This window comes from Ralstonia sp. 24A2, assembly GCF_051783885.1.
Taxonomy (GTDB): Bacteria; Pseudomonadota; Gammaproteobacteria; order Burkholderiales; family Burkholderiaceae; genus Ralstonia.
In genome coordinates this window covers 810,286-866,918 of the sequence record NZ_JBPVZD010000002.1, presented here as the reverse complement: position 1 = coordinate 866,918, position 56,633 = coordinate 810,286, and the positions used below count along the sequence as shown (strand labels likewise).

General features: G+C 65.5%; 53 protein-coding genes (2 of these 53 only partly in view). 20 read left to right on the top strand and 33 right to left on the bottom strand.

Annotation, left to right across the window (positions count from 1 at the left end; translation table 11 throughout):
• Positions 1–1,560, bottom strand: partial view of a fused isobutyryl-CoA mutase/GTPase IcmF gene (gene icmF, locus ACS13N_RS08865; RefSeq protein ID WP_438931318.1) — the beginning only. 1,728 nt of this gene lie to the left of the window's left edge; 1,560 of the gene's 3,288 nt are visible here — the first part of the coding sequence; it begins with the start codon at positions 1,558–1,560; its stop codon lies off the left edge, out of view.
• A gap of 302 nt (positions 1,561–1,862) precedes the next feature.
• On the opposite strand from icmF, the gene ACS13N_RS08860 reads away from it, so the two are divergent.
• From ACS13N_RS08860 to ACS13N_RS08815, 10 genes are all read left to right on the top strand, one after another.
• A complete protein-coding gene (locus tag ACS13N_RS08860) occupies positions 1,863–2,345 on the top strand; it encodes a hypothetical protein (protein ID WP_438931317.1) in 483 nt (160 codons plus the stop codon).
• 154 nt (positions 2,346–2,499) lie between these two features.
• Positions 2,500–3,525, top strand: coding sequence for a hypothetical protein (locus tag ACS13N_RS08855; protein WP_438931316.1), 1,026 nt, complete (start codon positions 2,500–2,502; stop codon positions 3,523–3,525).
• 243 nt (positions 3,526–3,768) lie between these two features.
• On the top strand, positions 3,769–4,971 hold the full coding sequence (locus ACS13N_RS08850) for an ammonium transporter (RefSeq protein WP_438931315.1): 1,203 nt from the start codon (positions 3,769–3,771) through the stop codon (positions 4,969–4,971).
• 114 nt (positions 4,972–5,085) lie between these two features.
• Positions 5,086–5,442: a DUF427 domain-containing protein gene (locus tag ACS13N_RS08845; protein ID WP_438931314.1), complete on the top strand. Its 357-nt coding sequence runs from the start codon at positions 5,086–5,088 to the stop codon at positions 5,440–5,442.
• 149 nt (positions 5,443–5,591) lie between these two features.
• Positions 5,592–6,335 carry an AraC family transcriptional regulator gene (locus ACS13N_RS08840; protein ID WP_438931313.1) on the top strand — a complete coding sequence of 248 codons (744 nt, stop codon included), beginning with the start codon at positions 5,592–5,594 and terminating at the stop codon, positions 6,333–6,335.
• Between the two features lie 117 nt (positions 6,336–6,452).
• Positions 6,453–7,433, top strand: coding sequence for a DMT family transporter (locus ACS13N_RS08835; RefSeq protein WP_438931312.1), 981 nt, complete (start codon positions 6,453–6,455; stop codon positions 7,431–7,433).
• A gap of 683 nt (positions 7,434–8,116) precedes the next feature.
• Complete coding sequence (locus ACS13N_RS08830) at positions 8,117–8,749, top strand: LysE family translocator (protein WP_438931311.1); 633 nt, start codon at positions 8,117–8,119, stop codon at positions 8,747–8,749.
• A gap of 13 nt (positions 8,750–8,762) precedes the next feature.
• Positions 8,763–9,956, top strand: a complete 1,194-nt coding sequence (locus ACS13N_RS08825) for a low temperature requirement protein A (RefSeq protein ID WP_438931310.1) — start codon at positions 8,763–8,765, stop codon at positions 9,954–9,956.
• Between the two features lie 100 nt (positions 9,957–10,056).
• Positions 10,057–10,764 (top strand): glutathione binding-like protein, encoded by a 708-nt coding sequence (locus tag ACS13N_RS08820; protein ID WP_438931309.1) that lies wholly within the window; start codon positions 10,057–10,059, stop codon positions 10,762–10,764.
• Positions 10,765–10,825: 61 nt separating this feature from the next.
• A complete protein-coding gene (locus ACS13N_RS08815) occupies positions 10,826–12,040 on the top strand; it encodes an MFS transporter (protein ID WP_438931308.1) in 1,215 nt (404 codons plus the stop codon).
• On the opposite strand, the gene ACS13N_RS08810 is transcribed toward ACS13N_RS08815, so the two are convergent.
• The 9 genes from ACS13N_RS08810 to ACS13N_RS08770 form a co-directional block, all read right to left on the bottom strand.
• Positions 11,987–14,884, bottom strand: coding sequence for a bpX6 domain-containing protein (locus tag ACS13N_RS08810; RefSeq protein WP_438931307.1), 2,898 nt, complete (start codon positions 14,882–14,884; stop codon positions 11,987–11,989). The genes ACS13N_RS08815 and ACS13N_RS08810 overlap by 54 nt on opposite strands.
• Complete coding sequence (locus ACS13N_RS08805; RefSeq protein WP_438931306.1) at positions 14,871–16,718, bottom strand: hypothetical protein; 1,848 nt, start codon at positions 16,716–16,718, stop codon at positions 14,871–14,873. The genes ACS13N_RS08810 and ACS13N_RS08805 overlap by 14 nt, the downstream gene beginning before the upstream one ends.
• A 10-nt stretch (positions 16,719–16,728) precedes the next feature.
• Positions 16,729–17,199 (bottom strand): hypothetical protein, encoded by a 471-nt coding sequence (locus ACS13N_RS08800; RefSeq protein WP_438931305.1) that lies wholly within the window; start codon positions 17,197–17,199, stop codon positions 16,729–16,731.
• Positions 17,200–17,201: 2 nt separating this feature from the next.
• Entirely contained in the window at positions 17,202–18,323 is a 1,122-nt protein-coding gene (locus ACS13N_RS08795; protein WP_438931304.1) for an AAA family ATPase, read from the bottom strand.
• 79 nt (positions 18,324–18,402) lie between these two features.
• Entirely contained in the window at positions 18,403–18,651 is a 249-nt protein-coding gene (locus tag ACS13N_RS08790; protein ID WP_438931303.1) for a hypothetical protein, read from the bottom strand.
• Complete coding sequence (locus tag ACS13N_RS08785) at positions 18,648–19,064, bottom strand: VOC family protein (RefSeq protein WP_438931302.1); 417 nt, start codon at positions 19,062–19,064, stop codon at positions 18,648–18,650. The genes ACS13N_RS08790 and ACS13N_RS08785 overlap by 4 nt, the downstream gene beginning before the upstream one ends.
• Positions 19,064–19,576 carry a helix-turn-helix domain-containing protein gene (locus ACS13N_RS08780; RefSeq protein WP_438931301.1) on the bottom strand — a complete coding sequence of 171 codons (513 nt, stop codon included), beginning with the start codon at positions 19,574–19,576 and terminating at the stop codon, positions 19,064–19,066. The genes ACS13N_RS08785 and ACS13N_RS08780 overlap by 1 nt, the downstream gene beginning before the upstream one ends.
• Positions 19,573–20,379 carry a substrate-binding domain-containing protein gene (locus ACS13N_RS08775; RefSeq protein WP_438931300.1) on the bottom strand — a complete coding sequence of 269 codons (807 nt, stop codon included), beginning with the start codon at positions 20,377–20,379 and terminating at the stop codon, positions 19,573–19,575. Before ACS13N_RS08775 ends, ACS13N_RS08780 begins: the two co-directional genes overlap by 4 nt.
• Positions 20,380–20,520: 141 nt before the next feature.
• On the bottom strand, positions 20,521–21,729 hold the full coding sequence (locus ACS13N_RS08770; RefSeq protein WP_438931299.1) for a PLP-dependent aminotransferase family protein: 1,209 nt from the start codon (positions 21,727–21,729) through the stop codon (positions 20,521–20,523).
• 135 nt (positions 21,730–21,864) lie between these two features.
• Here ACS13N_RS08770 and ACS13N_RS08765 point away from each other — a divergent pair, with 135 nt between their 5' ends.
• Positions 21,865–22,218 carry a glyoxalase superfamily protein gene (locus ACS13N_RS08765; RefSeq protein WP_438931298.1) on the top strand — a complete coding sequence of 118 codons (354 nt, stop codon included), beginning with the start codon at positions 21,865–21,867 and terminating at the stop codon, positions 22,216–22,218.
• 61 nt (positions 22,219–22,279) lie between these two features.
• Here the strand turns inward: ACS13N_RS08765 and ACS13N_RS08760 are convergent, their stop codons facing one another.
• The 6 genes from ACS13N_RS08760 to ACS13N_RS08735 form a co-directional block, all read right to left on the bottom strand.
• The gene (locus tag ACS13N_RS08760; RefSeq protein WP_438931297.1) at positions 22,280–22,462 is read right to left on the bottom strand and encodes a hypothetical protein; all 183 of its coding nucleotides are present in this window, start codon (positions 22,460–22,462) and stop codon (positions 22,280–22,282) included.
• Positions 22,463–22,533: 71 nt separating this feature from the next.
• A complete protein-coding gene (gene rtcA / locus ACS13N_RS08755) occupies positions 22,534–23,589 on the bottom strand; it encodes an RNA 3'-terminal phosphate cyclase (RefSeq protein ID WP_438931296.1) in 1,056 nt (351 codons plus the stop codon).
• Positions 23,590–23,636: 47 nt separating this feature from the next.
• Entirely contained in the window at positions 23,637–24,446 is an 810-nt protein-coding gene (locus tag ACS13N_RS08750) for a nucleotidyltransferase domain-containing protein (protein WP_438931295.1), read from the bottom strand.
• 75 nt (positions 24,447–24,521) lie between these two features.
• On the bottom strand, positions 24,522–25,106 hold the full coding sequence (locus ACS13N_RS08745; protein ID WP_438931294.1) for a hypothetical protein: 585 nt from the start codon (positions 25,104–25,106) through the stop codon (positions 24,522–24,524).
• 5 nt (positions 25,107–25,111) lie between these two features.
• Positions 25,112–26,326: an RtcB family protein gene (locus ACS13N_RS08740; RefSeq protein ID WP_438931293.1), complete on the bottom strand. Its 1,215-nt coding sequence runs from the start codon at positions 26,324–26,326 to the stop codon at positions 25,112–25,114.
• Entirely contained in the window at positions 26,323–26,721 is a 399-nt protein-coding gene (locus ACS13N_RS08735; RefSeq protein WP_438931292.1) for a zinc-ribbon domain-containing protein, read from the bottom strand. Before ACS13N_RS08735 ends, ACS13N_RS08740 begins: the two co-directional genes overlap by 4 nt.
• A gap of 194 nt (positions 26,722–26,915) precedes the next feature.
• Here ACS13N_RS08735 and rtcR point away from each other — a divergent pair, with 194 nt between their 5' ends.
• The gene (gene rtcR / locus ACS13N_RS08730) at positions 26,916–28,514 is read left to right on the top strand and encodes an RNA repair transcriptional activator RtcR (RefSeq protein ID WP_438931291.1); all 1,599 of its coding nucleotides are present in this window, start codon (positions 26,916–26,918) and stop codon (positions 28,512–28,514) included.
• Between the two features lie 53 nt (positions 28,515–28,567).
• The gene (locus tag ACS13N_RS08725; RefSeq protein ID WP_438931290.1) at positions 28,568–29,473 is read left to right on the top strand and encodes a LysR family transcriptional regulator; all 906 of its coding nucleotides are present in this window, start codon (positions 28,568–28,570) and stop codon (positions 29,471–29,473) included.
• A gap of 7 nt (positions 29,474–29,480) precedes the next feature.
• On the opposite strand, the gene ACS13N_RS08720 is transcribed toward ACS13N_RS08725, so the two are convergent.
• From ACS13N_RS08720 to glmU, 6 genes are all read right to left on the bottom strand, one after another.
• Entirely contained in the window at positions 29,481–30,494 is a 1,014-nt protein-coding gene (locus tag ACS13N_RS08720; RefSeq protein WP_438931289.1) for a zinc-binding alcohol dehydrogenase family protein, read from the bottom strand.
• A gap of 118 nt (positions 30,495–30,612) precedes the next feature.
• Entirely contained in the window at positions 30,613–31,524 is a 912-nt protein-coding gene (locus tag ACS13N_RS08715) for a patatin-like phospholipase family protein (protein WP_438931288.1), read from the bottom strand.
• Between the two features lie 96 nt (positions 31,525–31,620).
• Entirely contained in the window at positions 31,621–31,893 is a 273-nt protein-coding gene (locus ACS13N_RS08710) for a hypothetical protein (RefSeq protein ID WP_438931287.1), read from the bottom strand.
• Positions 31,894–32,193: 300 nt separating this feature from the next.
• Positions 32,194–33,903 (bottom strand): hypothetical protein, encoded by a 1,710-nt coding sequence (locus tag ACS13N_RS08705; protein ID WP_438931286.1) that lies wholly within the window; start codon positions 33,901–33,903, stop codon positions 32,194–32,196.
• 222 nt (positions 33,904–34,125) lie between these two features.
• Complete coding sequence (glmS, locus tag ACS13N_RS08700) at positions 34,126–35,964, bottom strand: glutamine--fructose-6-phosphate transaminase (isomerizing) (protein ID WP_438931285.1); 1,839 nt, start codon at positions 35,962–35,964, stop codon at positions 34,126–34,128.
• Positions 35,965–36,085: 121 nt separating this feature from the next.
• Positions 36,086–37,453 (bottom strand): bifunctional UDP-N-acetylglucosamine diphosphorylase/glucosamine-1-phosphate N-acetyltransferase GlmU, encoded by a 1,368-nt coding sequence (gene glmU, locus ACS13N_RS08695; protein ID WP_438931284.1) that lies wholly within the window; start codon positions 37,451–37,453, stop codon positions 36,086–36,088.
• 306 nt (positions 37,454–37,759) lie between these two features.
• Between glmU and ACS13N_RS08690 the strand changes: the two genes are divergently transcribed.
• Positions 37,760–38,587 carry a DUF6279 family lipoprotein gene (locus ACS13N_RS08690; protein WP_438931283.1) on the top strand — a complete coding sequence of 276 codons (828 nt, stop codon included), beginning with the start codon at positions 37,760–37,762 and terminating at the stop codon, positions 38,585–38,587.
• A gap of 9 nt (positions 38,588–38,596) precedes the next feature.
• Here ACS13N_RS08690 and ttcA read toward each other — a convergent pair whose 3' ends face one another.
• Positions 38,597–39,544 carry a tRNA 2-thiocytidine(32) synthetase TtcA gene (gene ttcA / locus ACS13N_RS08685; RefSeq protein WP_438931282.1) on the bottom strand — a complete coding sequence of 316 codons (948 nt, stop codon included), beginning with the start codon at positions 39,542–39,544 and terminating at the stop codon, positions 38,597–38,599.
• Between the two features lie 166 nt (positions 39,545–39,710).
• On the opposite strand from ttcA, the gene panE reads away from it, so the two are divergent.
• Positions 39,711–40,664, top strand: a complete 954-nt coding sequence (panE, locus tag ACS13N_RS08680) for a 2-dehydropantoate 2-reductase (RefSeq protein WP_438931281.1) — start codon at positions 39,711–39,713, stop codon at positions 40,662–40,664.
• A gap of 285 nt (positions 40,665–40,949) precedes the next feature.
• On the opposite strand, the gene ACS13N_RS08675 is transcribed toward panE, so the two are convergent.
• From ACS13N_RS08675 to ACS13N_RS08655, 5 genes are all read right to left on the bottom strand, one after another.
• Complete coding sequence (locus ACS13N_RS08675) at positions 40,950–42,395, bottom strand: efflux transporter outer membrane subunit (protein ID WP_438931280.1); 1,446 nt, start codon at positions 42,393–42,395, stop codon at positions 40,950–40,952.
• Positions 42,396–42,701: 306 nt separating this feature from the next.
• On the bottom strand, positions 42,702–43,877 hold the full coding sequence (locus ACS13N_RS08670; protein ID WP_438931279.1) for an ABC transporter permease: 1,176 nt from the start codon (positions 43,875–43,877) through the stop codon (positions 42,702–42,704).
• On the bottom strand, positions 43,874–44,845 hold the full coding sequence (locus ACS13N_RS08665; protein WP_438931278.1) for an ABC transporter ATP-binding protein: 972 nt from the start codon (positions 44,843–44,845) through the stop codon (positions 43,874–43,876). Before ACS13N_RS08665 ends, ACS13N_RS08670 begins: the two co-directional genes overlap by 4 nt.
• Positions 44,842–45,807, bottom strand: a complete 966-nt coding sequence (locus ACS13N_RS08660; RefSeq protein ID WP_438931277.1) for an HlyD family secretion protein — start codon at positions 45,805–45,807, stop codon at positions 44,842–44,844. The genes ACS13N_RS08665 and ACS13N_RS08660 overlap by 4 nt, the downstream gene beginning before the upstream one ends.
• A 47-nt stretch (positions 45,808–45,854) precedes the next feature.
• Complete coding sequence (locus ACS13N_RS08655) at positions 45,855–46,592, bottom strand: TetR/AcrR family transcriptional regulator (RefSeq protein ID WP_438931276.1); 738 nt, start codon at positions 46,590–46,592, stop codon at positions 45,855–45,857.
• Between the two features lie 112 nt (positions 46,593–46,704).
• Here ACS13N_RS08655 and amaB point away from each other — a divergent pair, with 112 nt between their 5' ends.
• The gene (gene amaB, locus ACS13N_RS08650; RefSeq protein ID WP_438931275.1) at positions 46,705–48,213 is read left to right on the top strand and encodes an L-piperidine-6-carboxylate dehydrogenase; all 1,509 of its coding nucleotides are present in this window, start codon (positions 46,705–46,707) and stop codon (positions 48,211–48,213) included.
• Positions 48,214–48,225: 12 nt separating this feature from the next.
• On the opposite strand, the gene ACS13N_RS08645 is transcribed toward amaB, so the two are convergent.
• The gene (locus tag ACS13N_RS08645; RefSeq protein ID WP_438931274.1) at positions 48,226–49,152 is read right to left on the bottom strand and encodes a LysR family transcriptional regulator; all 927 of its coding nucleotides are present in this window, start codon (positions 49,150–49,152) and stop codon (positions 48,226–48,228) included.
• Between the two features lie 129 nt (positions 49,153–49,281).
• On the opposite strand from ACS13N_RS08645, the gene rocD reads away from it, so the two are divergent.
• Both rocD and ACS13N_RS08635 read left to right on the top strand, forming a co-directional pair.
• On the top strand, positions 49,282–50,508 hold the full coding sequence (gene rocD, locus ACS13N_RS08640) for an ornithine--oxo-acid transaminase (protein ID WP_438931273.1): 1,227 nt from the start codon (positions 49,282–49,284) through the stop codon (positions 50,506–50,508).
• Between the two features lie 30 nt (positions 50,509–50,538).
• Positions 50,539–51,468, top strand: a complete 930-nt coding sequence (locus ACS13N_RS08635; RefSeq protein ID WP_438931272.1) for an arginase — start codon at positions 50,539–50,541, stop codon at positions 51,466–51,468.
• Here the strand turns inward: ACS13N_RS08635 and ACS13N_RS08630 are convergent.
• Complete coding sequence (locus tag ACS13N_RS08630; protein WP_438931271.1) at positions 51,465–51,857, bottom strand: dihydroneopterin aldolase; 393 nt, start codon at positions 51,855–51,857, stop codon at positions 51,465–51,467. The genes ACS13N_RS08635 and ACS13N_RS08630 overlap by 4 nt on opposite strands.
• Before the next feature lie 21 nt (positions 51,858–51,878).
• Positions 51,879–52,685, bottom strand: coding sequence for an SDR family oxidoreductase (locus tag ACS13N_RS08625; RefSeq protein WP_438931270.1), 807 nt, complete (start codon positions 52,683–52,685; stop codon positions 51,879–51,881).
• A 16-nt stretch (positions 52,686–52,701) separates the two neighbouring features.
• Here ACS13N_RS08625 and ACS13N_RS08620 point away from each other — a divergent pair, with 16 nt between their 5' ends.
• Entirely contained in the window at positions 52,702–53,895 is a 1,194-nt protein-coding gene (locus ACS13N_RS08620) for a class I SAM-dependent methyltransferase (protein WP_438931269.1), read from the top strand.
• A 4-nt stretch (positions 53,896–53,899) separates the two neighbouring features.
• Here the strand turns inward: ACS13N_RS08620 and ACS13N_RS08615 are convergent, their stop codons facing one another.
• Positions 53,900–55,189 (bottom strand): muropeptide transporter, encoded by a 1,290-nt coding sequence (locus tag ACS13N_RS08615; protein ID WP_438931268.1) that lies wholly within the window; start codon positions 55,187–55,189, stop codon positions 53,900–53,902.
• Positions 55,190–55,281: 92 nt separating this feature from the next.
• Here ACS13N_RS08615 and ACS13N_RS08610 point away from each other — a divergent pair, with 92 nt between their 5' ends.
• On the top strand, positions 55,282–56,226 hold the full coding sequence (locus ACS13N_RS08610; RefSeq protein ID WP_438932816.1) for a M48 family metallopeptidase: 945 nt from the start codon (positions 55,282–55,284) through the stop codon (positions 56,224–56,226).
• Here the strand turns inward: ACS13N_RS08610 and ACS13N_RS08605 are convergent, their stop codons facing one another.
• Positions 56,227–56,633: the final stretch of an EamA family transporter gene (locus tag ACS13N_RS08605; protein ID WP_438931267.1), read on the bottom strand. 517 nt of this gene lie beyond the right edge of the window; only the last 407 of its 924 coding nucleotides appear in the window; its start codon lies beyond the right edge, outside the window; its stop codon occupies positions 56,227–56,229.

Sequence of the window (56,633 nt, the reverse complement as noted above, 5' to 3'; positions counted from 1 at the left end):
CAGGTCCGGCCACATGGCGAGCAGCTTGCGCTCAGTGGCGCCGAGTTGCGCATCGCGTTCAGCGGCCTGCTTGTCGAGCGCGGAGAGCGTCTGCACGCTCGCACCCGCGCGCTCCAGCATGAGCCGGCTGGCCTGCAACTGCTGACGCTCGCGCGCGAGGCAGCTTTGCATCTGCACGCGGCGGTGATAGCCGCGCACCGTATCGGCCAGTTCCGCCAGATAGCGCACACGTGCGGGTGGCACGATCGCGTCGTGGCTCGTAGAACATTTGCCCGCCGGACGCGGCAGCGTGCGATCGTTCAGCGCCATACCGCGCTCAGCCAGCCGATCCGCCAGTGCGTGATATAGCGCCGTCACGCCATCGTCATTGAAGTGCGAGGCCTGCGTGCCGAACACCGGCATGTCTTCGGGCCGAGCGTGCCATTGCTCGCGGTTGCGCTGCACTTGTTTGGCGACATCGCGCCACGCGTCTTGCGCGCCCTTGCGATCGAACTTGTTGATCGCCACCAGATCGGCAAAGTCGAGCATGTCGATCTTCTCCAACTGGCTGGCGGCGCCAAACTCGGGCGTCATCACATACATCGACAGATCGACGTGCGGCACGATGGCCGCATCGCCCTGACCGATGCCGGATGTCTCGACGATGATCAGGTCGAAGCCCGCCGCACGGCACGCTGCTATCGCGTCGGGCAGCGCCTCGGAAATCTCGCTGCTCGCCTCGCGCGTGGCCAGCGAGCGCACGAAGATGTGCGGATGGTTGATCGCGTTCATGCGGATACGGTCGCCCAGCAGTGCGCCGCCTGATTTGCGCCGCGAGGGGTCGATCGAGATGACGGCAATGCGCAGCGTGTCCTGCTGGTCGAGCCGGAAGCGGCGGATCAGCTCATCGGTCAGCGACGATTTGCCCGCGCCGCCCGTGCCCGTGATGCCGAGCACCGGCGTGTGCACCGTGACCGCGCGCTCCAGCACGGCCTGGCGCAAGGCGGGGTCGGCGAGGCCGGCTTCCAGCGCGGTGATCAACTGCGCAAGCGCCCGGCGGTCGCCGTTGGCCACCGGCTCCAGCGTGGTGGGCGCATAGGTGGAGAGATCGATATCGCAGCGCCGCACCATGTCGGCAATCATGCCGGCCAGGCCCATGCGCTGGCCGTCCTCAGGGCTGTAGATGCGCGCCACGCCGTAGTCCTGCAGCTCGCGGATCTCTACGGGCACGATCACCCCGCCGCCGCCGCCGAACACCTGGATGTGCTCGCCGCCGCGCGCACGCAGCGCGTCGATCATGTACTTGAAGTATTCGACGTGGCCGCCCTGGTAGCTGGAGACGGCAATGCCCTGCACGTCTTCCTGCAGCGCGGCGTTGACCACCTCGTCGACGGAGCGGTTGTGCCCCAGGTGGATCACCTCGCAACCCATCGACTGCAGGATGCGCCGCATGATGTTGATCGACGCGTCATGCCCGTCGAACAGCGAGGCGGCCGTCACGAAACGCACCTTGTTGCGCACCGGTGCGGGTTCGCTCGCAGGCGTCGGATCGGCAGCGCGGGCAGCGGAAAGATCGGTCATGTCTCCACCTTGTTGAAGTGGGCGCCGGCATGGGATGACTTGTGCGCCGCACAAGGTGCGGTGTGCCGGTCAGGGGCGAAGAGACAGTATTTTCGCGGCTTACGTAAACGTCAACCCGCCCTGCCACGCCCCCCTCCACGTAAGCCGATTCCTATTTTTAGGACCGTTCTGACGGAAACGTCGGCCAACTTCGGCGACCATTTCCTCCACACAAATCACAGGAAATCACGTTGGCCCCGCGCAAGGGCCGCGCGAGCCCTCGGGCTCCGGCGTGTCGACGACACATGGTTATTGCATCTTCTTTGATCACGAGGCTTCGCAGCGTCGCCATTGGTGCGGCGCTTCTGGCAGGCGCATCACCGGCGCTTGCCGACATCTTTGAACCCGGCGACGAAATCTCCGTCCAGGCCAGTGTGTACAACATGCACTACAGCCGCGACGATCACTACATCAAGTACTCCCCGCTGCTGGGCGTCGAATGGCGCCGCGACAATGGCTGGCTGGTGGGTGCGGCCGCGTTCCAGAACTCGTTCGGGCAGCCCACGCAACTGGTGTACGGCGGGTACTTGTGGAACCTGGGCGACACCAACTTCTACGGCAAGCTGACCGGCGGCATCCTGCACGGCTACAAGGGCGAGTACCAGAACAAGGTGCCGCTCAACTACAAGGGTTTCTCGCCAGGCATCCTGCCGGCGCTAGGCTACAAGGCCGGCCAGTTCCGCACCGAGGTCCAACTCTTCTGGACGAGCGGCTTCATGGTCACCGTGGGGTACTCATTCAAGTAAGGCAGAGCGCCCCCGCCGCACCCGATTTGCGCAAATTGAAAGACTGAGCTGACCAACTTCATCTCGGTGCAAGCCCCGTCTTGCGCACAATCCATACCTATCGCTAGAGTCGGACTTCGGCCGGAAACGGGTTCGGCCACAGGGGGATATTCCAATGCCAAGCCGCGCAACGATGCGCTGGTGTCTGACCGCCTTGCTGGCGTGGTCTGGCCACGCGCTGGCGTGGGACTACACGCCTGGCGCCATCCCTGGGCTGATCAGCGTGCTTGGCTTCCTGACCGCGCAGACACAGGCACTGGACCGCGCCATCCAGCGGTTTCCCGGCCAGCGCGAAGAGTTGATCCGCGCCCGCAACCAGTTCGACAACACCTTCCCGCAGGCGCTGGCACGCACGCGCCGCCTGATCGCCGGCATTCCGCTCACGGATGACGAGCGCCAACTGTTGATCGAGCGCGCGCTCGACCTGCACCAGCCCAGCGTGGCGGTCTCCACGCAGACCCCGCAGACCGCCCACGCCCTAGCCCAGCGCGTAACGGAACGCGCCCAGGGCAGCCAGGACCGTTCGACCCTGCAGACCTTGCTGGCGGTGGTCTACGACGACCGCCCCGCCGAAGAATTGTCCAGCCGCTTCACGCAGAGCATCACGCTCTCTGACTGGCCGAACGCCAATGGCGCGAACGTGGTGCTGCGCTTGCCGTTTTCCTGGGAGCGCGTGCCACCCACCCCGCCGCGCAAGCCCGATCCGGCGCGCGTGGCGATTGGCGCCTGGGCCAATCAGGGCGGCGCGGGGCTGTCGCGCATCGAGCTGATCGTGCGCCCCACCGAAGGCGAGCCCGAAGCCGTATCCGAGAACCGCGAGCCCCGCTGGATGCGCGATGCCATCCGGCAAGCCGTGGCGCTGCCCTGCCGGATGACGGGATGGGGTACGCAGTCGCTTGGCGGGCGCCCCGGCGTCTGGGCCAGCTACATCGGCGATGCCCCCGGCCCGCACGCGCCACGCGCCATGAGCAACACGTTTATCGGCCGCGTCTATATCGTCCCGACCGACGGCGCACTGGTGATGCTGCACATGCAATCCCCCGCCGCATCGCCCGAACAGGCCGGCGTGTTGCGCCAGCGCTATGAGCCGCTCTGGACGGCTGTGGCCACCTCCTTCGCGGTGTCGACGCCCAAGCCCTGACGGCGCACGCACCATCTGTGCGCATACCGCGCACCATTAGCACCAAATCAAGGCAGAAACGCACTGAAAGCGGGCTCAACGTGTGCCGCCTTCCTACGCATGGGTCACGCGCACGGCCCTGGTGCGCCAAATCACGCTTTTGCACAGAGTTGGAACAGCTTTTGCATCTGTCGGCGGCTTTTGCGTCATTTAAGGGCATTCCGCACTTGAACGGCGCTGGTCCCAACCCGCACGACAACCATAATGAACACCATCAAAACCGGGGGCGACGCGCTCTTCATCCTGCTGGGCGCGATCATGGTGCTTGCCATGCACGCCGGCTTCGCATTCCTTGAGCTGGGTACCGTGCGCAAGAAAAACCAGGTCAATGCGCTGGTCAAGATCCTGGTCGACTTTGCCGTGTCGACCATCGCGTATTTCTTCATCGGCTATTCCGTGGCCTACGGCGTCAACTTTTTCACCGGCGCCGATGTGCTGGCGCAGCAGAACGGCTACGAGCTGGTGAAGTTCTTCTTCCTGCTGACCTTCGCGGCGGCCATCCCGGCCATCATCTCGGGCGGCATTGCCGAGCGCTCGCGCTTCGAGCCCCAGCTGGCAGCGACCTTCGTGCTGGTGGGCTTCGTCTACCCGTTCTTTGAAGGCATTGCCTGGAACGAGCGCTTCGGCATCCAGCATTGGCTGCAGGCCATGACGGGCGCAGAGTTCCACGACTTTGCCGGCTCGGTGGTGGTGCACGCAGTGGGCGGCTGGATCGCGCTGCCGGCGGTGCTGCTGCTGGGCGCACGCCACGGCCGCTACAAGGACGACGGCCGCATCGCCGCGCATCCGCCCTCGAACATCCCGTTCCTGGCGGCTGGCGCCTGGGTGCTGGCGGTGGGCTGGTTCGGCTTCAACGTGATGAGCGCCCAGACGCTGGACAAGATGAGCGGCTTGGTCGCCATCAACTCGCTGATGGCCATGGTGGGCGGCACGCTCACCGCCTGGTGGATGGGCAAGAACGACCCGGGCTTCTCGTACAACGGCCCGCTGGCAGGTCTGGTGGCGGTGTGCGCCGGTTCCGACGTGATGCACCCGCTGGGCGCGCTGGCCACCGGTGGCATGGCCGGCGTGCTGTTCGTGTGGATGTTCACGCGCGTGCAGAACGTCTGGCGCATCGACGACGTGCTCGGCGTGTGGCCGCTGCATGGGCTGTGCGGTGCGTGGGGCGGGATTGCAGCCGGCATCTTCGGGCTGAAGGCGCTGGGCGGGCTGGGCGGCGTGTCGTTCTGGGCGCAGGTGGCAGGCACCGCTGGCGGCATCGTCATCGCGCTGATCGGCGGCACGGTGGTGTACGGCGTGCTGCGCAAACTGGTGGGCCTGCGACTGGATCGTGAAGCCGAGTTCATGGGCGCCGACCTGGCCATCCACCGTGTGTCATCCACGCCCGAGAGTGAAACACACTGGTAAGCACGGGTAAGCGCGGGTCACACCAGCACCGTTCAACACAGTAGGCGGCCATCCACTAGAGTGAAAGGGCACCCCGCCCACGCGGGGCCCTGACCACGGATGCAGGAGTACCGTATGCCCGATACCGAACTCGCCTCCCCCATCGCCGTTGAAATCAACCCGCGTCGTGTGACGGTCACCTTCAATGGCCACACCATCGCCGACACACGGGCCGCGCGCACATTGCGTGAGCGCTCGCTTCCGCCGGTGCTGTACATCCCGCGCGACGACGTGCGGATGAACCTGCTGGAGCGTACCCAGCATCACACCCAATGTCCCTACAAGGGGCAGGCGTCCTACTACACCATCGTGGCCGGCGACGAACGCGCCACGAATGCGGTATGGACGTACGAGCACCCCATCCCCGCCGCCGAACAGGTAGCCGGCATGCTCGCGTTCTATCCGAACATCGTGACCATCACCGAGGAATGAGCGTTTGGCGTTGACACGTCGGTGTCACGCATGCGGCGCACCATGTGCGCGTTCCTCTTCTCACGGATCCTCGTCCGTGAAAGTTAAGTGCCCGGCGCCTCCTGCCGGGTATTTTTTTGGGCGGACGCCGGTGCTATCCTCGCCCGATCATGCTGGACTTCCGCACCTACGGCCTTGCCGCTCCGCCACACGCACATGACTTCGTACAAGTCGTGATGCCAGCGCGCGGCGTGCTGGAGATGGACGTGGACGGACGCGGCGGCTGTGTCGACACGCACCACGCCGCGCTCATCCCCGCCGATGCCACGCATGCCTTCGAAGCCGCCGGTACGAATACCTTCATCGTGCTGGACATCGCCGCGCAAGCCGTTGAGGCGCCTGACCTGCGTGGCTTGGCTGACCACGTGTTCTTCCCGCTCACGCCCGGGCTGCGCGCGCTGACGGCGTGGCTGCAAAGCGCGCATGCACCGCACGCTGGCCCCGCAGTCGATGCCACCCTGGCCAATGCATGGTCGACCCTCGCGCTGGCGACGCTGGCCGCGCATCCGGCCAATCAATCGACGCGATTGCACGCACGGACCGACGCGCGCGCCGAGCAAGCCTGGCGCACGATCGACCAGCGCTATGCCGATCCTCTGACCCTCGACGAACTCGCCGCCGATGTGGGCTTGAGCACGCGGCGCCTTGCCACGCTGTTCCGTGCTGCGTATGGCACCACGCTGCACGCACGCCTGGCTGCGGTGCGACTGCACCACGCGTTGTCGCTGCTCGAAACCACCTCGCTGCCCATCGCAGAGATTGCCGCGCGCACGGGCTACTACGACCAGAGCGCGCTCACGCGTCACCTCAAGGCCACGCACGGCATCACGCCCGCGGCTGTGCGGCGCGGCTGAATCGCCCCCTCTCGTTTCCATTTCCGTTTTTGCCTAAGCGCGGCCGTCTTCACCAAGACGCATCGCACGCGCACGCGCAGAGTGCCGGTTCGATTGATCTTCCGGACCAGGCTCCACATGGCTGTTGGCGATACCTCCACCGCAACACACCTCGCGCAGGCGCAGCACGACACACGGCGCGACCACCTCATGGGTCTGGGCTGCGGCGTGGCCGCGGGTGCGTTGTGGGGGATCATCTTTGTTGCGCCCAGAATGCTGCCGCAGTACTCGCCCCTGGCGCTGTCGGCGGCACGGTATGTGCTGTATGGCGTGCTCTCTCTGGCGCTGGCGTTGCCCGTGTGGCGCACGCTGTGGCGCAAGACGACACGGCGTGATTGGGCGGCGCTGCTGGTGCTGTCGCTGCCGGGCAACCTGCTGTACTACCTGTGCGTGGCGGGGGGTGTGCAGCGTGCGGGCGTGGCGCCGGTGTCATTGATTGTCGGGCTGCTGCCGGTGACAGTCACGCTGGCCGGTGCGACGGAACACGGCAGCTTGCCGTTGCGGCGGTTGGCGCTGCCGCTGCTGATGGCGGTGGCGGGGGTGGTGTGCATCTACCTGGATGCGCCGGCCATGCATGCGGATGCCGGTGGCAGCGCGTACCCCATCGGCCTGCTGATGGCGGCCGGGGCGTTGGCGTGTTGGACGGTGTATGCGGTGTGCAATGCGCGGTATTTGCGCAAGCACCCGCAGTTCACGAGTCGTGAGTGGTCCTTGCTGACGGGCATTGCAACGGGGGCGCTGTCGTTGGTGCTAGCGGTGCCGGCGTTTCTGATGCCGGGGATGGCGACGGCATCTGCGCAGCCTGCATCGGCTTGGGTGCTGTTCTGGCTGATCAATGCTGGGGTGGCGTTGGGGGCTTCGGTACTTGGCAACAGCTTGTGGAATGCAGCCAGCCGGAAGCTGCCTTTGACGTTATCCGGGCAGATGATTGTGTTCGAGACGGTGTTTGCTTTGCTTTATGGGTTTATTTATGAGGCTCGCTTGCCTCATGGGTTGGAAGTGGTGGCGGCACTATTGTTGGTGGGTGGGGTCGCTTTGGCGGCTCGTCGGCATGTTTAGGTTTTTGTGTTGGTGGTGCGCCCCTTGTTTCATCCCCTGCCGGGGCTGACTCACTTTCTTTGTCTTGCCAAAGAAAGTAAGCAAAGAAAGGCGCGCCCGAGATGGCGACTTCCCCCTTGAATTTGTGTAACCGGGCGGAGACGGGGAAAACTCGCTGCGCTCAAACAGTTCCCCGTCTTTTTTCCGCCCGCTTACACAAATTCAAGGCGCCATCTAGGGCAGGGGTAAAGCACACCGTCGATTGCCAGTGTGCTACTCCGTCTCACGCCCCCCAACTGCTCGCCGCTAGCCGTTAACCTCGCACTCGCACCAACCGAGCCATGCGCTCACTTTTGCTCCCCGCCGGTTTGGCCGTTGACGTTCCTGCCCTTGATGGCGCCTTGGGTTTTTGTTGCGGGGAGGAAAAAGAGGGGAGGCTTGTCTGAGCGCAGCGAGTTTGCCTCCCCTCCCTCCCCGCGACAAAAATCCAAGGAGGGGGTCGCCATCTCGGGCGCGCCTTTCTTTGCTCACTTTCTTTGGCAAGACAAAGAAAAGTGAGTCGGCCCCGGCAGGGGACGAAAGGGGGATGGACCGCCAAGGCCAAAACCCAAAACGAAAAAACCACCCCTCCCCCGTTTGACGCCCCAGAATTTTCATGGATAACTGTCTCCCCCAACCCCCCCAAAAAAACCAGAGACCCCACCATGACCCTCCACACCTGGCTGGCCTTCATCGGCGCCAGCATCATCATCCTGCTCATCCCCGGCCCCACCATCCTGCTGGTGATTGGAGATTCGCTGGCCAACCGCGGCCGCTCGGCGTGGAGCACGGTGGCAGGCGTCGCCGCCGGTGACACCACCGCCATGGCCGTCTCGCTGGCCGGCGCGGGCGCCCTGCTCGCCGCATCCGCCACGGCATTCATGGCGCTGAAGCTCATCGGCGGTTCGTACCTCGTCTACCTCGGCATCAAGTCCATCCTCAGCGCCCGCCGCCTGCGCGATGACGCACCTGAAGCCACCATCCCCGTGCAGCAGAAGTCCGCAGGCCGCCGCTTCCTGTCCGCGTGGACGGTCACAGCGCTGAACCCCAAGAGCATCGTCTTCTTCGTCGCCTTCGTGCCGCAGTTCATGTCGGCCGACCAGACCTTCCTGTCGCAAAGCGTGATCCTGCTGCCGACCTTCGTATGCCTGGCCGCCGCCAATGCATCGATGTATGCGCTGGCCGCCAAGCTGCTCGCCAAGCGCCTGACCAGCGTGGCCGCACAGCGCCGCTTTGGCTACACCGGCGGCGCGGTGATGGTGGGCGCAGGCACGCTCACGCTCGGCATGCAAGCCTGATCGCTGAACCCCGATGCCCCGCAGCTACCTCCGCCCCGCGCCCACCGGCGTGCACGGCCACCACCGCGTCACCAACATCGAGCTGTTCTTCGATCTGGTGTTCGTGTTTGCGGTCACGCAGATCTCGCACCTGCTGATCGGCAACTTCACGCTTGAAGGCGGCGCGCAGGCGCTGCTACTAATGCTGGCAGTGTGGTGGGTGTGGATCTTCACCTCGTGGGTCACCAACTGGCTCGACCCCGAGAAGCTCGCCATCCGCATCCTGATGCTGGTGTTGATGACGGCGGGGCTGCTGCTCTCGGCATCGCTGCCGCAGGCGTTCGGCTCGCGCGGACTGGCGTTTGCGCTGGCCTACGTGTTCATGCAGTTCGGGCGCACGCTGTTCTTCCTGTGGGCCGTGCGGCATGAGTCGCTGAGCATGCGGCGCAACTTCCAGCGCATTGGCGTGTGGCTCGGCATCTCGGCGGTGCTGTGGCTGGTGGGTGGACTGTCGGACGTGCCCGTGCGCTGGGTGTGCTGGATCGCCGCGCTGGCCATCGAATGGGTCGGCCCATCGATGGGCTTCTACACACCGGGCATCGGCCGCTCGACCACCGATGACTGGAACGTGGAAGGCGGCCACATGGCCGAGCGCTGCTCGCTGTTCGTTCTCATCGCGCTGGGTGAGTCCGTCACGGTCACGGGCTCGACGTTTGCGGGGCTCGACTGGAATGCGGCCAACATCGCGGCGATGGCGGTGTCGTTCATCGGCAGCCTGGCGATGTGGTGGCTGTATTTCGACACGATTGCCGAGCGCGGCGCGCACACCATGTCGCACTCGGCTGCCCCTGGGCGCCTGGCGCGCCTCGCGTACACCTACATCCACGTGGTGCTGGTGGCGGGCATCATCATTGGCGCCGTGGCCGATGAGTTTGTGCTCGCGCACCCGGTGGGCCACCCGCATGCGGGTGCGGCGCTGGCGGTGCTGGGCAGCGCGGGGCTGTATCTGCTGGGCAACCTGCTGTTCAAGTGGGCGATCTTCGGGCGGGTGCGTCCGGCGCACGTGGTCGGGCTGGTCGCGCTGGGGGCGGCCTGGCTGGTGGCGGATGGCCTGTCCGCGCTGGCCGTGTCAGCAATGGCAACCGGGGTGCTGTGCGCCACCGCTGCGTGGGAGTGGTACGCGCGATCGTGCGAGACACCCGAGCCCGCACAGGTGCACGGCCACTGAATCAAGTGGCCACCCAGAAATTCCGATTTCTGGTCATTACAAAAGGCCACTCACGCACCTAATCTGTCATCCAACACGACAGAAACACGAGCGCCCCGCCATGATCGACCTCTACTACTGCGCCACGCCCAACGGCCTGAAGATGGCGCTGTTCTTTGCTGAAACCGGTTTGCCGCACCGCGTCATCCCTGTGGATATCAGCCGGGGTGACCAGTTCAAGCCGGACTTCCTGGCCATCTCGCCCAACAACAAGATCCCGGCCATGGTCGATCACGACCCCGCCGAGGGCACCGAGCCCGTGGTGCTGTTCGAATCGGGCGCGATGTTGCTCTACCTAGCGGAGAAGACCGGCCAGCTGATGCCCACCGACCTGCACGGCCGCATGGAAGTGCTCAAGTGGCTGTTCTGGCAGGTGGGTGGCCTGGGCCCGATGGCCGGGCAGATCGGCCACTTCAATGTGTATGCGCCCGAGCGCGTGCCCTACGCCATCGACCGCTACACCAAAGAGACCAACCGCCTGTACGGCGTGCTCGACCGCCGCCTGGCCGATCGCCCGTACATTGCCGGCAACGACTACACCATCGCCGACATCGCGGCCTACCCGTGGATCGTGCCGCACGCCGGACACGGGCAAGACCTCAACGACTTCCCGCACCTGCAACGGTGGTTCGAGGCCATCAGCGCACGCCCGGCCACCGAGCGTGCGTATGCCGGCGTGGAGCGCGCCTACTCGCGCCGCCGCGAAGACATTTCCGACGACGAGCGCCGCGTGCTGTTCGGCCAGACCGCCGACTCCACCGCGCGCTGATCCTGGCGGGGCCACCCGCCTCGCCCCCCTCTCTGCTTTCCTCTTCTGACAGGAGCCGACCATGCCGGCATCGCTGTGGTGGTTGTGCCTGGGCGCGTTCGCCATCGGCACCGAAGGATTCATGATTGCCGGCCTGCTGCCGACGCTCGCCGCAGACCTGGGCGTGAGCGTGCCGGCGGCGGGGCAGCTCGTCACCGTGTTTGCCGTCACCTACGCCGTGGGCTCGCCCGTGATGGCGACGCTGCTGGGCAACGTCGACCGGCGCCGCGTGCTGATCAGCGCGCTGGCCATCTTTGCGGCGGGCAACCTGCTGGCCGCCAGCGCACACGGCTTCGGGCAGTTGATGGCGGCGCGCGTGCTGCTGGCGCTGGCGGCGGGTGTGTTCCTGCCGACGGCCAATGCGGTGGCGACCTCGCTGGTGCCTGCCGCGCGCAGCGGCTCGGCGCTGGCCATCATCACGGGGGGCGGCACGGTGGCGGTGGCGCTCGGCGTGCCGCTGGGCGCATGGATTGCAGCGCAGGGCGACTGGCGCTCGACCTTCGTGGCGTGCGGTGTGCTGTCGGCACTCGCCACGGCAGGCCTCGCCTTCGGCTTGCCGCGCGCCCTGCCGCACAGCGTGACCACGCTGGCGCAGCGCCTGAGCGTGGCGCGCCGCCCCGGCATGCTCGGTGCATTGGCGGTGTCGGCGCTCTGGGCGGCAGGCGGCTTTACGTTCTACACGTATGTCGCGCCGTTCTTTGTGCAGGGGTTGGGTTTCCAGCCGCAGCATGTGGGCATCGTGCTGTTCCTGGTGGGCAGTTTTGCAGCGCTGGGCACCGGGTTGGGCGGGCACATGACGGACCGTGCAGGCGTCGCCCGCGTGCTGGCGGTGAGCAGCGTGGGCATCGTCCTGGCGTTCTCGGTGCTGTCGCTATCGGCTCAGGTGCTGCATGGCACGGTGGCAGCCGCCATTGCCATCGGCGCGGTCGTACTGTGGGGCATGGCGGGCTGGGGCTTCGGGCCGGCGCAGGCGACGCGGCTGATCCGCCTCGCGCCGGAGGTGTCGCCGATCACGCTGTCATTGCATGCATCGGCGGTGTATGTGGGGATTGCGCTGGGGTCGAGCGTGGGCGCGCTGGCACTGGCGCATGGGGGCCCGGGCATGCTGGGCTGGGCGGCAGCGGCGTGCCATGTGGTGGCGGTGGCGTTATGGCGGATGGGTAGCCGGCATGCGCCCGCCCACCTACCGGATAGACAGCATACGCACCTCGCCGCCGATCAGGTCGACGTGCACTAGGCGGCCCGTCTCATCAAAGGCTAGCCACACGTTCTCGGCAAAGCGCTCACGTACCACCTCTGCCGCTGGCCATCGCAGACGAACGCGGTCGGTGGTATTGCCGACCACCTGCAGCCGGAACGTGCGGCTGCCATCCGTGGCCCGCAGCGACAGTGTCAGCCAGCCGGTGCCAAGACGGAAGCCCGCCGGGCGCGCGTCGCCATCCTGCTCGAAACCGAGCAGGCACCGGTTAGACACACAGACATACGGCAACGATGGCACGCCGTCCGTCACCTGCATCGGGCCGACACGTATGCTTCCGTTGTTGGGATGCAATAGCAGCGTCTCACCGTCTGCAGGTGGCGTGACGTCGTCGCGCGCGAGCAACCGGCGCTGAGGCAAGTGATAGCGCCAGAGTTGCCAGGCCGTCGCGCTCACCTGTATCAGGAGTTGCTCTTGCTGCGGTGTCCGTGTGAATGCGCGCACAGTGCCCGGCAAATCCGTCACCTGCCAAAGGACGGAGCACGGCGCCTGGGTGACATCCAGCACGCGCACCTGCGTTCCGTGCACAACCGTCCAGGCGATGCCGTCGAACTGCATGGCGCAATGGTCCATGGACATCATGCCTAGGTCCTGCACACGCCGTGCCGCCAGCTCGATCCGGCTCACGCGCCAGAGATCACCGCGCCGCGCGAGGGCCAGCGCCACCTGACCACTATCCGCAATGACCAGCATCTCCGCCGGCACGACAAACCGCGCCACCATCGCGCCATGCGCGTCGACCACCGCCGCCCCGGCTTCGCCCAGCGCCACCAGATAGCGATCGCCTTCAAGCGGTACGGCGTCGCGGATCGGCCGGGTGCCTGCATCGGGCGCCTCCAGTACCAGCGGCGGCGTCCGCCGATTGAGCGGCGCCGGCTGCTCAGGCACCGGCGGAGGTGCGTTTGGCAGATCCGCCTGCAGAAGGCGATCCCCCGTCAGATTGATCAGGTTCTGCACCATCTTCCGGTTCAGTGCGCCAACACCGCGAGCCTGGTCGGCCAAGACCGCCCCCACGACTGCACGGGCCAATGAGGCCAAGGCCGGCCCCTTCTTCTGCACGGCCAGCAGCGCCTGCACGAGCGCGGCCCGCTCGCGATGCCTGCCGCCGTCTTCTCGCAACGTCGACAGGTAACCCTCGTAGCGCGACAACGTGTCGGGCAGCAATTGCGCGCGCTGCACGAGGGCACGGGCGGCCAGCGTGCCGCCGTCCGCTTCTGCATGCTGCAGCCACTGCGCAGCCTGCTCGCGCGCTTCGGGCACCTGCCACGCAACATCGACCGCACCCAGCCAATCACCCTGGGCAGCCAGTGCCTGCGCCCACTCCAGCCGCAGCCGCCGCGCGGGGTCCGGCCACTTCTTTTCCAGCATCAGCACGGCGTTGGCAAAGGCGCGGTCGCGGCGGGCCACCGCCACCGCAACACGCCAATCGCCGGCCAGACAGTACAGCCGTACGATCACATCGGACGGACGATCCCAGGCGAGCGCCAGCTCGGCGGCCTGCTTGTAGCGCGCATGCTTCTCGAGATAGTCGAGCGCCTCCTGACGGCTTTGCAGCAACTCGGCCAGCACAAAGACGGCCTCATCGATGCGGCCCTCGCGATCGAGCTTCTCAAAGCTCTTGCGGTAAAGCTGCTTCAGATAGTTGCTGATCTCGTCCCCGAGATGGACGCTCGGCCCGGTGCCCAGCTGTCGGCTCAGCGCCAGGTTCCGACGTGCCTGCAGCGCGGCGAACGACTGGCCGAGTGAACCCTGCTCCCCACCCAGCGGGATCGCATGGCGCAGCGCCTCGTCCAACTGCCCATCTTCGAACAGCGTCATCATGCGACGCAGATACGCGGCATGCTGGCGGCCCAGCAGGTTGGAGACCCGCGTGAACAGGGCCGCCCGTGCAAGCCAGTCACGCCATCGCTGCGGCAATCGCTGACCGGCCCGCGCAGAGATGGTCCGGCCGGCCGGCGCTGTAGCCGCTGGGCGAACCTGCCCCCGCGCCGGTCCGCCGCTGCCCGACGACGGCCGCTTGACTGACCATGGGTTTTTCACCAGCACCACGACACACGCCACAACCCAGCCCAGCGCAAGGAGCCAGTCGTGCGCGACAGTGCTATTGCCATGCGATGCGGCGGGCGCGTCGGCATCGCGGAGCACGTAGGCCACCAGCGCGGCAACCACGCCCAAGCACAGCATCAGCGGCCACCATGCACGCCATCGGCCGGCCGACCGCTGCAGCGGCTGTGTGCCGGCTGGTGGCAGAGGCTGCGCAGATGCCGCCGCCTGCAGCTCACGCAGGAACGACGCCTGCTGCGCACTGGCAGCCGGCACCTTGTCGCCGAGCAGCTTGCGTACGTCGGCCGTGCCGGCCCCGATCTCGACAACGGGCTCGGGCTGCGCAGTCCGGCAGTCATAGGTGTCCAGCAAGCCGTAGTCACCGGCAGCAATCCACTGGCTCGGGTCTTGCGGCACGGCGTCGCGCAGATGCAGCGGCAGCACCCGCGCACCGGTCACGACCCACACGTCGGCCGCCGGCAGCGCGGCGGCCTCCGCGTCGCTGAGCATCGCCGACGAGAGCGTGCGGCCATGCAGGATAAGAGGCCAGCCGGGTAACGCTGCACTGTCGCACCGCTGCGGCGTCGCGAAGGACAGCAAGTCCCCCTGAGCGAATGAAAACACGCGCGCACGCGGTTGCCAGTGGGCCAGCATGCGTCGACGCCGCGTGGGCAGATCGAACCAGTCCGCCGGGAACCACAGCCCTGCCACGTCCACATGGCCGCTGAGCGAGGGCTGCTGAACGGTGCAGGACAGGTCGACCACCTCAAGCTCCCACATGACCCTCTCCTCTGCCCGACACCTGGGTGCGGATAAGCCGCTCTTTGATGGAATAGACGATCAACGTGCGGTCTTCCGTCAGCAGGGCCACCAGATCGCCGGCCACAGAAACAGTGTGCTGCACGATGGGTGAGGCACTTGTGTACAAGACCTCGTCCGATGGGCCCCCGTGGAGCGCCAGCCGGGTCCGGCTGGCATCGACCGTGACCAGACGTAGAACCGAACTGTCGAGCACCTGGGCGATCCCAATCGCACGCCATCCGGGCGGCAACCGCACCTCGGTGCTGCCAAACTCGCCGGCGTCGCCCTGCACTGCTGGCTTGAACACCGTCCACACCTGTTCGGCAGGCTCGCCCCGCCGCACTGCACATGCCCCGAACTGTGCGCGCCAGAGCGCGCCGGCGCCGAAGAGGACCTCCGTCACGTCCGAAGCACTGCCCAAGCCCATCCGCTCGGGCGCGCCAGCGCCTCTCCATCGGCAGAGCACCAGGATGCCTTCGTCGTTGCGCAGATAGATCAATTGGCTGTCGTCTACCTGCGCCATTCCGAAGACCTGGGTCGCGAGGCATTGCGTCTGGGCATCGTCCGTACTGCCAATAGGGGCCGCGCCCATGCGCCAATAGACCAACCGCCCGGAACAATCGAGCACGCAGAAAAACTCACCATTCCGGCCATACAACCGGGCCGCGGGCAGCAGGCCCCGGCGCCCCGGCGGTGCGTCCAGGACTTCCCGCGAGGGCCGCGGCCGGGTGTCAATGTGACTCGGCATCCAGAGATGCAGCACACCCTCATGGCTGAGCAGCGCGCAGTAGCGCTTCCGGTAGAACGCTGCCGCCAGCGGTTGCGCCCCCGTCGGCCATAGGTTGCGACGTGCCTTGGCGGTGTGGATCTCCTTGGCCTTGGGAACATGAAACAGCATCACACCAGGCTCATCGAGCATCGGCACGGCAACATGCGTTCCGCCCAAGGAGATCTGCGGCGGATACAGCGTTGCCAGACGATGCGGGCTCACCCCAGGCGCCGCGGCCGAGACACGTGTCTCCAGCTGGAACCCGCCCTTGAGCAGGCGAACGGCGGCCGCCGGTTCCGGCAATGCCACACGCTGCATGCGTTCCGCCCGGCCAGCGCGGAGATGCACGTCGATGCTGTTCTCCGTCAATGCCGGACTGATGCGCACGGTGTGCGTCCACACGGGAGCTGCGCCGCCCCCACCCGCGTCACCTTCATCGTCGTGACCGCCAATCCGCCAGCACTCGCCGGGGCGGGGGGCGTGTTCAGCCAGCCAGGTTTGCCAGGTGTGCAGATGTTCTGCCGTCGTAACGTCGTACGTGCGCGCCTTGAGCAGGCTGCGCAGATGCGACACCTCCGTGGCTTCGCGCAGCGCTGGGGCGCCCTGCAGAATGCCCCAGCGCAATTCGCCGCCCGCGTCGCGGGCACGGCGCGCCAGCAGGATCCACAGGGCCAGATGCGCCAGACGGGGCGCGCCCAGTTGGAACGGACCCGCATCGAACAAGGCGACGATCAAGCGATCTGCCTGCGGTGCATGCGTCGGCGGCGCGAGAAACAGATGCTCACCCGCTGCGGCCCGGCGCAGGAATTCATCAGGCATGTCGTGCGCCAGCAGCCATTCGCTGGCCAGCAGCCGGTCATAGGGGCCACGCCGGTTCAGGTTGCCGAGCCCGGCAGGCTCCTGCGTGCCCGCCAGCCGCGTCCCGAGAAACGCACCCAACAACGGATGCAGCCGGCGCACCAGCGCGCCGACCTCTGGCTGGAGGTCGGCGCCGAACCAGGCCAGCCAGTCGCGCCAGCGATGTAGAGACTCCGGAAGTTCCATCGATCGCGCCTCAGGTGTCGGCGGGCAGCCTATCCGCCCGGGGGTGCCAATGGGCATCGATCTGTGCGAGCAACGCTGCGGAAAGCGGCAGGGCACGATCAAGCGGCAGCACATAGGCAGGGCTGGGCCAGACCAGCAGGGGCTGCCGCACATGCCGGCGGATCAGGGCCTGGGCCAGCAGATCGCATGGCACGTCCGGCTGCTGCAGCGTCGGCAGCCACAGTTGCGGCGCCTCCGGATGCGGCGCGGCATATTCGATGCCCTCCACCCATGGCAATGCAGAGGCGGCGCCCATGACCACCAGCACGTCACGGCTGGCTGTCACCTGCAATCCACTCGGTTCGGCCTCGGTGTCACCCAAATGCGCACGCAAGCGCGCGTGCAGGCGCTTTGCGGCCGCCCCCCAAGCCACGGCGGCCTGCGGCACGGCGGGCTGCGCGGCCGGGCGCCATGCCCACGACAATGCAGTGCCGTCCTGCATGCTCAGGATGCCGCGGCGCGACGTGCCGCCAATTGATCGCGCAACGCCGCCAACTCCGACGGAAGCGTTTGCGCGGAATAGTTGGCATCGATCTCGCGCAGCAGTGCCTCGACCTGGCCAGACTGCGGGCCCTCGCTGCTGTCGGCCAGACACAGTTCGGCAGCGGCGACCAGGCGGCCAACCCGCGACCGCGGCTGCATGGCCGCCTGCTCTGCGGCAAACGACAGGTGATGGCTCACCGCGCTGGCAAATTGGTCGCGCAGCACGTCGCGTGCACTCTGTTGGGCGTCTTGCGTGGGCAGGGCATAGAACAGCGGCCAGAGATCGGCCTCGGTGGCCTGCAGCCGGCCCGCCAGCACGGCTGCCGCCGCAATCAGGCGCTGCGATTTCACGATGCGTCGGTCCGACAGCGGAATGCCCGCCGCCCGGAGTTGGCGGATCGCATGGGCCAGCCGCGGGCGCACATCGTCAAGCTGCACGTCGCGCACCGCCCGGCTCAGGGTGTCGAGATCCGCCATGCCCGCGTGCGAGGCCACGGCGCGCATCTCGGATTGCCAGCCGCCGGCCAGCATGGCTTCCAACTGGTGATCCGGCACGGGCTGCACAAACAGGTGCAGCAGGAAGCGATCGCCAAAGGCCGCGAGCGACTCGTCGTCAGGCAAGCCATTGGCGGCGCCCACGCACACGCGCAGCGGACACTCGATCTGCGTGTGGCCACGGCGGAAACGCCGTTCGTTCAGCACGCCCAGCAAGGTGTTCAGGATGGCTGTGGAGCCCAGGAACACCTCGTCCAGAAACACGATCTCCGCCTCTGGGAGCATGCCGGTAACGTCGGTCTCGACAGTGCCCTCGCGCAGTTTCTTCAGGTCGACGGTGCCAAACAGTTCGGAGGGTTCCGTGAAGCGACCGAGCAAGTATTCGAAGTAGCGCCCACCCATGGCATGAGCGACGCGGCGCACCACCGCACTCTTGGCCGTGCCCGGTGGCCCGACCACCAGCAGGTGCTCCTGGGCTACAGCGGCCAGGATCATCAGCTCAGCGAGTTGCTCTCGCCCGATCAGGCCGGACGTTGCCGAGCGGATGCTGTCATGGACGTGCCGGGCGGCGGATTGAAGAGACGTCATGGGTGGCGCCATTGGGTGAGAAGGAAACGGCATATTCTGCCGCATCACCGTGTCGCTTCCCATCACCCGCTGGTGGGCCTCAGATCCTTGCGGCCGGAGCGTTGCGGTTGGCCCCGCCCGCACGACGCGCATCACGCCGATCCACATACGGCAGCACGAACATGACCAACCCCGTGATCATCAACAACGCCAGCGGCAGCAGCGGCGCATAGGTGATCCACGCGGGCGGCGTCCCGCGCGTCATGGCGACAAAGTTGGCGATGACCGTCAACGTGAAGGCCATCGACACCCAGCGGTGAAACTGGCGGAGTCCGGTGCGGGCGCTCATTGGGCACCTCCAGCAGCCTGGATCATCTTCCAGCCGTTGCCGGCGGGGTCGCGGAAACCGGCATCGACGCTGCCGAAGCGCTCGACCGGCTCCTGCGTGAACTCCACACCGCGCGCACGCAGTTGCTCGTAGGTGGCGCGGCAGTCCGCCACGGTCAGCACCAGCGGCGGCATGGCGCCCTTGGCCACCATGGCGCGCAGCGTCTGCGCGGTGGCTTCGTCGTGGATGGGCGGCCCGGGCTGGAACAGACCAAGCTGAAACGACGGCTGCTCCGGATGCTGCACCGTCAGCCACCGGTACGGGCCGTTGCGCACATCGGTGTGCACCCGGAAACCCAGCTTGTCGACATAAAACGCCAGCGCTGCATCCTGATCGTCCACGTACAGCCCGACGACGTTGATCCCTTGGCTCATCACCGCTCCTTGTTGTTAGTGGGTGACGGATTTGTACCCTCGGCCACCTGCCGGCGCTTCTCCGAAACTGCTGTGATGAGGTCGGGCCGCTGTGCCGCCTTCAGCACGCAGGCGGGCACGCGGTCGAGTTGTTGCTGCGGTGCGGTGGCCTGGGCCTCGCGGCGCAGGGCGCTGGGGCTGTGGCCGGTGATGTCGCGAAAGATGCGGCCGAAGGTGCCCAGGCTCTCCCAGCCGGTGGCGTAGGCGATCTCGATGATGGGCAGGTTGGTGTCGCGCAGCAGGGTGGTGGCCTGCTCAATGCGGCGCGTGAGCAGGTAGCGGTGTGGCGGAATGCCGAAGGCCTGCTTGAACGAGCGCGCGAAGTGCGCCTCCGACACGCCGCTCACCTCGGCCAGCCGCTTGACCGGCCAGGCTTCGTGCGAGGCGGCGTCCATGCGATCCTTCGCCCGCAGCAGGCGACGCAGCAGCGCGGGGTCTTGCAGCAGGTCGATCGCCTCGCCTGGTGCTTTCACCGGACGGCCTCCGGCTGGCGGGCCGGTTCCATGCCGCTCTTCTCCACGGCCGGTGCCGCTTCCGGTGAAGCCAGGTAGCGGATCAGCTCGCGCGCCGCCTTCGGGTGCGCAGCATTGACGGGGATGCCCGCCGCAAACACGGTCACCTTCTGCAGCGGTTCGGGAATCTTGCCGACAAAGTCCACGCCCGGCACGGGCAGCAGCTCGCTCACCTGTTGAAAGCCAATGGCGTATTCACCGCTGGCCACCACGGTGCCGACCGGAATCTTCTCGATCTTGTGCGCCTTGCCGCGCATCTGCGCTTCAATGCCCAGCCGCTTGAACAGCGTGGTCTCGATATACACGCCGCTGGCGCTGTCGGAATACGCCACCGACTTGGCCTGCAGCAGCGTGTTGCGCAGGGCATCTTCCGTGCTGATATCGGGCTTGGGTGCGCCCGCCTTGACCACCATGCCGATACGCGACTCGGCCAGCGACACGCGGCTGGCGGGGTCAACCAGACCCTTCTGGATCAGGCCATCCAATGCCTCGCCCACCATGATGAGCACGTCGGCCTGCTCGCCGCGCGCCAGGCGGTTGGGAATCGCCTCTGGCGAGGCACCCATCGACGGCCCCCAGGCGGTAGCGAGCGTGTTGCCGGTGGCCTTCTCGTAGCCCGGCGCAAGTGCCTTGTAAGCCGCGGTAAAGCCGCCGGAATTCATGACGCGCACCTCGTCCGCACTGGCGGCAGCCGGCAGAAAGCCCAGCGACAGCGCGCCGATGGCGAAGACAAGATGACGGAGCAAGCGAGGCAGGGGCTGCATGGCGGGGGTCTCCTATGGTGTCTTTTTGGAGCCGCCAGCTTACCGCGTGCGTAAGGCGATTGCCTCGGGAGGGAGGTGGGTGGAGTGCGCTGGCATCAACGCCTGCGCACTCCACCCGGTACCGATCAGAGCGTCAGACGATCAGGCGATCGGCAGTTCGCGAATGGCGCCCGCCAGCTTGGCGATGCCCTCTTCCACCTGTGCGAGCGACGAGGTGGCATACGACAGGCGCAGCGTCGAGCGGTCCGGATCGACCGCATAGAACGCCGCCCCCGGCACGAAGGCCACGCCGCGCTCAATGGCGATCTTGGCCACGTCCGCGGCATTGCGGCCCGGCAGGCGGCCCCACAGGAACATGCCGCCGCGCGGGCGGTTGAACGTCAGTTCGCTCTCGGGCAGCAGCGCGCGCAGACCGTTGGCCATGGCGTGTGCACGCTCGGCGTAGGCAGCGCGCGTGCACGGCAGCACAGCCTCCAGGCGGTTGCTGCGCAGATAGGCCGCAGCCGTCGCCTGTGCAAACGTGGAGGTGTGCGCGTCGGCAAACTGCTTGACCATGACCGCATTGCCGAGGATGAGCGACGGGGCAATCATCCAGCCCACGCGCAGCCCTGGCGCCATCACCTTCGACAGGCTGCCCAGATAGACCACGCGGCCCTGCGCCCCTTCGGTCTGCTGGCTCAGCGCGTACAGCGACGGCGGCGGCGGTGCATCGAAGTACAGCTCGCCGTACGGGTCATCCTCAACGATCAGCAGGTTGTGACGCACGGCCAGCTGCAGCAGGCGCTGACGGCGCTCCAGGCTCATCAGCGCGCCGTTGGGGTTGCCGAAGTTGGGGATCACGTAGAGGAATTTCGGCTTGCTGGTGGCGAGCGTCTTTTCCAGCGCATCCACATCCAGGCCATCGGCATCGGTCGGCACGCCGGCCACCTTGGCGCCGTACAGCTTGAACGCCTGGATGGCGGCCAGGAAGGTCGGCGCCTCCACCAGCACTGTGTCGCCCTCGCCGATCAGCACCTTGCCCAGCAGGTCCAGGCCTTGCTGCGAACCGGTGGTGACCAGGATGTCGGTGTTAACGACGTTGGCGCTGCGCGCCTTCATCAACGTGACGATGGCCTCGCGCAGGGGCTCGAAACCTTCGGTGGCGCCATATTGCAGCGCGCGGGCGGCGTCGGCGGTGAGCGCGCTGTCGGCGGCGGCCTTCAGGCCTTCCACGTCAAACAAAGCCGAATCCGGAAAGCCGCCGGCAAACGAGATCAGGCCCGGCTTGCCGAGCACTTTGAAGAGTTCGCGAATGGCGGAGGTTTCAACGTTTTGCAGGCGCGGGGCCAGCAGCGATTGCAGGAAATCCATGGCGTGCGTGTCTCTGTATGGTTCGAGTGCCCGCCACTTTACGTGATGTACGCCAGCCCTGCATGCGAACAAGCCATCACAAGGCTGACTACAATGCCGCAGTCCATTTCCGCCCACCCCAGACAGGAGCGCAGCATGGCCGTCCGACGCATCGTCCCCAACCTGCATGCCCCCGACCCGGCGCGCGCCCGCGCGTTCTATGCCGATCTGCTCGGCCTGGAAGCCGTCATGGACCACGGCTGGATCGTCACCTTTGCCGACACCCACACCACGATGACGCCGCAGGTCAGCATCGCATCCGAAGGCGGCTCGGGCACCCCGGTGCCGGCGCTGTCCATTGAGGTGGACGACGCGGATGCAGTACATGCACGCGCCCTGTCGCTCGGCCTGGAGATCGTCTACCCGCTCGTCGACGAACCGTGGGGTGTGCGGCGCTTCTATGTACGCGATCCGTTCGGGAACGTGGTCAACATCCTGGCGCACCAGTAGGCACACAGCCCACACGGAAACACCCGCATGTCGATGGACGATGCGGGCGGATTGGCTGTGGTTACTTCGATTTAGCCTTTGCCTTGTGCTTGCCCTTGTGCGCCTTCGGTTTCTTGTCGACGATGCGGGTGATGCCACCCATGGCGGGCGGGTCACTGGCTGGGAAAGTGCCTTCCACGGCCTGATCGATCGACGCTTCGCGCTTGTGTGAGTGCGGGTGCTTCTCTTTCTTACCGCGTTGCATGGCGGGCTCCGGTTGGCGTTGGTGTTCAACCCCACGCGAATGCCGTGCCCGCCCAGGTCAGCCACCGGCCGTCACAGCACGCGCACCAGCACGGGGGCGCCCGGCCCGACGGTCTCCACATCAAACGCCACCGGCAGGAACTTCTCGATCACGCTGAGGTTGGTCAGCAGATGCGACGAAGCCGCCACCGCAGTCAGGCTGCCGGCGCCGGCCAGCGCCATCGGCAAGACAAGCTGATCGGCCAGGTACTCATCCACCGCCGCCGTGCTTTGCAGATAGCGCAGCGCCGCGTGGGCAACGTCCTTGCCGATGGTCTCGGCCGTCACGCCACGCTCGCCAAAGCCGGTCAGCACCTCGGTGACGTGCTCATGCACGATGTCGAGCACGAGTGCATTGCCGGGGCCCTCTGCATTGCCGAGGTCACGCACCGTGCCTTCGACACCAGACACAAGGCGGCCCAGCATGTCCAGCTCGCGCCGCGCCACGCTGCCGCGCACGCCCGCCACGATGCCTTCGGCGCGCAGCCCCTGCTGCGTGCCGCGCTCGGTCAGATGCAGCGCACGCAGCGGGCCTGCGCACGGCGTGATCGTCGCCTGTACCTCGCCGCCACCTGCCGGGTAGAAGCCGTGGCGCTTGAGCACGAGCGTCTGCGTCACACCCATGCGGGCCACCAGCGGCAGCCACGCGCGGATGAGGAAATCGACCGGCGGCGCAGCGCGGTTGTGCGTGCCACCACTCACCGACACGGTGCTCGGCGCATCGGCAAACCACAGCGCGGGCAGGATGGTCTGCAGCACCAGCGTGCAGCTGCCGGCCGTGCCGATGGCAAAGCGGTAGTCGCCACCACGGATGGCGCCGGGCGTGAAGCGCAGCGTCTGCGAGCCGGCTTCTGCGCCTTCCACGGTGGCGCCGCTGATCTCCTTGGCTGCCTGCACAGCGGTCAGATGCTGACGCAGCAGACCCGGCTTGGAACGCTTGGCGCGAATGTTGTCGATCTGGAACGGCGTACCAGTCAGCATCGACAGGGTGAGTGCCGTACGTAGGATTTGTCCGCCGCCCTCGCCCTGCGCGCCATCGAGTTCGATGCAGGTGGCGGGTTGCGATTGAAACCGCAATTGGGTGTTCATGGTTTGTTCTTCTTGTTCGTTTGCGCACCCGCCAGAGGGGGTGCGCGTCAGGTTGTACAGGGGGTACGCGTCAACACGGTGTCGTAAAGGAACGCGTCCAACGCTGTCGGGTTGCCCGTGGCCTGGCGGAAATCGGCCGGCACGTCTTCCTGCGCCAACGCCTGTTCGATAAAGGCATGGATGCGCGGAAAGCGCGCACCATATTCGGCCTCGCCGGATTCCATCTTGATCGCCAGCAGCTGGTTGATCTCGTCGCGCAGCGCGGTGTCTCTCACCATCACGTCAGCCAGATCGGCAAAGCGCATCGGCGGGATACCCCGCCCTTCGTCGATCCACTGTGCGGCCAGTAGCGGGCGCAGCACGTACAGGTACTTCTTCATGCGCACGGTCTCGCCCTGCAGATAGCCGCGAAAATTCTTTGCCGCCATCGACACGTAATGCCAGCGGCCCTTGCGCTCGGAGAAGAACGTCGGCGCCAGCATGCGCATGCGCTCGGCCAATGCTGCGTCCTGGCGATACACCACGGGCGAAGCGAGCCACTCCAGCAATGTCGGGTTGGACCGATGCATCAGCTGCAGTGCCTTGCGCAGTTCCCAGCCAGAGATGTCCAGCTCGTCGCTGATCGGCAGTTCGATCACGTCGCGCTGCGGTTCAACGCGCAGGTACCACTCGGGCTGATGCACGTAGACGAAGCGCACGTCGTAGTCGCTGTCGGGTGAGGCAAAGCCCCAGCCGCGGCTGCCGGATTCGCAGGCGAACAAGACACGCACGTCATGGCGTTGCTCGATGTCTGCCAGCTCCGCCAGGACGCGCTCGCGGATTTCGTCGGAGACGGGGTGTGAGTAGAGAAACGTCATGATGATTTGATGGTTCTTGCAATCAATAGCGCAATAGCGGAATGCCATGCGGAACAGGAAAAACGCTATTCAATCTCAGTCGGTAGCACTCGCTGCCAACGCACACAGCGTGCGCCTCCGTGGGTTGTACAGCGTCAGACACCAAACGCCCCACCACTCCTTCCCATCATCAAAGTAGCTGCTCCAACTGCTGCGGGCCGGATCGTTCCAGGGATCACCAACCCAATCCAGAACTTCAACCTGCTCGTCCGGGAACATGCGCAGTATCGTCAGCCACATTTGAAAGTCCGCCGCATCAAGCTTCGTGGTGTAAGGCGGATCCAAGAAGGCTCGCTCCAACGCGCCATCTGGCTGCGTCAATGCGCAAACATCACTCGCGCTTAGCACCCGTGAGCGTGCCTCCATCACGTTGGTCTTCAACTCAGGCCACTGGTATGAGGCATAGCGCGGATGCTGCGCAATCACATCGGCTCGATGCTGACGCGCCTTTCGATCAATGTCTTCAAACAGATGGACCAATACTTGGCGATGCCCGTCTTCACCTGGCGCAGGCTGTTCCGTCACGCGGTAAAGCACGAAATCAAAAACGCAGCCGGCCTGCTGCAATTGCCGGCGTAGTTCATCACTTCTGGTGTTCTCCAAACTTTCCAGCATCGCCAATCCCCTCACCCCTTCACACACACCACCTGGCGAAGCGTGTGCACGATCTCCACCAGTTCCGCCTGCGCGGCCATCACGTGATCGATGTCCTTGTACGCCATCGGGATCTCGTCGATCACGTCGGCGTCCTTGCGGCATTCCACGTGGGCCGTGGCGCGAATCTGGTCATCGACCGTGAAACGCTTCTTGGCCTGCGTGCGGCTCATGGTACGGCCCGCACCATGGCTGCACGAGCAGAAGGCCTCTTCGTTACCGAGCCCGCGCACGATGAAGCTCTTCGCCCCCATCGAACCCGGAATGATCCCGAGCTGCCCCTTCTGCGCTGACACCGCGCCCTTGCGCGTCACCAGCACGTCGCGCCCGAAGTGGGTTTCGCGCTGCACGTAGTTGTGGTGACAGTTCACCGCTTCCACGTCCGCCGCGAACGGCTTGGTGATGACCTTGCGCGCAGCCGCGATCACGTTCTGCATCATCGTGGCGCGGTTGCGGCGCGCGTAGTCTTGCGCCCAGCCCACGGCTTCAACGTAGTCGTCAAAGTGCTGGCTGCCTTCTTCAAAGTACGCGAGGTCGCGGTCCGGAAGGTTGGCGATGTGCTGGCGCATATCGGCCTGCGCCAGTTCAATGAACAGGTTGCCGATGGCGTTACCCACCCCGCGCGAACCCGAGTGCAGCATGAACCAGACGCGTTGCTCTTCATCCAGGCAGACCTCGATGAAGTGGTTACCCGTACCCAGCGTTCCCAGGTGCTTGTGGTTGTTCGTCTTGTTCAGCTTCGGGTACTTGTCGGTGATGCGCTTGAAGCCATCAACCAACTCGCCCCACATCGCATCGACCGTTTCCGGCGGCGTGTTCCATGCGCCCTTGTCGCGCGGGCCTTGCGTACGGCCGTGCGGCACCGCTGCCTCGATGGCGCTACGCAGGCCGTGCAGGTTGTCCGGCAGGTCGGCGGCCGTCAACGTCGTGCGCGCAGCCATCATTCCGCAGCCGATATCCACGCCCACGGCGGCCGGAATGATCGCGCCCTCGGTCGGGATCACGCTGCCGATGGTCGAACCCTTACCCAGGTGCACGTCCGGCATCACCGCCAGGTGCTTGAAGATGAACGGCATCTTGGCCGTGTTCATCAGCTGCTTGCGGGCGTCGTCTTCCACCGGCACGCCGTTGGTCCACAGCTTGATGTCGGCGCCGTCTTCGACGTGGAGGGTGTTGTAGGTACTCATGATGCTTTCAATCCAATGTTGTTGTCGTTGTTCTTCTTGCTGCTGCTCGTCTGTCCAGCGCGGCGCGCATGTCGACATGCGAGGCATCGGATCGCCGTCGAGTGGACATAACCGTGGGCGATTTCATACCACCATTTCTGCTGCTCGGCCGTCCATACCTGCTGGCTTCCGCAATCCCGGCAGACGAACAGTTCGTCCGAGTAGTAGCCCCGTCGGACAAAGCGCGGATCGCCGTAACTGTTGTAGGGCGCGAGCAGGCTTGGCTCAACGGGCACCGTGCCGCAGGGCACCGGTGCGATCACACTGTCCTGCCGTAGCGCGGCAATCCGCGCCTGCGCTCGCCGTTCCTGGCGTCGCGCCATGATGACGGCGCGCTTCTGTTTACCGCTGATCATGGTGCGCTCCTGGTTAGTCGGATACACCCTCTATCGCAATGGGTGTGCCAGGTCACACCCGCCCGTGGATCGATCGACCTATCCCATTGATTTCATTGATCTTATGGAGCACCAACGCAGATGTAGGCACGTCAAACTTCCTGAAAACGCGATCCATTGATATATTGATTTATCTTTTTAGATAACACCTCAGGATGCGTAAAACCGTCGCCATCGGCTTCGTCGGTACCACGCTCGACTACGTGGGCAAGGGCGCTCAGCGCTGGGAGCGCTGGCGGCCGACCGTCGGTCTGTGCCAGCAGGACGACCTCGTCATCCACCGGCTGGAGCTGCTGCACGACGTGCGCAGCCGCGGCCTGTTCGAGCGGCTGCGCGCCGACATCGCCGCCGTGTCGCCCGAAACCGAGGTGCGCAGCGTCGAAGTCACGCTGCGCGACCCTTGGGACTTTGAAGAGGTCTACAGCACGCTGCACGACTTCACACGCAGCTACGCCTTCGACACCGAGGCCGAGGACTATCTCATCCACATCACCACCGGCACGCACGTCGCGCAGATCTGCTGGTTCCTGCTGGCCGAGGCACGCTACCTGCCGGCGCAACTGATCCAGACAGCGCCACCGCGCAAGAAGGAACTCGGCAACACAGCCGGCAGCTACAGCGTCATCGACCTGGATCTCTCGCGCTACGACAAGATCGCCACGCGTTTTGCGCGCGAGCGTGAAGACACGGTGTCGTTGCTCAAATCGGGCATTGCCACGCGCAACCCGGCGTTCAACCGGATGATCGAGCAGATCGAGCGCGTGGCGTCGCGCTCCAAGGCGCCGATGCTGCTGTTCGGGCCGACGGGTGCGGGCAAGTCGTTCCTCGCGCGCCGCGTGTATGAGATGAAGAAGGCACGCCATCAATTGGCCGGCCGCTTTGTCGAGGTGAACTGCGCCACGCTGCGCGGCGACAGCGCCATGTCCGCCCTCTTCGGCCACGTGAAAGGCGCCTTCACCGGCGCGCAGACCGAGCGTGCAGGGCTGCTGCGCAGCGCAGACGGCGGCCTGCTGTTCCTGGACGAAATCGGTGAACTGGGGCTCGATGAGCAAGCCATGCTGCTCAAGGCCATCGAAGAGAAACGCTTCCTGCCCTTCGGCAGCGACCGCGAGGTCGAGAGCGATTTCCAGCTCATTGCCGGCACCGTGCGCGATCTGCGGCAGTGGGTGGCCGAAGGCCGATTCCGAGAAGACTTATACGCGCGGATTAACCTGTGGACCTTCGACCTGCCCGGCTTGGCCGATCGCCCGGAAGACCTGGAGCCGAACCTCGATTTCGAACTGGCGCGCTTTGCCCGCGAGCACGGCGAACAGGTGCGCTTCCACACCGAGGCGCGGCGCATCTACCTGAAGTTCGTCACCTCGCCGCAGGCACGCTGGACGGGCAACTTCCGCGAGCTGTCGGCCTCTATCACACGGCTGGCGACGCTGGCCGAAGGCGGGCGCATCACTGAAGCCGATGTCGGCGATGAAATTGCGCGGCTGCAGCGCACGTGGGCCGAACCTGATTCGGCGGGCGACGCCGGCGCGCTTGCTGACCTGCTCGGCGACGAGATTGCCTCGTTCGACCTGTTCGATCGCATGCAGTTGGAGAACGTGGTTGCCACGTGCCGGGAATCGGCATCACTGTCGGATGCCGGGCGCCGGTTGTTTGACGTGTCGCGCACCGAGAAGGCCAAGGTGAATGACGCCGACCGGTTGCGTAAATACCTCGCGCGGTTCGGGCTGGATTGGGCCGCAGTGCGCGCAAGCTAGGCGCTCGATAAGATGCCGCCCATCCTAGGCCCCCGCAACCGATACCACCCACGATGATCCGCCTCGACGACCTCACCATCTTCGTGCTGGCCGTGGACAACGGCAGCCTGTCGGCGGCGGCGCGCGTGCTGAACATTGCACCCGCAGTAGCCAGCGCAGCGGTCAAACGGCTGGAGGCCGAGCTTGGCGTACGGCTGCTGGCGCGCTCCACACGCAGCCTCGCGCTCACGCAGGAAGGCGAGCGCTACCTGACGCATGCGCGGCGCGCGCTGGCCGATCTGCAGGCCGGGCAGGATTCACTCGCGCTCGGGCGTCAGGCCATCGGCGGCGATGTCTCGCTGTCCATCCCGTCAGACCTGGGGCGCAGCGTGCTCGCCGGCTGGCTGGATGATTTCCTGGGCGAGCACCCCGCGGTGGCGCTGCAGGTACGCATTGGTGACCGGTTGATCGATATGTTCCGCCAGCGCGTCGATGCCGTGGTGCGCTACGGCGAGCCGGAGGACTCCTCATTGGTGGCGCTGCCCCTGGCGCCCGACAACCGCCGCGTGCTGTGCGCCGCGCCCGCGTACTTCGCGCGACACGGCGTGCCCAAGACGCCGGATGATCTGCGCCACCACAACTGCCTGCTACTGGCACTGTCCGACACCACGCACGACCAGTGGACATTTCATGGTGACGACACACCGCAGGTCGTGCGCGTGACCGGCAACCGCATCGCCGACGATGGCGAACTGGTGCGCCGCTGGGCCGTTGCCGGTCATGGCATTGCGTACAAATCCCGCCTGGATGTGCTGGCCGATCTGCGTGCGGGCCGTCTGCAAGCCGCACTCACCGACTGGCAAGGCGAGGCCGCACCGCTGCACCTGATCTGCACGCATCGGCTGGCGCTGTCACCCACGCTGATGCGGCTGCGCGATTTCCTGCAAGCGCGCATCGCGGGCTATCTGACCGACACGTGATTCCGCATCAGAACCCTTCCAGCACGATCTTGCCGCGCGCCTGATTGCTTTCGAGCAGGGCATGCGCGCGCTTGAGGTTGGCCGCATTGATAACGCCGAAATGCTCGCTCATGGTCGAGCGCAACGTGCCATCGTCGATCATGGCCGCCACGCGGTTGAGCAGGCGGTGTTGCTCAATCTGATCGTCCGTGGCGAACATCGAACGCGTGTACATGAACTCCCAGTGCAGCGACACGCTCTTCGCCTTGAGCTTGCGCACGTCGAGCTGCGTCGGATCGTCGATCAACGCGAGACGCCCCTGCGGCTTGAGCGCTTCGACAATCTGCTCGAAGTGGTGCTCGGTCTGGTTCAGGCTGGCCACGTAGTCGACCTCTGGCACGCCGATGCGGCGCAGCTCGGCGGCCAGCGGCTGCGTGTGGTTGATCACATGATGTGCGCCAAGCTCGCGCACCCAGGCGGCCGTCTCCGGGCGTGAGGCAGTGCCGATCACGGTCAGGCCGGTCAGCCGGCGCGCAAGCTGCACGAGAATCGAGCCCACGCCGCCCGCTGCACCCACGATCAGCAGCGTCTTGCCGCTGGGCGTGTCTGCCTGCGGCACCTGCAATCGGTTGAACAGCAGTTCCCACGCGGTGATGGCCGTAAGCGGCAGCGCAGCCGCCTGCGCAAACCCCAGCGTGACAGGCATCTTGCCGACGATGCGCTCGTCCACCACGTGCAGTTCGCTGTTGGTGCCGGCGCGTTGCAGGGCACCGGCGTACCAGACTGCATCGCCGGGCTCGAAGAGCGACACCTCGGCGCCCACGGCGCGCACCACGCCTGCCGCGTCCCAGCCCAGGACACGCGACTGGCCATCCACCGGAGGCATGCCGGCTCGCACCTTCACATCGACCGGGTTGACCGAGACAGCGCGCACCTCCACCAGCAGGTCGTGCGGGCCGGGCGTGGAGTCGGGCAAGGTCAGGTCGACGAGCGCGTTGGGCGCATCGATGGGCAGGCTTTCGTAGTAGGCAACGGCTTTCATGATGGGCTTCCGGTTGAATTGGATGAGCGCATCATGGGCGCACAACGTGCGCGGAAACAGCCGCACCACACAGATTCAGTTTCAACGCCAGACGCAAAATCCCACTCAGGCCACAGCGTCACGCCGTAGGCATGGCGTGCGGGTCGACGCTGCAGCTCGGGTGGTCTTCGTCGTGGTGGTGCTCGCGCAGCGCGCCGGGAATGCCGGTTCCAGCCAAGCCATCGGCGGCCAGCCACGCGGCGGTGGCAGCAGCGGCACGATCGATCAGCTCGCCGCAGCGGGCATAGTCATACGGCGACACGTCAAGCGGGCACAGCGGCGGCACCACGGCGATTGGCACCTGCCCAGACCAGCGCTCCAGGTCCTGCACCAGTTGACGGGCCACCAGCAGCGATAACGCGTTCAGTGCGTGCTCAATGGCGCTGCGCGGGGCACGCCGGTCTGCGCACGCGTAGCCGGCCGGCAGCACAACCACGCGTGTGGCGCCCAGGCGGATGGCGGCGGAAATCGGCGTGTTGTTGGCGACACCGCCGTCGATGAGCAGGCGATCCCCCATGCGCACTGGCGGAAACACCCCCGGAATAGCGGCGCTGGCCAGCACGGCCTGCACGATCTGGCCGGAAGACAACACCACCTCGGCGCCGGTCTGCATGTCGGTGGCCACCACGTGCAGCGGCAACGCCGCCGCCTCCAGCATGGCCTGCGCGAAATGCCGCGTCAGCAGCCGCGCCAAGCCAGACGCATCGACCAGATGCGCACGCCTGCCGCCCAGCATGCCGAACATGGCACGCCAGGACCACGGCATCACATCCGCACGGCGCACGCCGCGCCAGAGCGCTTCGAGTTGTGCAGTACCCGCCGCATGCGGGTTGCATGCGAAGAAAGCCGCGTTGATGGCGCCGGCCGACGCGCCGATCACCATGTCGGGGATCACGCCCGAAGCCACCAGCTCGCGCAGCATGCCGGCCTCAATGGCGCCCAGGCTGCCGCCGCCGGCAAAGACAAACGCCGTTCGCTCCGCTCTGTCCATGATGAATGTCGCGCCGCAACAAAGCCGGAGCGCTGAGGGGATGACTCGAACAGAGTAGCTCGCGGCGGCGGTTGCGGCTAGGCGGGCGAGAATCGATCAGCGTGCGTTTCGGGCGGCATCCGCCATCGGCTTCCAGTGCAGGAGGCCGAACAGCAACGTCAGCAGCACACTGTCGAACAGCGGCCCTTTGTGCAGCGCGACCTTGCGGAAGTAAAACACCACCTCCAGCACGTGCGCGGCCAGCAACACCAGGGCCGCGATGCGCACCCAGGTAATCACATCCGGCGAGAGCGGCAACGCCGTCAGATAGCTGCCCAGCGCAATGCCGTACACGACCAGCAGTAGCACCTTGTTGAGGGAATAGAACACGCGGAGGTCTCCCGAAATGTGGTGAAAAGCGCGCCTACCATGCCGATTTGGCGCCACGGCAGCATATCGGGCACGCGACCCGTCGTGTGCGCTTTAAACACGGTACGTCTGCGCCGATTTTCAGCCGGGTAACACCGCCTATGTGGGCTCCAGCCTGTTTTATGAGGCCAATCCGCACTGGTGCCACAGTTGCAGATCAACGTGAATCGGGTTGTGACGTCGCTGTTGCGCTGAGGCTAGGCATTGAGGGGCCGCAGATGCTTCCGCCGATAGCTGCGAAATACCCAGCCGATCAACCGGTTAGATTCCCAATCCGCGAACGCAAATCATCTTGCCCAAGATCTCATAGCTGGTTGCGGCACGCTCCTGCGCCCATGGGGCGGCTTGAATTTGCGTATACGCGGGATGCTCTGAGAGTAAGCGGCGAATCACCAACGTTGGATGATTGACGATCAATGGCGTGGGTAAGCAGGCCCGTTTGGGCCGTCCATCCGAATGGCCGACATAGCACTCAGCGTCCTTGAGCAGGTTTCGGAAAGTCGCCCAGTCGTATAGCGATACGCCATCCTTCGAGTGCTGGAAGTCAAGCTGGGCGATGTTGTGAAGCAGGACAAAGCTGCTGTTGGCAGGCGTCGCATCGGTGATGCCCCTGGCCTCCAGAGTCGCTCCGAGATGGCCATCTTCGAGCAAGCGCTTCGCCTCACGTAATTGATGAAGGCCCTTGCCAATGTCTTTCTGAAGGGCCTCAATGATGGCGTCGAAGAAGGCCCTCTCTCCTAGCAACGCATGTTTCACTTGAATGAAGTAGTAGTGCCCTTGCGCGAAGTCCTGGAGGATGAACTCGACATCGCACTCGTTCGGACCACCATCGATGACCTTGTATCGATCGAAGCCATCGAAGATTCGATACCTTTCCCGATAGTCTTCACCAAGCTCGATACGCTGCCGGATGTGTGTCTGTTCATAGAACAAACCACCGACGTGAGCACGGAGCGCTTCGCGCTCGCCGTATTCACTCTCCAACAAACGAAAAAGCTGCCTCAACCCTTTGGAGGCACCCTCGACTCTCACACTTAACAGGTCGTCGCGCCGCGTGATGAATTGATCGGTCACCAAGGCTCCGGCTTGCCGACGAATCAGCTCAGCGACCGTACTGAAGTCAAGGCCGTGTCGGCTCAGTTCGGGTCCGGACATCCTTAGCGACTCACCACGAACACCGAGTACTGTAAGCACTGCCACCAAACCCGCAGCCGCATGAATCCGCTCGACACTGCGCAGCGTTCGGCCTGCGGTCGACAACTCGCGCCAAGATATGGAGAGATCTTGTTCGAGGATGCGCTCGGTCAGCACTTCCACCTCGCGAAGATGACTGGCACCTTCGCGAGCGAGTTTTCCTGTCAAAGCAATCGTCGTCGCGTGGCTAGATTGATCGGCCAGACGCGCGAACCACGTATTCCTCAGTACATCCAGCGTGGCTTGATCACGAACGATGAGATCGAATCGCTCTTTGTTGCGCTTGACTGTAGCGACACCGGCTAGCGAGAGCGCTAGCGCATCACTTAGCATCAGTATCTTGAGAGCGTCGGCACAATCACTGGCATCCAACGGGTTCGTTCTACCGGAGCGCTTCAACTCGAAGTGGTCGTAAAGACGCTCAAGCTGACATTGCACGCTGACATGACTCAGGTAGCGTGCGCCATCCATACCCAATACTTGCGGTGCTGCCCCCGAAAACTCGCTGCGGCACACAGGATCTAGATCGGCCCCCATAGGAATGAGCGAAGCGAGCTCGTCTTCCAACCGAGGGCGAAGCGAAGCCATGGACACTTTCAATGCCTGGTTCGCTTCGTCGAACAAGCAACCCAACGCGAGCAGATCCTCGAAGTCCTCTCTGATCTGCAAACGTGACTGCATCCGTATGCCGATGCTTGCACCAGCCTGGAAGGCAAAAGGTCTTTTAAGTAGGCTGTGAATAGGTTTCAGCAGGTCATTGGGCGTATCGAAGAACATGAATTACGAGAACCTTGTTGTTCGAGCAGTGATGGCTGCCCGCACAGCGCAACCTTGCATGCTCTTACATGAGCTTCGTGCAATTGACGAGTTCAAGCTTGAATCGCACAAAACACCAAGTTGACTACCTTGCGCCATTGGCAGATAAAAAAAGCCGCTGTAAGCAGCGGCTTTGTACTGATACTTGGCGGGGTAAGAATCGATCTGCCGCAGTGGTAACACTTACTCGACCGTCACCGACTTCGCGAGGTTACGCGGCTTGTCCACATCGGTGCCGCGCGCCAACGCCGTGTGATACGCCAGCAACTGCAGCGGCACCACATGCAGGATCGGCGAGAGCTGCCCGTAGTGCTCCGGCATGCGGATCACCTGGATGCCGTCGCTCGACTGGATATGCGTATCCGAGTCGGCAAACACGTACAGCTTGCCGCCGCGCGCGCGCACTTCCTGAATGTTCGACTTGAGCTTTTCGAGCAGCGCGTCGTTCGGGGCCACCGTCACGACCGGCATCTCATCGGTCACCAGTGCCAGCGGGCCGTGCTTGAGTTCGCCGGCGGGGTAGGCCTCGGCGTGGATGTACGAGATTTCCTTGAGCTTGAGCGCGCCTTCCAGCGCGATCGGGTAGTGCAGGCCACGGCCCAGGAACAGCGCGTTCTCGCGGCGGGCAAACTCTTCCGACCACGCGATGATCTGCGGCTCCAGCGCCAGCACCGCGTTCAGTGCAGACGGGAGGTGGCGCAGGTGGCGCAGCGCGTCTTCTTCCTGCGCGTCGCTCAGATGGCCGCGCAGCTTGGCAAACGTCAGCGACAGCATGTACAGGGCAGCCAGCTGCGTGGTGAACGCCTTGGTGGAGGCCACGCCAATCTCGGTGCCGGCACGCGTGAGGAATTTCAGCTCGGTCTCGCGCACCATGGCGCTGGTCGCCACGTTGCAGATAGCTAGCGTGTGCTTGTGGCCCAGCTCACGTGCGTGGCGCAGCGCAGCCAGCGTGTCGGCGGTCTCGCCCGATTGCGAGATCACCACGACCAGCGCGTTCGGGTTGGGCACCGTCTCGCGATAGCGGTATTCGCTGGCGACTTCCACCTGCGTCGGGATCTTGGCGATCGACTCCAGCCAGTACTTGGCGGTGCAGCCCGAGTAGTAGCTCGTGCCGCACGCCAGGATCAGCACGCTGTCGACCTTGGACAGCACCTCGGCCGCATTCGGGCCGAACAGATCGGGGCCAAAGCCCAGTACGCCATCAATCGTGTCGCCCAGCGCGCGCGGCTGCTCGAAGATTTCCTTCTGCATGAAGTGGCGGAAGGGTCCGAGTTCCACGGCAGCAGCGTACCCACCCACCGCCTTGACCTCGCGCTCGGCCGGCTTGTCATGCACGTCCACCACGGTGAAGCCCTCGCGGGTGATCTCCACCACGTCGCCCTCTTCCAGGTAGGCCATGCGGCTGGCCGTACCGGCCACGGCCAGCGCGTCAGAGGCGAGGAACGATTCACCGTCGCCCAGCGCCACGACCAGCGGCGAGCCGGCGCGCGCACCCACCACCACGTCGGGGTTGTCGCGGGCGAACACAGCAATGGCGTAGGCGCCATGCAGGCGTTTGACCGACGCACGCACCGAGGCAAACAGGTTGCCGCGCGTAGCGCTGCTCGGGTATGTATAGGCCTGGTGGATCAGGTGGGCGACCACCTCGGTGTCGGTCTGCGATTCAAAACCGTAGCCGACGGCCTTGAGCTCTTCGCGCAGCGCTTCGTAGTTCTCGATGATGCCGTTGTGCACCAGAGCAATGGTGTCGCCCGAGAAGTGCGGATGCGCGTTGACGGTATCCGGCTTGCCGTGCGTGGCCCAGCGCGTGTGGGCGATGCCGATGGCGCCGTCCAGGTGGCTGGTCTGCGCCTGGGTGTCGAGGTCCGCCACGCGCGACACGGTGCGCGCACGCTCGAGCTGGCCGTCGCGCTGCACGGCAACGCCGCAGGAGTCATAGCCGCGGTATTCCAGGCGGCGCAGACCTTCGATCAGGACGGGAACGATATTGCGCGTGGAAACCGCGCCGACGATACCGCACATGTTGATTTCTCCAGTTTGAGCGCGGCGTCGTTGTGCGTCGCACTCGGTACTCATTCAGTATCGATGCTCGTGCGCCGCAGCGGCATCCGCTGTTCGGCGCAGGCGGGCATCTGACGCCGTTTCAGGCTTCCTTCTTCTGCTTGACCGGACGCTGCCAGCTGTCAATGGTGACTTGGCGCGCACGCGAGACCGTCAACTTGCCTTCCGGCGCGTCCTTGGTCAGCGTGGTGCCGGCGCCCAGCGTGGCGCCCTTGCCCACGCGCACCGGCGCCACGAGCTGTGTATCGGAGCCGATGAAGGCATCGTCTTCGATGATGGTGCGGAACTTGTTCGCACCGTCGTAGTTGCAGGTGATGGTGCCTGCGCCGATATTCACGCGCGAGCCCACCGTGGCATCGCCCACATAGGCGAGGTGGTTGGCCTTGCTGTGCGCGGCCACCTGGCTGTTCTTGACCTCGACAAAGTTGCCGATGTGCACATCTTCGGCCAGCTCGGTGCCCGGGCGCAGGCGCGCGTACGGGCCGATGCGCGAGTCAGCGCCAACCTTGGCCTGCTCGATGTGGCAGAACGGCAGAATCTCTGCGCCGGCGTCGATGGCCGCGTTACGGATCACCGCATTGGCGCCGATGTGCACACCGTCGCCCAGCGTGACGTTGCCCTCAAAGACGCAGTTGACGTCGATCACCACATCGCGCCCGCACGACAGCTTGCCGCGAACGTCGATGCGCGCCGGGTCGACGAGCGTGACGCCGTCTTCCAGCAGTTGCTGCGCGAGGTTGCGCTGGTGAATGCGTTCCAGCTCGGCCAGTTGCACCTTGCTGTTCACACCCAGCGTTTCCCACTCGGCCAGCGGGTGCGCGGAGGTAATGGGCACGCCATCGGTAGCGGCGCGCTCGATCACGTCGGTCAGGTAGTACTCGCCCTGCGCGTTGTTGTTGGACAGCGTAGCGAGCCACGTCTTGAGCTTGGCCGTCGGGCAAACCAGGATGCCGGTGTTGACCTCGTGAATGGCAAGCTGCGTTTCGTTGGCGTCTTTCTGCTCGACGATACGGGTGATGCGGCCGGCGGCATCACGCACGATGCGGCCGTAGCCGGTCGGGTCATCCAGGTGTACGGTCAGCACGCCCAGGTGGTCCTGGCCGGCGGCGCCAACCAGCGCATTGAGCGTTTCCGCACGGGTGAGCGGCACGTCGCCGTAGAGCACCAGGGTAGGTACGCTCTCATCAAGCTGGTCGACTGCCTGCATGACAGCGTGGCCGGTGCCGAGCTGTTGCTCCTGCGTCGCGAAGGTGACATCGGGCGCGCCGACCATCTCACGCACGCGCTCGCCACCGTGGCCCACCACCACGACCAGGCGTGTCGGCGACATGGACCGCGCGGTTTCGATCACGTGTGCCAGCAACGGTTTGCCGGCTAGCGGGTGCAGCACTTTCGGCAGGGCGGAACGCATGCGTTTGCCCATGCCAGCGGCAAGGATGACGATATTCACAAGGAGGTTCCTAGAGTGACTCGAAGCGATAGCCTGCGGCGGTGTCCCAAGCACGCACATGGCCACCCGGAACCTGCTGCCCGCCACCTCCCCTCAAGTTGGCTGGACCGCCTGCAAACCCTTCTATGGGGCGCATTTGCGGCGTATAAGACACAGGTGGAAAATTTTAGCATGGGGCCTACCCCCCAACTGAACCCGTCAAATGGTCGAATTGTTGCAATTGCGCCATTGCCAGGCCGACTAGTCCGCTGGGTGGTCGTGCTGGCGGCGGTCGTCTCCTTGGTGTGTCTACAGGCCTGCAGCACCATGAAAGTGGGCTACGGCCAGGGGGCGCGACTGACCTATTGGTGGATCGACGGCCAGTTCGACCTGCAGGACGCCCAGGCCGGCCCCACGCGCGAGGCCGTCGCACGCTTCTTTGTCTGGCACCGGCAAGACCAGTTGCCGCGTGTGGCGGCGCTCCTGCGGCACGCGCAGGACGAGTTGCAGCAACCTATGACGGCGCAGCAAATGCGCGCTTACCAAGACACGTTCCAGCAGTTCGGGCGTGCTGCCTTTGACCAGGCCAAGCCCGACATCGCTCGTCTGCTGCTGAGCACCACGCCCGCCCAGCTCGCACATGTGCAAAAGAAACAGGCGGAAAGCAACGAGAAATACCAGCGCCGCTATCTGGGCGACGACGCCGAGGAGCGCCTGCGCGCCCGTCTCAAGAAAGTGATGGAAGATGCACGCCTCATGTACGGCAGTTTCTCCGCCGAGCAGGAGGACGCCATTCGTACAGCCATCGTCCCGTTGGTGGATAGCACGCCGGCCCGGTATGAGGAGCGCGTCGCGCGCCAGCAGGCGTGGCTGGCACTGATTGCCCGCGTGCAGGAGGAACACCCGGATGAAGCGACCGTCGTGCAGTGGCTCACCGCCTATGCCGACCAGTGGCAGCGCGCCCCCGGCGAGCGTGGCATCCAGCAGCGCCTGCGCCGCGAATCCGATACCGCGATGCTCGTGACCATCGCCAACCTGACGACGCCGCGCCAGAAACAACATGCGCGCGAGCGCCTGCAGGGTTGGATCAAGGATGTCCGTGACCTGATACGCGACGGTGAGACCGGCGGCGGCGCCCAGGCGCAGAACAACTGAACGCCGCGATCAGTTCGCAGCGGCTTCGTCAGCGGCGGCCGTGTCGGCGGGCTTGCGCTCCGAATTGCGCTCGAAGCGAACGAACTCGATGCGGTCGTCGTGCGAGCCGGCAAACACCAGCGGCGCCTGATCGTAGGACGTCTGCCCGAACAGCGAGTCCTCGCCGATCTTCGCCAGGCCGGTGGAGAGGCCGTTGAAGTCGAACAGGTCCGTATCGGCCAGGTGCGACGGCACCACGTTCTGCAGCGACGCGAAGATGTTGTCGATACGGCCCGGCGTCTGGCGCTCCCACTCCAGCAGCATCTCCTTGACCTTCTTGCGCTGCAGGTTCTCCTGCGAGCCGCACAGGTTGCACGGAATGATCGGGAATTCCATCGCACGTGCGTAGGAGGCGATGTCCTTCTCAGCGCAGTACGCCAGCGGGCGGATGACGATGTGGTCGCCGTTGTCGGTGGCCAGCTTGGGCGGCATCGCCTTCATCTTGCCGCCGAAGAACATGTTCAGGAAGAACGTGTTGACGATGTCGTCGCGGTGGTGGCCCAGCGCGATCTTGTTGGCGCCGAGCTCCTTGGCGGTGCGGTAGATCACACCACGGCGCAGGCGCGAGCACAGCGAACACGTGGTCTTGCCCTCGGGCACCTTCTCCTTGACGATCGAATACGTGTCCGCCTCGACGATCACATATTCCACGCCCACCTTCTTCAGGTACGTGGGCAGCACGTCTTCCGGAAAGCCGGGCTGCTTCTGATCGAGGTTCATGGCGATCAGCTTGAAGTTGACGGGCGCGCGCTTTTGCAGCGCCATCAGGATCGACAGCATCGTGTACGAGTCCTTGCCGCCGGACAGGCACACGAGGATGGTGTCGCCGTCCTCGATCATCTTGAAGTCGCCGATGGCGCGACCGACCGCCGACTGCAGGCGGGTTTCGAGGCGGTGGAAGTTATTGGAAAACGTCATGGCATGCTGACCCCGCCAGCGCTGAATAATGGCCGAACGGGCGTCAAATCGTGAGGAAAATCAGTATTTTAGCGTGCCCTGGCAGCCTGCGGGGGCCCCGCCTGCAGGCTTGCGCGAACCGGCCTAGAATCGTTTGCTTCATCCCCTGCCCAACATGGAGACAGCAATGCGGATTCTGGTACTTGGCGCCGGCGGCACCGGCGGCTATTTCGGCGGACGGCTCGCCCAGGCCGGCGCAGATGTGACCTTTCTGGTCCGCCCGGCCCGCGCGGAGCGTTTGCGCGCGCACGGTCTGGTGATCCGCAGCCCGGCGGGCGATGCGCAGTTGCCTGTGCAGATCATCACCGCCGACGAAGCCAACGCCTGGGGCCACGCCGATCTCATCTTGCTGAGCTGCAAGGCCTATGACCTGGATGACGCCATTGCCGCGGTCCGGCCCACCGTGGGCGAGCGTACGGTCGTACTGCCCGTGCTCAATGGGTTGGCGCACCTGGAACGGCTCGATGCGGCCTTCGGTGAGTCGCGCGTGCTGGGCGGCCTGTGCCACATCAGCGCCACCACTGCACCTGACGGCGCCGTGCTGCACCTTGGCATCGGGCAAGGGCCAGCGCCGCAGTCCATCACCTTTGGCGAGCGCACGCCGCACGCCCCGCGCGAACGCACTGAGGCCATCCGCAACGTGTTCGCCACCGCCAGTTTTGATTCGGTACTGGCCGACAACGTGATGCAGGACATGTGGGAGAAATTTGTCTTTCTCACCTCGCTGGCGTCGATGACGTGCCTGATGCGCGCCAATGTGGGCGAGATCGTTGCCACGGATGAGGGCCGTGCGCTCAATGAGGAAATGTTTGCGGCGTGCCAGGCGGTGTCGGCTGCGTCGGGTTACCCGATCCGTATGCAGGCGCGTGAGCGCGGCCAGCAGGTGCTGACGCAGGCGGGCTCAACGCTCACGGCGTCGATGCTGCGGGACCTGGAGAACGGTGGGCGTGTGGAAGCCGATCACATCGTCGGCGACATGCTGCAGCGGGGGCGCAGGCTGGGGGTGGATGTTTCGCTCCTGCGGGTGGCGTATGCGCATTTGCAGGCGTATCAGCAGCGGTTGCTGCGGGCTGCGGGCTGAGTTTTTCTTCGCCGTGCTCCGGCGGGGTGGGTGCATCCCTTGTTTCATCCCCTGCCGGGGCTGACTCACTTTCTTTGTCTTGCCAAAGAAAGTAAGCAAAGAAAGGCGCGCCCGAGATGGCGACTTCCCCTTGAATTTCTGCAACCGGGCGGAGAAGGAGGCAAACTCGCTTCGCTCAAACAGGCCTCCTTCTTTTTTCCGCCCGCTTACACAAATTCAAGGCGCCATCTAGGGCAGGGTACGGCCAAACCGTCTGTGTGCCCGTGTTATCGACAAAGCCTGTCTCTACTGCCAGCCGCCGCCAAGCGCCTGCATGAGTGCGGCGGAGTCCAGCAGGCGGTCAGCGCGGCTCTGCACCTGTTGCAACGTTGCTTGATCGACCTGACGCTGTGCGTCCAGCAGCGTGAGTGTGCTGATGCCGCCTGCGGCATGGCGGGCTTCGGCGGCGTGCAACGTCTGTTGTGCCTGATCGGTTGCCTGCGCCCTGGCCTGCAGCGCTTGCGCGTCGTTGTGCACGGCGTGCAGCGCGTCAGCCACCTCTTGCAAGCCCTGTAACACCGTCTGTTTGTACGCCGCGCCTGCAGCATCGTAGGCCGCTTCAGCCTCGCGCTTCTTTGCGCGCAGCGTGCCGCCATGGAAGATCGGTTGCGTGAGCCCGGCGCCCAGATTCCAGATGCTGGAGCCTGCACCCAGCACATTGCGGAAACCCGTCGTCTCCGATCCCAGCCCCGCCGAGAGAGTGATCCGCGGGAACAGGTTGGCCGTGGCCACGCCCACGTTGGCGCTGGCTTCGTGCCATATCGCCTCTGCTGCGCGAATGTCGGGCCGGCGCTGCGCCAGGGTGGACGGCAATGACACTGGCAGCGGATCGGGCAAGTGCAAGGCATCGAGCGTGGGCAGGTCCGGCAGCCCAGCCCCCGGCTCACGACCGAGCAGCACCGACAACCGATGCCGCATCTGCGCAGCCTGTTGCGCGAGCGGTGGCAGCGTGGCCTCTGTCTGCGCGACCAGCGTGCGCTGCGAAAGCGCGTCGACCTTGGCCACGCCCCCAGCGCTCAGGCGACGCTCTGTGATGTCGAGCTGTTTGCGCTGCTCCGCCACCAGCCGCTGCGTGGTCGCAAGCTGCGCGTCGAGCGAAGCGATGCGCACCACCGACGTCACCACATTGCCGGCCAGCGAAAGCCGCGCCGCCTCCAGCTCACAGCGTTGGGTGTCGACTTCTGCGCGCGACGCTTCCAGCGCCCGGCGCACACCACCGAAGATGTCCAACGCATACGACACTGACAGCGATGCCGAGTACAACGTGAACGGCCCCGGCTTGGGCGTGTTGAAGCCAAATGCCTCCGGATTGATCTGCTGGCGCACCGCAGACACAGTGCCATCCACCGAGGGCAGCGCATAGCCGAACTGCGCTTCGGCCTCGGCCTGCGCCTGGCGCAAGCGCGCTTCTGCCTGTGCAACGGATGGGCTCGCGCGCAATGCTTCATCCACCAAAGCATCAAGCGCCGGCGACTGGAACAGGTGCCACCAATCCGCCGGCACGTTGGCGTCGACCAAATGCTGGGCTTCGCCACCCGCAATCGGCGCAGATACGGTCTCGCGCGCCACGGGTTGCGCGGAATAGCCCGGCGCCGCAGGCGCGGCCGGCGTCTTGAAATCGGGGCCGACAGCGCAGCCACTCATCGCCAATGCGGTAACAACCAGAACACCAAAAGCCCGCCGACGGCCCATCAAAGCTCGACAAAACGCCAACGCACACCCCCAGACGGTTTGGCCGTTCCCTGCCCTTGATGGCGCCTTGAATTTTTGTAAGCGGGCGGAAAAAAGATGGGGAACTGTCTGAGCGCAGCGAGTTTTCCCCATCTCCGCCCGGTTACAAAAATTCAAGGGGAAGTCGCCATCTCGGGCGCGCCTTTCTTTGCTTACCTTTCTTTGGCAAGACAAAGAAAGTAAGTCGGCCCCGGCAGGGGACGAAACAGGGGATGAACCACCAGCGCCATCACCATCACAGCAAAAAAACTCTCGCATGGTCCCACCTCAATCCAGCGTCTTGCGATAGAACCGCAGCGCAATCCCCAGCACCACCACCGTAAACACCATCAACGGCCAGATGCTCGGCCACAGCTCAAACCACCCATTACCCTTGAGCAAAATGCCGCGCGTGAGCCGATTGAAGTACGTCATCGGCAGCAGGTTGCCAATCACCTGCGCCCACTTCGGCATGCCCACAAAAGGAAACATGAACCCCGAGAGCAGGATGTTCGGCAGGAAGTAGAAGAACGTGAGCTGCGTCGCCTGCAACTGGTTCTGCGCGAGCGACGACAGCGTGATCCCCACCGTCAGGCTCGCCACGATAAACAGCAGCGCCGACACGTAGACCATCCACACACTGCCGACAAATGGCACCTGGAAGACGAAGTACGCCATCAACAGGATGATGGTCACCTGCACCAGCCCGATGAAGATGTAGGGCACGATCTTGCCGGTCATCACCTCCAGCGGATGCACCGGCGTGGCGAGCAGGTTTTCCATGGTGCCGCGCTCGCGTTCACGCGTCATGGCCAGGCCGGTCATCATCACCATGGTCATGGTCAGGATGGTGCCCATCAGGCCGGGGATGATGTTGTACTGCGTGATGCCTTCCGGGTTGTAGAGCTTGTGGATGCGCACGTCGAACGGCGGTGCTGCGCCGATGTTGCTGCCAGCATTCGCCCCGGCCAGCGGCGCCAGCGCGCCCTTCATGTCCTTGCTGACCACACCCTGCACGAGTTGCGAAAGCGAGGCCACCGCCAGCCCCGTCGCGGCCGGGTCAGTCGCATCCGCCTCCACCAGCAGCGAGGGCTTTTCGCCGCGCACCAGCTTGCGCGTGAAGTCCGGCGGGATGGAGACAACGAACTGCAGTTGCCCCTTGGCCAGCGCCTCGCGCCCGGCGGTTTCATCGGGCAGCGTGGTGGCCACGTCGAAATAATCGGAGTTGCGCATGGCTGCCAGGAAGCTGCGCGTGAACTCGCTCTGGTCTGCCGCAATCACGCCGGTCAACAGGTGCTTCGGATCCGCGTTGATGGCAAAGCCGAACAGGAACAGCTGCATGATCGGGATGCCGATCATCATGGCGAAGGTCACGCGATCCCGCCGCAGTTGCAGGAACTCCTTGAGCACCACACTCCACCAGCGCTGGAACGAGAAGCGGTTGCCGTTGATGGTGACGCTCATGGCTGCGCTCCGTAGTTGTCGGACGAGCCGCGCATCATGTGGATGAAGACGTCCTCGAGACCGGTGTCGATGGGCTCCACGCGCACGCCCGATTCACCGGCAAGACTGCGCAGTGTGGTTTCCAGTGCCTGCGCGTCGGCACCGGTCACATGCAGCACGGAGCCGAACGCGACGGTCTGGTCCACACCGGGTTGGCCTTCGAGCCTGCGTCCCAGCTCCACCAGGTTGCCGCCCATCACTGACCAGGTCGACAAGCGCTGGCTGGCGATCACCTCGCTCGCGGTGCCTTGCGCCAGAAGTTCGCCGTATGCGATGTAGGCGAGCTTGTGGCAACGCTCGGCCTCGTCCATGTAGTGCGTGCTGACCAGCACCGAGATGCCCTGCGCGGCCAGGCGATGCAACTCTTCCCAGAAGTCGCGGCGGGCCTTGGGGTCGACACCGGCAGTGGGTTCGTCGAGCAGCAGCAGCTCCGGCTGATGCAGCATGCACGCCGCCAGCGCCAGCCGCTGCTTCCAGCCACCTGACAACGCGCCCGCCAACTGCTTGGCACGCGAGGCGAGCCCCAGGGTCTCCAGCGCGTGGTCCACCGCCTCGCGCCGGTTGGGCATCTCATACAGGCGCGCCACGAAGTCGAGGTTCTCGCGAATGGACAGGTCATCCCAGTACGAGAAGCGCTGCGTCATGTAGCCGACGCGGCGCTTGATCTGGGCGGACTGCTTGAGGATGTCGTAACCGAGGCACGTTCCGCTGCCGCTGTCGGGCGTGAGCAGCCCGCACATCATGCGGATCGACGTGGTCTTGCCGCTGCCGTTCGGCCCGAGAAAGCCGAAGATCTCGCCGCGTGCGACCTGCATGGAGAGGTCTTTCACGACGTGCTTGTCGCCAAAGTGCTTGTTCAGGCCGCGCACGTCGATGGCGTATTCCGCGATGCCCGCACCATTGCCACTGTGGTTGCCCGGGGTGGTCATTGCAGCGTCACCTCAACGGGTTGACCCGGACGCAGCTTGGGACCGTCGGCCGCGGTGGCGCGCGCCTCCACCATGTAAACGAGCTTCTCGCGCGTGGCATTGCTGTAGATCACGGGCGGCGTGTACTCCGCCTCGTTGGCGACGTAGGTCACGGTGGCGTTCACGTCGGCCGCGCAGCCGTCGCAATGGATGCGCGTGGCCCGACCTGGCTTGAGCTTGCCGACCATGCCCTCTGGCACGAAGAAGCGCACCTTCACGTTGGCGGGCGGCAGCATGCGGACGACCGGGCTGCCGGCGCCGACCCACTCGCCTTCGCGATAGAGCGTATCGAACACGAGGCCACCCTGTGTGGCCTTCTGCGCCTTCTGGTCGAGCCGCCATTGCGCTTGCGCTACCGACGCGCGTGCCGCTTCCACCTGAGCGGCCTGCGCGCGAATCTGGTCATTGCGCGCAGGCAGCTGCGCAATGCGCAGCTGGTTGGTCAGCTCACGCACGCGCTGTGCGTTGGTCTGCGCGGTGGAGCGGCTGGCGTCGAGCTGAGCCTGCGGGATGCCGCCCGCACGGAACTGCGCCTCGTCACGTGCAAGCTGGATGGCGGAGAGCTTGTCGGCCGCCGCTGCCTGTGCAAGTTGCGCGCGCACGGCATCCACTTCCGGCACGCGCTTGCCGAGATTCAGGTCGGCCAGTTGGGCCTCAGCCGATTGCAGTTGCGCAGCGGCTTGCTGGCGCGCTGCAGTTTCGTCAACAGACTCAAGGACAAACAGCGGTGCGCCCGCGCTGACGGTCTGCCCGCGCTGCACGCCCAGATGGTCGAGTCGTCCGCCCACAGGCGAGGCGACGTAGACGAACTCGCCCTCCACATAGCCTTGATAGGTGTTGGTGTCCTGCTTCGCACAGCCGCTCAACGTCGCTATCGCCACGGTCAGACACCCTACTGTGCCACCCCACTTCGCTGGACGCATACCGCCCTCCGCCGGAATTGATTGATGCGATGAATGCGCCGCAACACCTACTTGCGCGCTTTGCGCTTGGTCTTCTTGTCGCGATCGTCGCTCCCGCCGCCAGACGCGGCGCCCAAGCCAACGCCTTGCAGCAGCAGCGCCGCGACGTGCCGGCCGATGGCCTCGTCGTCCACCTGGTCTGCGTAGGGCAACCGGCCCCACAGCGCGCGCGTCGCCAGCGGCAGCATCGCCAGGCCGATTACCGACACCATCACCAGCGGCGGCTGCAGCGCCGGGTTCACCGCGCCGGTGGCCTGCGCGCGGGCAATGCGCTCGACCAGCACCGTGGCGCGCTCCAGTGCAATGCGTGCGAACACGCGCTCGCGCAACTGGCCGCCCTCGCTGGCGATCTCGCGAATCCACAGCGGCGGAAACCACGGCGTGGCCGAGGCCACTGCCACCATACGCTGCGCCACCCCTGCCACGGCATGCGCCAGATCAACTGCACCGCCATCGACACCAATCGCCAGCAGCGATGGCCCCATCACCTGATCGATCAGGGGACGCAGGCGCTCCTCGACCACCGCATCGAGCAGTTGGTCGCGCGTCTTGAAGTGGTAGTGCACCATCGGCGCCGTCACGCCGACTTCGCGGGCGATGGCGGCAAGCGTGGTCGGGCCAACGCCGTCACGCGCGAACAGCGTCACGGCCATGTCGAGCAGGCGGTCGCGCAGGTCGTCCGGCGCCGCGCCGTCCTGGCGACGTGGGCGACCTGGGCCGCGAGGGGAAGGTTTGCGGGTTGCCATGCCGAAAATATTAATTGTCGAATTAATTAATTTCAAGACGGCATGGGGTCGCTTGCGGATGGGCCACCCCCGGCGCATGCTGAACATGACGTTTTGCTTGCCCTGGACCACCATGCCCTCCACTGCTGAAGCCCTGCTGCAACGCCTGCATCTCGACACCCTGATCGGCGGAGATGGCCCACTGGTCGCACGCTCGCCCATCGACGGTGCCACGCTCGCGCGCCTGCCCATCGAAACCGCTGACGACGCCGACCGCATCGTCAGGCAGGCGCAATCCGCGTTCCAGGCTTGGCGCACCGTGCCCGCCCCGCGCCGCGGTGAACTCGTCCGCCTGCTCGGCGAGGAACTGCGCGCACACAAGGAAGACCTGGGCGCACTCGTCACGCTGGAGGCCGGCAAGATCACGCAGGAAGGCCTGGGCGAAGTGCAGGAGATGATCGACATCTGTGACTTCGCCGTCGGGCTGTCACGGCAACTGTATGGGTTGACGATCGCCAGCGAGCGACCCTCGCATCGCATGATGGAAACGTGGCACCCGCTGGGGCCGTGCCTCGTCATCACAGCGTTCAACTTTCCGGTGGCGGTCTGGTCGTGGAACGCGGCGCTCGCGCTGGTGTGCGGTGACCCGGTCATCTGGAAGCCATCGGAGAAAACACCGCTGACGGCGCTGGCCGTCGAACGTCTGTTCCTGCGTGCGTGCCAGCGGTTTGGGGATGCGCCACCGCATCTGGCGCAAGTCGCCATCGGCGAGCGCGGGCTTGGTGAAGCGCTGGCACATCACCGCGACGTTCCGCTTATCTCGGCCACCGGCAGCACGGGGATGGGGCGCTCAGTGGCGCAGGCTGCTGCGCCACGCTTTGCCCGCACGATCCTCGAACTGGGTGGCAACAACGCGGCCATCGTCTGCCCAAGCGCGGATCTGCCACTCGCCGAGCGCGCCATCGCTTTCGCTGCGATAGGTACGGCTGGACAACGCTGCACGTCGCTGCGGCGGCTGTTCGTGCATCGCTCAATCTACGACGCGCTAGTGCCGCGCCTCGTGACGCTCTATGAACGCGTGCGTGTTGGCGACCCGCGTGAAGCTGACACGCTGGTCGGCCCGCTGATCGATGCCCATGCCTATGAGCGCATGCACGCCGCGCTTGCCCGCGCCCGCGCAGAAGGCGGCACCGTGCATGGCGGAGAACGCATCGATCACGCGCTCGGTAAAGATGCCTACTACGTGCGCCCTGCCCTCGTGGAGATGCCCGCACAACGCGGCGTGGTCTGCGAAGAGACCTTCGCGCCCATCCTCTACGTCGTGCCGTTCGACACGCTGGATGAAGCCATCGCGCTGAACAACGCGGTGCCGCATGGGTTGTCGTCGAGCGTGTTCACGCTGGACATGCGCGAGGCCGAGCGCTTCGTATCCGCCACCGGCAGTGACTGCGGCATCGCCAACGTCAACATCGGCCCAAGCGGTGCAGAGATCGGTGGCGCATTCGGCGGAGAGAAAGACACCGGTGGCGGCCGCGAGGCGGGGTCAGATGCGTGGAAGGCATACATGCGGCGCGCGACCAACACGCTCAACTACGGCACCGCGCTGCCGTTGGCGCAAGGCATCCGCTTTGATGTGGACTAGCGGGATTGCGCGCTAAGTGTTTGCCGTTGCCGCATCCAGCTGTGCGAGACGCACGAGCAACCGATCCTGCGCCTCGCTCGGGAAGCTCGACGTGCGGCGCACCGCAAACACAGTGTTCAAGCAGCGCCGCGCCGTGATCGGGCGCACGACCTGCAGGCGACGGCGCTCCACCGCATCCTGAATGGCGTGCAGCGGCAGCACCGACCAGCCGACCCCCGCCTCCACCAGCGTACCGACCTCCTCCAGGTCCGACACGTGATGCGCGCTCACCGTCGTTTCGGGCAGGCGCCGGAACAGTGCCTTGAACCACAGACCGTAGACCGCATCGGATTCGTCATAGGTGACGAAGGGCAGCGCGGCGCAGTCGGCCAGCGTGCGCGGCGCACCCTGCTCACGCAATGCACGGGCACTGCAGGCGAGCACGAACTCCTCGGTATAGACAGCGTGGTGCTCGAACAGGCGTGAGGTGCGCGGTGTGTAGACAAAGCCAAGGTCTGCGCGGCCGGATTCCACGTGGCCGAAGACTTCGTCGTCGCTGCCGAACGCCAGCTCCAGGCGCACGTCGTCGAGCAGCGGCGCGTCGGATTCCGGCGACGGCGTCAGCAGTGCCGGCATCAGCACATAACGCCCGAAGCTGGAGCCACTGGCCAGCTTGAGCGACACGCGCTCCATCTCGCCGCTGTGCAGCGCGGCGCGCAATTCATCGAGCCCGGCAAACGCATCACGGCACCAGGCGCGCACCGAGGTGCCGGCACGCGTGAGCACGAGCTTGCGCCCCGAGCGCTCGAACAGCGGCACGCCCAGCCATTGCTCCAGTTGCCGCATCTGGTACGACAGCGCCGGCTGCGACACAGCCAGGCGGTCTGCCGCGCGCACGAAGCTGCCCTCGTTGGCGACGGTCAGAAAGCTATGCAGATAGCGCAGCGGCGAATGGGACATGGCAGGAAAAGTGACGCATCAATCCATCAAATTTTTGGATCGAAAAACCAAAAACATTCGATTTGATTTTGAGTTTGTCAGATCGCAGAATTCGCCGCAAGTGAACGACCAACGCGACTGGAGGCCATCATGACGACCGCACTGCAACATCCGAGCTACGCCCTGGAAGAACGCTATGGTGCGCGCAACTACGCGCCGCTGCCGGTCATGCTGGAACGTGGTGAAGGCGTGTGGCTGATCGACACCCATGGCCGCCGTTACCTCGACATGATGTCGGCGTACTCGGCCGTCAGTTTTGGGCACTCGCATCCCAAACTCGTCGCCGCGCTGGTCGAACAGGCTGGCCGCCTGACGCTCACCTCGCGTGCCTTCCACAACACGGAGCTGGGCCCCTTCCTGGCCGACGTCTGCCGCATTACACGCATGGACCGTGCACTGCCGATGAACACCGGCGCCGAAGCTGTCGAGACCGCCATCAAGGCCGCCCGCAAGTGGGCGCGCGACGTGAAGGGCCTGGCGCCCGAGATGGCCGAGATCATCGTCTTCGAGAACAACTTCCACGGCCGCACGACCACCATCGTCGGCTTCTCTTCGCACGAGCAGTACCGCTACGGGTTCGGGCCGTTCGCGGCAGGCTTCCGGCGCATCCCGTTTGGTGATGCCGATGCGCTGCGCGCGGCCATCGGGCCCAACACGGGCGCCATCCTGATGGAACCTGTGCAGGGTGAAGGCGGCATCGTGGTGCCACCACCGGGCTACCTGAAGCTGGCGCGCGAGCTGGCAACGCGGCACAACGTGTTGCTGGTCTGCGATGAAGTGCAAACAGGCCTCGGCCGCACCGGCGATGTGCTGGCGAGCTGGCACGAAGGTGCGGAGGCCGACCTGGTGGTACTGGGCAAGGCACTGGGCGGCGGCATGGTGCCGGTGTCGGCCATTGCGGGGCGCGAGTCGGTAATCGGGGTGTTCCAGCCGGGCGACCACGGTTCGACCTTCGGCGGCAACCCGCTGGCAGCGCACATCGGCCGCGCGGCACTCGCCTTGCTGATCGAAGAACAACTGCCGCAACGCGCAGCTCGTCTGGGCGACGCCTTCATCGCCGAGCTGAAAACGCTCGTCGGCCACGGTGTGCGCCAGGTGCGCGGGCGTGGCCTGATGATCGGCCTGCAGCTCGATGCCGACATCGAAGCCCATGACTTTGTCGCGGCACTGGCAGAGCACGGCGTGCTGTCCAAAGACACCTACGGCAACGTGATCCGCCTCACGCCGCCACTGGTAATTGGCCAGACCGAGCTGGAGCTGGCGCGCGATGTCATCCGCCGCACGCTGGCCGACTGGCCGCGCCGCAAAGTCGCATGAATCACATCGAATGAACCAAGGGGAGCACACATGACCATCATTGACCTGATCGGCGCGGCCATCGGCTGCGGCGCGCAAGACGACGGCTGCAAGGACGGCCCGCGTGCGCTGCTGCAGGCCGGCGCGCTGGCGCGTCTACAGACACCGGAAACACACGGCGGATTGGTGCATGACATTGAACTGGCAACGTCGGCCGGGCACAGCCGGTCTGCGCGGCTGGCAGCGCTGCCGGGCGTGGCGGGCTTCTCGCGTGCACTGGCTGACGCGACGGCCCACAGCGTGCACGAGGGGCATGTGCCTGTCGTCATCGGCGGAGATCACTCGTGCGCGATCGGTACGTGGTCGGGCATCGCAAACGCCCTGCGGCCGAAAGGTCCGCTCGGCCTGATCTGGATTGACGCCCACCTCGACAGCCACACACCGCAGACGAGCGACTCGGGCGCCATCCACGGCATGCCGCTGGCGACGCTGCTCGGCCACGGCGCACCGGCCCTCACGCAAGTCCGCGATGCCGCGCCCAAGCTGCTACCGCAGCACGTCGTGGTGATTGGAGCCCGCAGCTACGAGCCGGCCGAACGGGCGCTGCTCGACTTGCTGGGCGTGCGCGTGATCGACGCCGCAGAGGTGGCGCGCAACGGCCTGCGCGCGGTGATGGCGGATGCGATCCGTCTGGTCACCTCAGACACGGCGGCCTTTGGCGTGACGCTGGATCTGGATGCTTTCGACCCGGCAGTCGCCCCAGGTGTGGGCTCGCCCGAAACGGACGGGCTCACCGCGCAGGGCATGACGCAAGCACTGGCCGCCTGCGCACGCGATGCACGGTTTGCAGCATTCGAACTGGTGGAATACAACCCGCGCCACGACAAGGGCGGGATCACGGCGCACCTGGCGCTCAACCTGCTGGGCAGCGTCGCGGGCGCGTTGCACGCCCAGCGCCGTGAATATGCGAGTGCTGCTTAATCCTTGATGCGGAACACTTCCACGCCCACCGATTCGCAATCCGGATAGACATCCGGCTTCTCCGTCGACACCCGCGCGGCGCGCACGTGCGGGTGCTTGAGCATCGCCGTCAGCACGTCATCGCACAGCGTTTCCTGCAGGTGAACGTGGCCCTGCGCCATGCGACGCGCCACGGTCTCGCGCATGAAATCGTAGTCGACCACTTCGTGCAGCTTGTCCTGCGTGGGCGACGAATATTCCAGCGGCACGTACAGCTCGATGTTGATCAGGACGCGCTGCTCGCCCTTCTTCTCGAAGTCGTGCACGCCGATGTTGATCTGCACCTCGTAGTTGCGCAAAAACATGCGGCGGCAGTTCGACAGGCGCGGGTGGGATAGCAAGGAGAGCATGGGAAGCGTCCGGGGAGAATATTATTCAGTCAAAAACATCACGTCGCGGGCCAGCGGCATCAGGTGCTGGCCTCCGTCAACGAACAGCGTAGTGCCGGTCACGGCGCGTGCGGTGGCGAGGTAGCACACAGCCTCGGCAATATCTTCCGGCGTGGACGACTGGCCCAGCGGCGTCATCTGATGCGCACGCGCAAACCCGCCTTGCGATTGGTCGCCCGACACCATCGTGATGCCCGGGGCCACGCCCACCACACGCAGCGCGGGCGCCAATGCCTGCGCCAGTTGCATCGTCGCGGTGGACAGCGCCGCCTTCGACAGCGTGTACGACAGGAAATCCGGGTTCAGATTGTCCAGCTTCTGATCGAGCAGGTTGATGACAACGCCGCGATGCTCGGCACCATCAGCGGTCAGCGCACGGTGCAGCTCGCGCGACAGCAGCAACGGCGCCGCCACGTTGGTACGCATGTGCGTATCGAGCGACGCATAGCTGAAGCTGGTCGCCACGTCGTACTGGAACAGCGACGCGTTGTTGACCAGGCAGGTGGGCGTACCCAGTGCAGCGGTGCAGTCGCCAATCAGGCGGCTGGCGGCGGCTTCGTCCGACAGGTCGGCCTGCAGCACGGCGGCGCGGCGGCCCATGGCGGTGATCTCGGCGGCCACGGTGTCGGCCTCGGTGCGCGAGCGGTGGCAATGCACCGCCACATCCCAGCCGTGGCGGGCCAGGGCCAGGGCGATCACGCGGCCCACGCGGCGGCCTGCGCCCGTGACGAGGGCGATGCGACGCTGTGTAGCGGATTCTGCGTTCGGTTGAGTCGGCGTCTGCGCCATTGTTTACAATCCGGCGATGAGCAAAACCGTGAGTTTACCGCTTCCTAACGAGGCGGCGCAGGCGCAATCCGCGCACCTGTTCGCCCTGATCGCCGACGCCATTGCGGCCGCCGGCGGCTGGCTCCCGTTCGACCGCTACATGGAACTGGCGCTCTACGCGCCGGGCCTGGGCTACTACAGCGGCGGCGCGGCCAAGTTCGGCCGCCGCGTGGAAGATGGCGGCGACTTCATCACCGCCCCCGAGCTGACGCCGTTCTTCGGCCGCACCGTGGCGCACCAGATCGCCCAAGTGCTGCAGACGCTGCCCGAGGGCCAGCGCCACGTGCTGGAATTCGGCGCCGGCACCGGCAAGCTGGCCGCCGACATCCTCACCGAACTCGACGCACTGGGCATGCGGCCCGACAGCTATGGCATCGTCGAACTCTCCGGCGAGTTACGCCAGCGCCAACAGGAACGCCTGACCGCGCTCGGCCCCAAGCTGGCCGCCCTCGCGCAGTGGCACGACACGCTGCCCGCGCCGTTCACTGGCGTGATGGTCGGCAACGAAGTGCTCGATGCGATGCCGGTGTCGCTGTGGGCGCGGCGCAGCGGCGTGTGGCACCAGCGCGGTGTGAAGCTCGATGCCGAGCATAGTCTGCAATGGGAAGACCGTCTTGTCGAGCCATCTGAGGTGCCGGCCAAGTTGGCGGCGCTGCCCGGCACCGACGACCTCATCACCGAATCGCACGAAGCCGCCGAGGGCTTCATCCGCAGCACGGGCGCGGCGCTGGAGCGCGGCCTGCTGCTGCTGATCGACTACGGCTTCCCCGCTGCCGAGTACTACCACGCACACCGCGCCAACGGCACGCTGATGTGCCACTACCGCCAGCACGCCCACGACGATCCGTTCTGGTTGCCCGGCCTGCAGGACATCACCGCGCACGTCGATTTTTCGGGGATTGCCCAGGCGGGCCAGGAGGCCGGGCTGGAGTTGCTGGGCTACACGAGCCAGGCGCGCTTTCTGTTGAGCGCGGGCGTGGGTGAGCTGCTGATGACGCTCGATCCGTCCGACCCGATGCAGTTCCTGCCGGCGGCCAACGCCGTGCAGAAGCTGCTGTCGGAAGCGGAGATGGGCGAGCTGTTCAAGGCCATCGCGCTGGGCAAGGGCATCGATGCGGCGCTGCCGCTGGCCGGCTTTGCGGATGCCGACCGCTCGAACCGCTTGGGTTAGTGAATCAGGCTGACGCGGCCTTGGCCGCCTTGGCTTCCAGCGCGCGCTCGTTCTGCTCGGATTCATACCGGCCGATCGTGCCGCGCATCCACCACAGCACCACGAGGCCCGGGAAGGCAAACGCCACCGTCATCAGATAGAACGCGGGCCAGCCATAGGCTTCCACGAGGTAACCGGAGGTCGGCCCGACATACACGCGGCCGATGGAGGCCAGCGCCGACAGCAACGCATACTGCGTCGCCGAGAACGACCGGTTGCACAGCGCCATCAGCAGCGCGACGAACGCCGCCGTGCCCATGCCACCGCAGATGTTCTCGATACCGATGGCCACCGCCATCGTCCACAGATGCTGCGGCGTGACGGCCAGCACCCAGTAGCCCAGGTTCGACACCGCCTGCAGCACACCGAAGAGCAGCAGCGCGCGCACCAGCCCCAGCCGCACCATCAGCGTGCCGCCGTACAGCGCGCCGACAATGGTGGCCGCCAGCCCCAGCGTCTTGTTGACGATGCCCACCTCGCCGGCCGAGAAGCCAACGCCCCGGATCAGGAACGTGGTCGACAGGCTGCCCGCAAACGCATCGCCCAGCTTGTAGAGCACGATCAGCGCCAGCAACGCCCAGGCGCCGCGGCGCGAGAAGAAATCCTTCAGCGGCCCGACCACCGCTTCCTGCAGGCTGCGCGGCGGACGCGCCGACACCTCCGGCTCCGGCGACCACAGCGTCGTGAAGATGCCCAGCGCCATCAGCCCGGCCATCAGCAGATACATGTTGCTCCAGCCCATCACGCGATCGGCCAGATACAGCGCCAGGCCGCCCGACACCAGCATCGCCAGCCGGTAGCCGAGCACCTTCACGGCAGCGCCGACACCGCGCTCGCTCGTATGCAGCACATCGGTGCTGTAGGCATCGAAGACGATGTCCTGCGACGCCGAGAGAAACGCCACCAGCACCGCCAGCCCGGCCAGCGCCCACAGCGCGGCGTGCGGCGGTGTGAAGGCCATGGCGGCAATCGACGCCACCAGCCCGATCTGCGTGAGCACCAGCCAGCCACGGCGCCGGCCCATGAGCGGGGGCGTGAAGCGGTCCATCAGCGGCGCCCACAGGAACTTGAAGATGTACGCCTGCCCCACCAGCGAGAACAGCCCGATGGTGCGGATGTCCAGCCCCTCCACCGTCATCCACGCCTGCAGCGTGCCCGAGGTGAGCGCCAGCGGCAGGCCGGAAGCGAAGCCCAGCATCAGCATCGCGCCGATGCGGCGGTTGCGGAAAACGTCGAGGTAGTCGTGGAAGGTCATGCGGCGGGCGGAAAGGCGATGCGGGTTGCCACGTAGCGTGGCCGGGTGCGTTGGCCGATATTATGTCTCAGTCGATTCCGCTCACCGCTTCCATGCCACGTGTCTCACGCGCCCTGCTGACTATCGCCGGCTTCACCCTGGCCACGTGGGCCACCGCCATGGACGGTCCGCTGCCCGTGCCCGCCGACGGCGTGAAGCTGGAAGCGCCGACCACCACGTCGCCCAATATCCGCCTCGTCATTCCGGCGGAAGAAATCGAGAAGCGCGCGCAGGCCGAGTACAAGGGCGTCATCGACAACGCTGCACGCGAAGGGGCGCTTGCCCCAGACAACGTGCCGGACCTGATCCGCATCCGGGCCATCGCCCGCCGGCTCACGCCGCAGGCGCCGCGCTGGAACCCCGACGCCGCGCACTGGCAGTGGGAGGTCAACCTGATCGGCGCCTCCCAGGTGAATGCGTTCTGCATGCCGGGCGGCAAGATCGCCGTGTTCTCCGGGCTGGTGGAGCAGTTCAAGCTGACCGACGACGAACTCGCCATGGCGCTCGGCCACGAGATCGCCCATGCACTGCGCGAACACGCCCGCGCCCGTGCCGGCCAGCGCGAGGTCACCAACCTGGGCGCCAACGTCATTTCGCAGCTCTTTGGCTTCGGCAACCGCGGCGATACGGACCTGGGCGAAGGCGCCAAGATGCACCTGCTGGCGTTCTCGCGCGCGGAAGAGACGGAGGCCGACCTGGTCGGCATGGACATCGCCTCGCGCGCCGGCTACGACCCACGCGCCGCGCTCACGCTGTGGCAGAAGATGGGCTCGATCGGCGGTGCGGAGCAGAAACAGTTTCTTTCCACGCATCCGTCGGGGCGCACCCGCATGGTGGTGCTCTCGCGCCATCTGCCGGAAACGCTGCCGCTGTTTGCCGACGCCATGCATATGCCGATGGCCAAGCTGTCGGCCTATCGTTCGAACATGCAGTACCTGGGGGCGGCGCCTGTTGATAATGGGGATGAGGCGCCGATGCGGCCGATGGTGCGGCCCTGATCAATGGGCCTCAGGCACCTGGCCTGGGGCTGGTCTCTGCGCAAGCCCAGTTTCTGTCACCCGCCCCCGCCGCCCGTGTCGAGATAGCGCCATCCCTGCCACCGTCGCCCCCAGAATCAGCACCGCACCACCCGTCTGCACCGGGCTGAACCATTCGCCCAGCACCAGCGCCCCAAGCACGGTGGCCGTCAGCGGACTCAGCAGAGAGAGAAATGTCACATCCGCGCCCAGCACGCCGATACCCCGAATCCACAGCCAGTAGCCCAGCGCCGTGCCGATCACGATCAGGTACGCAAAGCCCACGGCGTTGCGCAGCGAGAGCGCAGGCGGTAAGCCCTCTACGAACAACGCGACCGGCAGCAGCACCAGCCCGCCCAGCGCGAGTTGCCACGCGGCCACTGCCAGCG

Excerpts from the sequence above, each read along its gene's own strand:
- ACS13N_RS08725 (WP_438931290.1), top strand. The coding sequence starts at position 28,568 with ATGATCCGCCTCGACGACCTCACCATCTTCGTGCTGGCCGTGGACAAC.
- ACS13N_RS08770 (WP_438931299.1), bottom strand. The coding sequence starts at position 21,729 with ATGGATTTCCTGCAATCGCTGCTGGCCCCGCGCCTGCAAAACGTTGAA.
- ACS13N_RS08790 (WP_438931303.1), bottom strand. The coding sequence starts at position 18,651 with ATGAGCGCCCGCACCGGACTCCGCCAGTTTCACCGCTGGGTGTCGATG.
- rocD (WP_438931273.1), top strand. The coding sequence starts at position 49,282 with ATGACGACCGCACTGCAACATCCGAGCTACGCCCTGGAAGAACGCTAT.
- ACS13N_RS08645 (WP_438931274.1), bottom strand. The coding sequence starts at position 49,152 with ATGTCCCATTCGCCGCTGCGCTATCTGCATAGCTTTCTGACCGTCGCC.
- ACS13N_RS08620 (WP_438931269.1), top strand. The coding sequence starts at position 52,702 with ATGAGCAAAACCGTGAGTTTACCGCTTCCTAACGAGGCGGCGCAGGCG.
- ACS13N_RS08810 (WP_438931307.1), bottom strand. The coding sequence starts at position 14,884 with ATGTGGGAGCTTGAGGTGGTCGACCTGTCCTGCACCGTTCAGCAGCCC.
- ttcA (WP_438931282.1), bottom strand. The coding sequence starts at position 39,544 with ATGACGTTTTCCAATAACTTCCACCGCCTCGAAACCCGCCTGCAGTCG.
- ACS13N_RS08815 (WP_438931308.1), top strand. The coding sequence starts at position 10,826 with ATGCCGGCATCGCTGTGGTGGTTGTGCCTGGGCGCGTTCGCCATCGGC.
- ACS13N_RS08835 (WP_438931312.1), top strand. The coding sequence starts at position 6,453 with ATGGCTGTTGGCGATACCTCCACCGCAACACACCTCGCGCAGGCGCAG.
- ACS13N_RS08800 (WP_438931305.1), bottom strand. The coding sequence starts at position 17,199 with ATGCAGGACGGCACTGCATTGTCGTGGGCATGGCGCCCGGCCGCGCAG.
- ACS13N_RS08855 (WP_438931316.1), top strand. The coding sequence starts at position 2,500 with ATGCCAAGCCGCGCAACGATGCGCTGGTGTCTGACCGCCTTGCTGGCG.
- ACS13N_RS08830 (WP_438931311.1), top strand. The coding sequence starts at position 8,117 with ATGACCCTCCACACCTGGCTGGCCTTCATCGGCGCCAGCATCATCATC.
- ACS13N_RS08760 (WP_438931297.1), bottom strand. The coding sequence starts at position 22,462 with ATGCAACGCGGTAAGAAAGAGAAGCACCCGCACTCACACAAGCGCGAA.
- ACS13N_RS08825 (WP_438931310.1), top strand. The coding sequence starts at position 8,763 with ATGCCCCGCAGCTACCTCCGCCCCGCGCCCACCGGCGTGCACGGCCAC.
- glmS (WP_438931285.1), bottom strand. The coding sequence starts at position 35,964 with ATGTGCGGTATCGTCGGCGCGGTTTCCACGCGCAATATCGTTCCCGTC.
- ACS13N_RS08635 (WP_438931272.1), top strand. The coding sequence starts at position 50,539 with ATGACCATCATTGACCTGATCGGCGCGGCCATCGGCTGCGGCGCGCAA.
- ACS13N_RS08720 (WP_438931289.1), bottom strand. The coding sequence starts at position 30,494 with ATGAAAGCCGTTGCCTACTACGAAAGCCTGCCCATCGATGCGCCCAAC.
- amaB (WP_438931275.1), top strand. The coding sequence starts at position 46,705 with ATGCCCTCCACTGCTGAAGCCCTGCTGCAACGCCTGCATCTCGACACC.
- rtcR (WP_438931291.1), top strand. The coding sequence starts at position 26,916 with ATGCGTAAAACCGTCGCCATCGGCTTCGTCGGTACCACGCTCGACTAC.
- ACS13N_RS08625 (WP_438931270.1), bottom strand. The coding sequence starts at position 52,685 with ATGGCGCAGACGCCGACTCAACCGAACGCAGAATCCGCTACACAGCGT.
- panE (WP_438931281.1), top strand. The coding sequence starts at position 39,711 with ATGCGGATTCTGGTACTTGGCGCCGGCGGCACCGGCGGCTATTTCGGC.
- ACS13N_RS08775 (WP_438931300.1), bottom strand. The coding sequence starts at position 20,379 with ATGCAGCCCCTGCCTCGCTTGCTCCGTCATCTTGTCTTCGCCATCGGC.
- ACS13N_RS08785 (WP_438931302.1), bottom strand. The coding sequence starts at position 19,064 with ATGAGCCAAGGGATCAACGTCGTCGGGCTGTACGTGGACGATCAGGAT.
- ACS13N_RS08715 (WP_438931288.1), bottom strand. The coding sequence starts at position 31,524 with ATGGACAGAGCGGAGCGAACGGCGTTTGTCTTTGCCGGCGGCGGCAGC.
- ACS13N_RS08675 (WP_438931280.1), bottom strand. The coding sequence starts at position 42,395 with ATGGGCCGTCGGCGGGCTTTTGGTGTTCTGGTTGTTACCGCATTGGCG.
- ACS13N_RS08660 (WP_438931277.1), bottom strand. The coding sequence starts at position 45,807 with ATGCGTCCAGCGAAGTGGGGTGGCACAGTAGGGTGTCTGACCGTGGCG.
- rtcA (WP_438931296.1), bottom strand. The coding sequence starts at position 23,589 with ATGAACACCCAATTGCGGTTTCAATCGCAACCCGCCACCTGCATCGAA.
- ACS13N_RS08615 (WP_438931268.1), bottom strand. The coding sequence starts at position 55,189 with ATGACCTTCCACGACTACCTCGACGTTTTCCGCAACCGCCGCATCGGC.
- ACS13N_RS08655 (WP_438931276.1), bottom strand. The coding sequence starts at position 46,592 with ATGGCAACCCGCAAACCTTCCCCTCGCGGCCCAGGTCGCCCACGTCGC.
- ACS13N_RS08840 (WP_438931313.1), top strand. The coding sequence starts at position 5,592 with ATGCTGGACTTCCGCACCTACGGCCTTGCCGCTCCGCCACACGCACAT.
- ACS13N_RS08850 (WP_438931315.1), top strand. The coding sequence starts at position 3,769 with ATGAACACCATCAAAACCGGGGGCGACGCGCTCTTCATCCTGCTGGGC.
- ACS13N_RS08735 (WP_438931292.1), bottom strand. The coding sequence starts at position 26,721 with ATGATCAGCGGTAAACAGAAGCGCGCCGTCATCATGGCGCGACGCCAG.
- ACS13N_RS08765 (WP_438931298.1), top strand. The coding sequence starts at position 21,865 with ATGGCCGTCCGACGCATCGTCCCCAACCTGCATGCCCCCGACCCGGCG.
- ACS13N_RS08740 (WP_438931293.1), bottom strand. The coding sequence starts at position 26,326 with ATGAGTACCTACAACACCCTCCACGTCGAAGACGGCGCCGACATCAAG.
- ACS13N_RS08665 (WP_438931278.1), bottom strand. The coding sequence starts at position 44,845 with ATGACCACCCCGGGCAACCACAGTGGCAATGGTGCGGGCATCGCGGAA.
- ACS13N_RS08690 (WP_438931283.1), top strand. The coding sequence starts at position 37,760 with ATGAAAGTGGGCTACGGCCAGGGGGCGCGACTGACCTATTGGTGGATC.
- ACS13N_RS08610 (WP_438932816.1), top strand. The coding sequence starts at position 55,282 with ATGCCACGTGTCTCACGCGCCCTGCTGACTATCGCCGGCTTCACCCTG.
- ACS13N_RS08805 (WP_438931306.1), bottom strand. The coding sequence starts at position 16,718 with ATGGAACTTCCGGAGTCTCTACATCGCTGGCGCGACTGGCTGGCCTGG.
- ACS13N_RS08795 (WP_438931304.1), bottom strand. The coding sequence starts at position 18,323 with ATGACGTCTCTTCAATCCGCCGCCCGGCACGTCCATGACAGCATCCGC.
- ACS13N_RS08820 (WP_438931309.1), top strand. The coding sequence starts at position 10,057 with ATGATCGACCTCTACTACTGCGCCACGCCCAACGGCCTGAAGATGGCG.
- ACS13N_RS08750 (WP_438931295.1), bottom strand. The coding sequence starts at position 24,446 with ATGACGTTTCTCTACTCACACCCCGTCTCCGACGAAATCCGCGAGCGC.
- ACS13N_RS08670 (WP_438931279.1), bottom strand. The coding sequence starts at position 43,877 with ATGAGCGTCACCATCAACGGCAACCGCTTCTCGTTCCAGCGCTGGTGG.
- ACS13N_RS08705 (WP_438931286.1), bottom strand. The coding sequence starts at position 33,903 with ATGTTCTTCGATACGCCCAATGACCTGCTGAAACCTATTCACAGCCTA.
- ACS13N_RS08845 (WP_438931314.1), top strand. The coding sequence starts at position 5,086 with ATGCCCGATACCGAACTCGCCTCCCCCATCGCCGTTGAAATCAACCCG.
- ACS13N_RS08630 (WP_438931271.1), bottom strand. The coding sequence starts at position 51,857 with ATGCTCTCCTTGCTATCCCACCCGCGCCTGTCGAACTGCCGCCGCATG.